The organism is Acinetobacter pittii, assembly GCF_022449185.1.
GTDB lineage: Bacteria > Pseudomonadota > Gammaproteobacteria > Pseudomonadales > Moraxellaceae > Acinetobacter > Acinetobacter pittii_I.
In genome coordinates, this window is record NZ_JAKUKO010000004.1 from 115,343 (window position 1) to 173,013 (window position 57,671).

53 protein-coding genes, 2 tRNA genes and 1 riboswitch (2 of these 56 running past the window's edge) are annotated in these 57,671 nt (G+C 39.8%); of the genes, 26 read left to right on the plus strand and 29 right to left on the minus strand.

Going from position 1 to position 57,671, the window contains the following annotated elements; genetic code table 11:
- Positions 1-50 carry the 3' end of an MBL fold metallo-hydrolase gene (gene ycbL, locus MKX14_RS10850; protein ID WP_240282429.1) on the plus strand. 595 nt of this gene lie to the left of the window's left edge, so the window shows 50 of its 645 coding nt (coding positions 596-645); the start codon falls outside the window, past its left edge; it ends in the stop codon at positions 48-50.
- Here ycbL and MKX14_RS10855 read toward each other — a convergent pair.
- On the minus strand, positions 47-241 hold the full coding sequence (locus MKX14_RS10855; protein WP_002114956.1) for a DNA gyrase inhibitor YacG: 195 nt from the start codon (positions 239-241) through the stop codon (positions 47-49). The two genes, ycbL and MKX14_RS10855, sit on opposite strands and share 4 nt — an antisense overlap.
- Positions 242-328: 87 nt before the next feature.
- Here MKX14_RS10855 and trmB point away from each other — a divergent pair, with 87 nt between their 5' ends.
- The 5 genes from trmB to MKX14_RS10880 all read left to right on the plus strand — a co-directional run bounded on the left by trmB (position 329) and on the right by MKX14_RS10880 (position 3,563).
- Positions 329-967: a tRNA (guanine-N(7)-)-methyltransferase gene (gene trmB / locus MKX14_RS10860; RefSeq protein WP_240282430.1), complete on the plus strand. Its 639-nt coding sequence runs from the start codon at positions 329-331 to the stop codon at positions 965-967.
- The gene (locus tag MKX14_RS10865) at positions 957-2,162 is read left to right on the plus strand and encodes a TIGR03862 family flavoprotein (RefSeq protein WP_240282431.1); all 1,206 of its coding nucleotides are present in this window, start codon (positions 957-959) and stop codon (positions 2,160-2,162) included. The genes trmB and MKX14_RS10865 overlap by 11 nt, the downstream gene beginning before the upstream one ends.
- Positions 2,163-2,240: 78 nt before the next feature.
- Positions 2,241-2,651: a GFA family protein gene (locus MKX14_RS10870; RefSeq protein ID WP_240282432.1), complete on the plus strand. Its 411-nt coding sequence runs from the start codon at positions 2,241-2,243 to the stop codon at positions 2,649-2,651.
- Between the two features lie 45 nt (positions 2,652-2,696).
- Positions 2,697-2,763, plus strand: a riboswitch (Fluoride riboswitch).
- 124 nt (positions 2,764-2,887) lie between these two features.
- On the plus strand, positions 2,888-3,268 hold the full coding sequence (gene crcB / locus MKX14_RS10875; protein ID WP_130119399.1) for a fluoride efflux transporter CrcB: 381 nt from the start codon (positions 2,888-2,890) through the stop codon (positions 3,266-3,268).
- Between the two features lie 166 nt (positions 3,269-3,434).
- Positions 3,435-3,563: a hypothetical protein gene (locus MKX14_RS10880; RefSeq protein ID WP_014208263.1), complete on the plus strand. Its 129-nt coding sequence runs from the start codon at positions 3,435-3,437 to the stop codon at positions 3,561-3,563.
- 165 nt (positions 3,564-3,728) lie between these two features.
- Here MKX14_RS10880 and MKX14_RS10885 read toward each other — a convergent pair whose 3' ends face one another.
- The 3 genes from MKX14_RS10885 to MKX14_RS10895 form a co-directional block, all read right to left on the minus strand.
- On the minus strand, positions 3,729-4,061 hold the full coding sequence (locus tag MKX14_RS10885; protein ID WP_240282433.1) for a HopJ type III effector protein: 333 nt from the start codon (positions 4,059-4,061) through the stop codon (positions 3,729-3,731).
- A 249-nt stretch (positions 4,062-4,310) separates the two neighbouring features.
- Complete coding sequence (locus MKX14_RS10890) at positions 4,311-4,565, minus strand: type B 50S ribosomal protein L31 (protein WP_005301976.1); 255 nt, start codon at positions 4,563-4,565, stop codon at positions 4,311-4,313.
- Positions 4,566-4,666: 101 nt separating this feature from the next.
- Positions 4,667-5,965 (minus strand): ABC1 kinase family protein, encoded by a 1,299-nt coding sequence (locus MKX14_RS10895; protein ID WP_240282434.1) that lies wholly within the window; start codon positions 5,963-5,965, stop codon positions 4,667-4,669.
- Positions 5,966-6,222: 257 nt separating this feature from the next.
- Here MKX14_RS10895 and MKX14_RS10900 point away from each other — a divergent pair, with 257 nt between their 5' ends.
- Entirely contained in the window at positions 6,223-7,470 is a 1,248-nt protein-coding gene (locus MKX14_RS10900) for an SfnB family sulfur acquisition oxidoreductase (RefSeq protein WP_240282435.1), read from the plus strand.
- A gap of 33 nt (positions 7,471-7,503) precedes the next feature.
- The gene (locus MKX14_RS10905; protein ID WP_240282436.1) at positions 7,504-8,754 is read left to right on the plus strand and encodes an acyl-CoA dehydrogenase family protein; all 1,251 of its coding nucleotides are present in this window, start codon (positions 7,504-7,506) and stop codon (positions 8,752-8,754) included.
- Positions 8,755-8,786: 32 nt separating this feature from the next.
- On the opposite strand, the gene abeM is transcribed toward MKX14_RS10905, so the two are convergent.
- Positions 8,787-10,133, minus strand: a complete 1,347-nt coding sequence (gene abeM / locus MKX14_RS10910) for a multidrug efflux MATE transporter AbeM (RefSeq protein WP_206223844.1) — start codon at positions 10,131-10,133, stop codon at positions 8,787-8,789.
- A 32-nt stretch (positions 10,134-10,165) separates the two neighbouring features.
- Positions 10,166-10,627 (minus strand): DMT family transporter, encoded by a 462-nt coding sequence (locus MKX14_RS10915; RefSeq protein WP_005065993.1) that lies wholly within the window; start codon positions 10,625-10,627, stop codon positions 10,166-10,168.
- A gap of 116 nt (positions 10,628-10,743) precedes the next feature.
- Here MKX14_RS10915 and hemW point away from each other — a divergent pair, with 116 nt between their 5' ends.
- The gene (hemW, locus tag MKX14_RS10920; RefSeq protein WP_240282437.1) at positions 10,744-11,898 is read left to right on the plus strand and encodes a radical SAM family heme chaperone HemW; all 1,155 of its coding nucleotides are present in this window, start codon (positions 10,744-10,746) and stop codon (positions 11,896-11,898) included.
- Between the two features lie 46 nt (positions 11,899-11,944).
- Here hemW and MKX14_RS10925 read toward each other — a convergent pair whose 3' ends face one another.
- Complete coding sequence (locus tag MKX14_RS10925; RefSeq protein WP_069036476.1) at positions 11,945-12,700, minus strand: SDR family oxidoreductase; 756 nt, start codon at positions 12,698-12,700, stop codon at positions 11,945-11,947.
- Between the two features lie 112 nt (positions 12,701-12,812).
- Here MKX14_RS10925 and MKX14_RS10930 point away from each other — a divergent pair, with 112 nt between their 5' ends.
- On the plus strand, positions 12,813-13,709 hold the full coding sequence (locus tag MKX14_RS10930) for a LysR family transcriptional regulator (protein ID WP_240282438.1): 897 nt from the start codon (positions 12,813-12,815) through the stop codon (positions 13,707-13,709).
- Positions 13,710-13,772: 63 nt separating this feature from the next.
- Here the strand turns inward: MKX14_RS10930 and MKX14_RS10935 are convergent.
- The 4 genes from MKX14_RS10935 to rne form a co-directional block, all read right to left on the minus strand.
- Positions 13,773-13,848: transfer RNA gene (locus MKX14_RS10935), tRNA-Lys, on the minus strand.
- Between the two features lie 22 nt (positions 13,849-13,870).
- A tRNA-Lys gene (locus MKX14_RS10940) sits at positions 13,871-13,946 on the minus strand.
- Between the two features lie 184 nt (positions 13,947-14,130).
- Complete coding sequence (locus MKX14_RS10945) at positions 14,131-15,972, minus strand: long-chain-acyl-CoA synthetase (protein ID WP_130173240.1); 1,842 nt, start codon at positions 15,970-15,972, stop codon at positions 14,131-14,133.
- A 191-nt stretch (positions 15,973-16,163) separates the two neighbouring features.
- Complete coding sequence (gene rne, locus MKX14_RS10950; RefSeq protein ID WP_240282439.1) at positions 16,164-19,487, minus strand: Rne/Rng family ribonuclease; 3,324 nt, start codon at positions 19,485-19,487, stop codon at positions 16,164-16,166.
- Between the two features lie 721 nt (positions 19,488-20,208).
- On the opposite strand from rne, the gene MKX14_RS10955 reads away from it, so the two are divergent.
- The 4 genes from MKX14_RS10955 (at position 20,209) to MKX14_RS10970 (ending at position 23,237) form a co-directional block, all read left to right on the plus strand.
- Positions 20,209-21,141, plus strand: coding sequence for an RluA family pseudouridine synthase (locus MKX14_RS10955; RefSeq protein ID WP_068612521.1), 933 nt, complete (start codon positions 20,209-20,211; stop codon positions 21,139-21,141).
- The gene (gene ppaX / locus MKX14_RS10960) at positions 21,138-21,812 is read left to right on the plus strand and encodes an HAD-IA family hydrolase (protein ID WP_119684841.1); all 675 of its coding nucleotides are present in this window, start codon (positions 21,138-21,140) and stop codon (positions 21,810-21,812) included. Before MKX14_RS10955 ends, ppaX begins: the two co-directional genes overlap by 4 nt.
- A gap of 74 nt (positions 21,813-21,886) precedes the next feature.
- Positions 21,887-22,582 carry a helix-turn-helix transcriptional regulator gene (locus tag MKX14_RS10965; RefSeq protein WP_002114898.1) on the plus strand — a complete coding sequence of 232 codons (696 nt, stop codon included), beginning with the start codon at positions 21,887-21,889 and terminating at the stop codon, positions 22,580-22,582.
- Between the two features lie 49 nt (positions 22,583-22,631).
- On the plus strand, positions 22,632-23,237 hold the full coding sequence (locus MKX14_RS10970; protein WP_240282440.1) for a glutathione S-transferase family protein: 606 nt from the start codon (positions 22,632-22,634) through the stop codon (positions 23,235-23,237).
- A gap of 58 nt (positions 23,238-23,295) precedes the next feature.
- Here MKX14_RS10970 and MKX14_RS10975 read toward each other — a convergent pair whose 3' ends face one another.
- On the minus strand, positions 23,296-23,973 hold the full coding sequence (locus MKX14_RS10975; protein WP_046811463.1) for a DUF1345 domain-containing protein: 678 nt from the start codon (positions 23,971-23,973) through the stop codon (positions 23,296-23,298).
- A 260-nt stretch (positions 23,974-24,233) separates the two neighbouring features.
- Positions 24,234-25,139 (minus strand): DNA-binding transcriptional regulator HcaR, encoded by a 906-nt coding sequence (gene hcaR, locus MKX14_RS10980; protein ID WP_108009377.1) that lies wholly within the window; start codon positions 25,137-25,139, stop codon positions 24,234-24,236.
- A 653-nt stretch (positions 25,140-25,792) separates the two neighbouring features.
- Here hcaR and MKX14_RS10985 point away from each other — a divergent pair.
- The gene (locus MKX14_RS10985) at positions 25,793-26,845 is read left to right on the plus strand and encodes an MBL fold metallo-hydrolase (RefSeq protein ID WP_240282441.1); all 1,053 of its coding nucleotides are present in this window, start codon (positions 25,793-25,795) and stop codon (positions 26,843-26,845) included.
- Positions 26,846-26,910: 65 nt separating this feature from the next.
- On the opposite strand, the gene katG is transcribed toward MKX14_RS10985, so the two are convergent.
- The 3 genes from katG to nudH form a co-directional block, all read right to left on the minus strand.
- Positions 26,911-29,067 carry a catalase/peroxidase HPI gene (katG, locus tag MKX14_RS10990; RefSeq protein WP_240282442.1) on the minus strand — a complete coding sequence of 719 codons (2,157 nt, stop codon included), beginning with the start codon at positions 29,065-29,067 and terminating at the stop codon, positions 26,911-26,913.
- A gap of 525 nt (positions 29,068-29,592) precedes the next feature.
- On the minus strand, positions 29,593-31,887 hold the full coding sequence (gene ptsP, locus MKX14_RS10995) for a phosphoenolpyruvate--protein phosphotransferase (protein WP_046811459.1): 2,295 nt from the start codon (positions 31,885-31,887) through the stop codon (positions 29,593-29,595).
- A gap of 85 nt (positions 31,888-31,972) precedes the next feature.
- Positions 31,973-32,458 (minus strand): RNA pyrophosphohydrolase, encoded by a 486-nt coding sequence (nudH, locus tag MKX14_RS11000; RefSeq protein WP_000567255.1) that lies wholly within the window; start codon positions 32,456-32,458, stop codon positions 31,973-31,975.
- A 182-nt stretch (positions 32,459-32,640) separates the two neighbouring features.
- On the opposite strand from nudH, the gene MKX14_RS11005 reads away from it, so the two are divergent.
- The 3 genes from MKX14_RS11005 (at position 32,641) to MKX14_RS11015 (ending at position 35,721) form a co-directional block, all read left to right on the plus strand.
- Entirely contained in the window at positions 32,641-33,291 is a 651-nt protein-coding gene (locus tag MKX14_RS11005) for an HAD family hydrolase (RefSeq protein ID WP_002115098.1), read from the plus strand.
- Positions 33,292-33,480: 189 nt separating this feature from the next.
- A complete protein-coding gene (locus MKX14_RS11010; RefSeq protein ID WP_240282443.1) occupies positions 33,481-34,920 on the plus strand; it encodes a DUF2252 domain-containing protein in 1,440 nt (479 codons plus the stop codon).
- A 54-nt stretch (positions 34,921-34,974) separates the two neighbouring features.
- Entirely contained in the window at positions 34,975-35,721 is a 747-nt protein-coding gene (locus MKX14_RS11015; RefSeq protein ID WP_240282444.1) for a sporulation protein, read from the plus strand.
- Positions 35,722-35,750: 29 nt separating this feature from the next.
- On the opposite strand, the gene MKX14_RS11020 is transcribed toward MKX14_RS11015, so the two are convergent.
- The gene (locus MKX14_RS11020) at positions 35,751-36,614 is read right to left on the minus strand and encodes a LysR family transcriptional regulator (protein WP_005066023.1); all 864 of its coding nucleotides are present in this window, start codon (positions 36,612-36,614) and stop codon (positions 35,751-35,753) included.
- 115 nt (positions 36,615-36,729) lie between these two features.
- Complete coding sequence (locus tag MKX14_RS11025) at positions 36,730-36,984, minus strand: DUF2061 domain-containing protein (RefSeq protein WP_017482004.1); 255 nt, start codon at positions 36,982-36,984, stop codon at positions 36,730-36,732.
- Positions 36,985-37,221: 237 nt separating this feature from the next.
- Between MKX14_RS11025 and leuC the strand changes: the two genes are divergently transcribed.
- The 4 genes from leuC to leuB all read left to right on the plus strand — a co-directional run bounded on the left by leuC (position 37,222) and on the right by leuB (position 41,120).
- On the plus strand, positions 37,222-38,640 hold the full coding sequence (gene leuC / locus MKX14_RS11030) for a 3-isopropylmalate dehydratase large subunit (protein ID WP_213074141.1): 1,419 nt from the start codon (positions 37,222-37,224) through the stop codon (positions 38,638-38,640).
- An 18-nt stretch (positions 38,641-38,658) separates the two neighbouring features.
- On the plus strand, positions 38,659-39,306 hold the full coding sequence (leuD, locus tag MKX14_RS11035) for a 3-isopropylmalate dehydratase small subunit (RefSeq protein ID WP_108009387.1): 648 nt from the start codon (positions 38,659-38,661) through the stop codon (positions 39,304-39,306).
- Positions 39,307-39,418: 112 nt separating this feature from the next.
- Positions 39,419-40,003: a hypothetical protein gene (locus MKX14_RS11040; protein WP_046811456.1), complete on the plus strand. Its 585-nt coding sequence runs from the start codon at positions 39,419-39,421 to the stop codon at positions 40,001-40,003.
- Positions 40,004-40,040: 37 nt separating this feature from the next.
- Positions 40,041-41,120 carry a 3-isopropylmalate dehydrogenase gene (gene leuB, locus MKX14_RS11045; RefSeq protein ID WP_002114882.1) on the plus strand — a complete coding sequence of 360 codons (1,080 nt, stop codon included), beginning with the start codon at positions 40,041-40,043 and terminating at the stop codon, positions 41,118-41,120.
- Positions 41,121-41,172: 52 nt separating this feature from the next.
- On the opposite strand, the gene MKX14_RS11050 is transcribed toward leuB, so the two are convergent.
- Entirely contained in the window at positions 41,173-41,580 is a 408-nt protein-coding gene (locus MKX14_RS11050; RefSeq protein WP_240282445.1) for a hypothetical protein, read from the minus strand.
- A gap of 175 nt (positions 41,581-41,755) precedes the next feature.
- On the opposite strand from MKX14_RS11050, the gene MKX14_RS11055 reads away from it, so the two are divergent.
- Positions 41,756-42,127, plus strand: coding sequence for a lysozyme inhibitor LprI family protein (locus MKX14_RS11055; protein WP_240282446.1), 372 nt, complete (start codon positions 41,756-41,758; stop codon positions 42,125-42,127).
- A 51-nt stretch (positions 42,128-42,178) separates the two neighbouring features.
- Here MKX14_RS11055 and infA read toward each other — a convergent pair whose 3' ends face one another.
- Positions 42,179-42,400, minus strand: coding sequence for a translation initiation factor IF-1 (gene infA / locus MKX14_RS11060; protein WP_001284370.1), 222 nt, complete (start codon positions 42,398-42,400; stop codon positions 42,179-42,181).
- A gap of 263 nt (positions 42,401-42,663) precedes the next feature.
- Here infA and MKX14_RS11065 point away from each other — a divergent pair, with 263 nt between their 5' ends.
- Positions 42,664-43,674 carry an AraC family transcriptional regulator gene (locus MKX14_RS11065; protein WP_046811473.1) on the plus strand — a complete coding sequence of 337 codons (1,011 nt, stop codon included), beginning with the start codon at positions 42,664-42,666 and terminating at the stop codon, positions 43,672-43,674.
- Positions 43,675-43,700: 26 nt separating this feature from the next.
- Here the strand turns inward: MKX14_RS11065 and truA are convergent, their stop codons facing one another.
- The 5 genes from truA to asd form a co-directional block, all read right to left on the minus strand.
- Entirely contained in the window at positions 43,701-44,498 is a 798-nt protein-coding gene (truA, locus tag MKX14_RS11070) for a tRNA pseudouridine(38-40) synthase TruA (RefSeq protein ID WP_240282447.1), read from the minus strand.
- Between the two features lie 20 nt (positions 44,499-44,518).
- Positions 44,519-45,484 carry an asparaginase gene (gene ansA, locus MKX14_RS11075; protein WP_108009393.1) on the minus strand — a complete coding sequence of 322 codons (966 nt, stop codon included), beginning with the start codon at positions 45,482-45,484 and terminating at the stop codon, positions 44,519-44,521.
- Positions 45,485-45,542: 58 nt separating this feature from the next.
- Complete coding sequence (locus MKX14_RS11080; protein WP_240282448.1) at positions 45,543-46,835, minus strand: hypothetical protein; 1,293 nt, start codon at positions 46,833-46,835, stop codon at positions 45,543-45,545.
- A gap of 59 nt (positions 46,836-46,894) precedes the next feature.
- Positions 46,895-48,241, minus strand: a complete 1,347-nt coding sequence (locus tag MKX14_RS11085; protein ID WP_240282449.1) for a type IV pilus assembly protein FimV — start codon at positions 48,239-48,241, stop codon at positions 46,895-46,897.
- Between the two features lie 148 nt (positions 48,242-48,389).
- A complete protein-coding gene (asd, locus tag MKX14_RS11090; protein WP_005066045.1) occupies positions 48,390-49,508 on the minus strand; it encodes an aspartate-semialdehyde dehydrogenase in 1,119 nt (372 codons plus the stop codon).
- A gap of 187 nt (positions 49,509-49,695) precedes the next feature.
- Here asd and MKX14_RS11095 point away from each other — a divergent pair, with 187 nt between their 5' ends.
- Complete coding sequence (locus MKX14_RS11095; RefSeq protein ID WP_240282450.1) at positions 49,696-50,805, plus strand: endonuclease/exonuclease/phosphatase family protein; 1,110 nt, start codon at positions 49,696-49,698, stop codon at positions 50,803-50,805.
- A gap of 699 nt (positions 50,806-51,504) precedes the next feature.
- A complete protein-coding gene (gene gltP / locus MKX14_RS11100; RefSeq protein ID WP_108009395.1) occupies positions 51,505-52,791 on the plus strand; it encodes a glutamate/aspartate:proton symporter GltP in 1,287 nt (428 codons plus the stop codon).
- Positions 52,792-52,846: 55 nt separating this feature from the next.
- Here the strand turns inward: gltP and lpsB are convergent, their stop codons facing one another.
- From lpsB to uup, 4 genes are all read right to left on the minus strand, one after another.
- The gene (gene lpsB, locus MKX14_RS11105; protein ID WP_240282451.1) at positions 52,847-53,947 is read right to left on the minus strand and encodes a glycosyltransferase family 4 protein; all 1,101 of its coding nucleotides are present in this window, start codon (positions 53,945-53,947) and stop codon (positions 52,847-52,849) included.
- Between the two features lie 234 nt (positions 53,948-54,181).
- Positions 54,182-55,117 (minus strand): LpxL/LpxP family Kdo(2)-lipid IV(A) lauroyl/palmitoleoyl acyltransferase, encoded by a 936-nt coding sequence (lpxL, locus tag MKX14_RS11110; protein WP_078220106.1) that lies wholly within the window; start codon positions 55,115-55,117, stop codon positions 54,182-54,184.
- A 110-nt stretch (positions 55,118-55,227) separates the two neighbouring features.
- Positions 55,228-55,860 (minus strand): LysE family translocator, encoded by a 633-nt coding sequence (gene yahN, locus MKX14_RS11115; protein WP_240282452.1) that lies wholly within the window; start codon positions 55,858-55,860, stop codon positions 55,228-55,230.
- A 224-nt stretch (positions 55,861-56,084) separates the two neighbouring features.
- Positions 56,085-57,671, minus strand: partial view of an ATP-binding cassette domain-containing protein gene (uup, locus tag MKX14_RS11120; protein ID WP_240282453.1) — the 3' portion only. Its footprint extends 324 nt past the window's final position; only the last 1,587 of its 1,911 coding nucleotides appear in the window; its start codon lies beyond the right edge, outside the window; its stop codon occupies positions 56,085-56,087.

The following is a 57,671-nucleotide window of genomic DNA, read 5'->3' on the forward strand; positions in this document are numbered from 1 at the left end:
TTGGCTATGAAAAACAATTTAACCCGTTTGTCGCGGGTAAAGCAGGTTAATCCTCGTAATCGTCTTCATTTTGACTACCCTTGTTATGCTGAGGCGCATCTTGGGTAGGCAGTCTATATTCATCATTTGCCCACGCACCTAAATCAATTAATTTACAGCGTTCAGAGCAAAATGGACGAAATTCGTTACCTTCCCAAACACTTGGTTCACCACAACGTGGGCAGGGGAATGTACGTGGCATAAAGCGATATCCTCAAAGTGAAGAGAAATAGATTAGGCAAAAGTCAGGTGACTTGTTAGACTTATGCCGATTTTTATTTAGTTTGATGTGATTATGCCGATTCGTCAATTTCAAGCACAACGTATGCAAGCGCCTCGCGATTTTACCCCAATTGAAAATACCCCAATTTGTGTAGAAATTGGAGCTGGCAAGGGTAAACATGCTTTGCTTTTTAGCGGGCAACAGCCGCAGCACACATTGTATGCAATTGAACGAACCCGAGAAAAATTCTTGGCAATGCAAAAACAGCACGGTCTGGAACCAAGAGATAATTTAATCCCTGTGCATGCAGATGCTTTACCGTGGGTGGTACATGCCCTACATCCTGCTCAAGTTGAACATTTCTTTATTCTCTATCCAAACCCAGAACCCCATAATCCAGCACAGCGCTGGTTGAATATGCCATTTTTTGAGTTCTTATTGTCACGTCTGCAAACAGGTGGAACCATTACTTTGGCAAGTAATATTCCTGAATATATTGATGAAGCTGAACAACAATTAATTAATGTCTGGAAGCTGCCTTACCAAAAAGAAAAAATTGCTCAAACATCTGCGCGTACTCATTTTGAAATTAAGTATTTAGAACGTGGAGAACTTTGCCAACAGCTTGTGATCACTAAACCTGAAGGTTACAGCACACGTTTTGATGAGTTTGCCCCATTACAAGGTCAAGTGCATGGCGAATAAGCGGGTTGCCATTATTGGAGCGGGTCCGGCTGGTTTAATGGCAGCCGAGGTGTTGAGCCAATATGCTTATGAAATTGATGTGTTTGAGCAAAAACCTTCGGCTGCGCGTAAGTTTTTGATGGCTGGTAAAACGGGGTTAAACATCTCGCATGCTGAACCTTTAGTGCAGTTTATTGAGCGCTATGACCATGCAGAATGGCTCAAACCATGGGTTGAAAAATGGGATGCAGTCTGGATTCAAAGCTGGATGAAAAGTCTTGGAATTGAATCTTATGTGGGGACCTCAGGTCGTATTTTTCCTGTCGAAATGAAAGCGGCACCTTTACTGCGTGCTTGGCTAAAACGTTTGGCAGAACAGCAGGTTAAATTCTTTTATCGTCATCGTTGTATTAATTTACAAGGCACAACGGTAACTTTAGAAAACCAAAATAATCAAAGCACTGAAACTTTTACCCAACAATACGATGCAGTGGTATTAGCATGCGGGGCAGTGTCTTGGTCACAATTAGGTAGTGATGGTGCATGGCAGCAATGGGTTAACCAATCTGATATTGAGCCTTTCCAGCCAAGTAATGCAGGTGTAATTCACACTTGGTCAGCTTTTATGGAAAGCTGTTTTGGTGAGCCTTTGAAACGTATCAATGCGTGGGTTGATCCTAGCCGGATTACACATGGCGATATTGTGATTACTCACTATGGTTTAGAAAGTGGTGTTATTTATAAACTTGGACGAGCTTTAAGAGAACAACAAAAACAAGGGCAAAGCTTAAATCTATTTTTAGATTTATTGCCTGATGTAGAGCTTACACAGTTAGTTAAAAAATTACAGGCTAGCAAAAAACAATCGCTTACTAATATTTGGCGTAAAGCAGGCTTAGACACGACCAGGATTAACTTAATTCGAGAAGTTGTTCATAAAGCACTATGGAACCAACCAGAGGCTATGGCTCAGCGAATCAAAGCGCTCCAAATTAAGTTAGATGGCTTTAGGCCTATTGAAGAAGCGATTAGCTGTGCTGGTGGTGTTAAGCAGAATGCACTAACTGAAAGCTTAGAGCTTAAACAAACCTCAGGTGTTTTTTGCTGTGGTGAAATGCTGGATTGGGATGCTCCTACAGGTGGCTATTTGCTTACAGCATGCTTTGCTACAGGACGAGCGGCTGGTGAAGGCGTGCATTCATTCTTAGAGAAATAACAGGATAATTTGGTGCTATGTTTGATATGTGAAAAGTGTTATTTTTGAGCGATCAATAATAATAGGATTTACGAGAACATGTCTCAAGCATCACCAGTTTATCAAGGAAGTTGTTTATGTCAGGGTATTCGCTATGAAATTAAAGGCGATATCGGAGATATTATTCAATGTCACTGTCAACGCTGTCGAAAATCCAATGGAACAGCATTTGCCACCAATGCTCCTGTTAAAAGTACAGATTTTAAAATTACCCAAGGTGAAGATCTCGTCAAAAAATTTGCTGTGAACGGTGTGTACCGCTGGTTTTGTGGCGAATGTGGTTCACCTTTGATTAGTTCTCGTGATGCGCAGCCTGAATTATATCGCTTAAGAATTGGGACACTTGATACACCATTAGACCAAAAGCCGACAATGCATATTTTTGCTGCTTCAAAGGCGGAATGGGAATGTATTCAGGATGATTTACCACAATTTGCTGAACGTCCATGATTTTAAAAAGTATGTTTAAATCAAATTCAAGATGATCTAATATACTTAAAACAGGGAGATGGCATTCCTCCCTTGAAAAACCGCCGTATTGGCTAATGATGCCTACGTTACCCTCATGTATTTATATCGCTGGGTACGTAGGTTATTGCGTACTCTGCTTATTTTTGGAGTACGCTGTGTCATATTTCCCTTCATTATTTTTTGCTCTTTTAGCGTCTATCTAAAGGGGTGGTCCTATGTATTACTCTCTATTTTCAATTGCTTTAGGCTCAGTTCTAGGAGCATGGCTGCGCTGGTTTTTAGGTTTAAAACTTAACCCGATTTACCCGCAAATTCCACTCGGTACTGTCACTGTTAATTTGGTCGGTGGTTTTATTATTGGTTTTGCAATTGCCTATTTTGCTCAAAGTGATTTAAGTCCTAACTATAAGCTTTTTGTAATTACTGGTTTTTGTGGTGCTTTAACCACATTTTCAACCTTCTCGATTGAAATCGTCACTTTATTACAAAGTGGTAAGTTAGGAATGGCGATGTTGGGGATCTCCATTCATTTAATTGGATCGTTAATTTTTACGTGTTTGGGGTTGGCGGCTTATCATTGGCTGGCGGGTAACTGATTATTTAGGTGTGTAAGCACCGAAATATATTGCACGGCCTCCGTTTTACGATGTTCTCTCATACCATTTGTGTAAGCATACCTTACTTTTGAAAGATCAAAAGTAAGCAAAAATCTTTTGTTTCGCTGATGCTACATCCATGTAGCACAGCAAAACTGCAGCATCCATGCCGCTTGTCACGATAGTAAATGATGAATTAAAAACTTCTGATTTATTTTGGGATTTGATACGCGTTAAAGTCATCAACAGCCTGACTGAAATCAGCTATATATTGTTTTTGCAAGATATGGGATAAGTGCAAACAGATAACAGGTTCTGTTGATGAAAATGGTTTTGCCTACTTTTCCCAAAAGAAAAGTAGGTCGAGCCGAAGGCTAATCTAGATATAGAACGTCACTGAAAAAACTCTGTTGTGACAATCTTCTAATTTAAGACATTTCTATTATTTATTTAAATCTTATTATTTTTCAGTTAAAGCCTGACCTTCAAACTTCACACCATCCCAACCATTTTGCATAAACTGACGAATATTTTGATGGTCAGTGCCTTCTGGTGTAGCCAATACAGATGCATAGTGTTCTGCAAATAAACTTAAAGTTTGTGCTTGGTCTAAATCTTGTAATTTGGCAAAAGAGAAAACTTTTGCACTGCCTTGATTTTCAGTAGCAGCGTTATGCTGTGCGCCATTTTGAAAAGCTGTTGGAGTATGTTGGTAACGTGCTTCAATATGAGCTAAAACGTCTGAAAATTTTGCTGTGCCTGCTTGTAATTGGGCAAGTAACTCTTGTGCCATAATCTGAAACTTCCTATCAAATGGGGCTTAAGCATAGCATTGAATACATGTTTTGAAAGCTTGGCAATTATAAAAATTGAGGAGTTATTGAAAAAATCAGAAGAGTTTTTAGACAACTTGTGGATAAGTTTTCTTTTATACACAGTTTATAAATGATGAAAAAATACACATAAAAAAAGAAGCCTAAGTGGAGGAGATAGTCTTAGGCTTCCAATGATTTAAGTGTATTGATCAAATCTTAACGCAAGATTAACTCTTACGATTAAAGCGAGCGAAGCGTTTATTAAAGGTTGCTACACGGCCTTCGTTACTTGCTTGACGTACTTCACCTGTGTAGAAAGGATGTGAAGCACTTGAAATATCAAGAGTCACATAAGGGTAGACTTTCCCTTGATATTCTTTAGTTTGTTTAGACTGAAGAGTACTACCAATTAAGAAGTACACGTCTGCATTGGTGTCATGAAATAACACTTGTTGATAAGCAGGATGAATATCTTTACGCATGAGAGATTGTCCTAAATTATTTTTGATTAAAGAAATGTTATAACATAACAATTGAAAAGTCAATGTAACCCATAAAAGGCTACACTGATCAGTAAATTAAGTTAGTTAGAAGGTGGAACAAGCTCTTCAAATAGATCGTTTAGATTGTCATGAACTTTTAAGTGAATCAGGTTCCAGTAATGTCCTGAAATGGTTCTGTTGACCATCAAAGTGTCTGGTGAAGGCTTAAAGACATCCCAGTATTTCAAAGATTTTTTCACAAGTAACATGCCATCATGATGTGATGAGTTCTCTGCAAAATTATAAGTGGTGGTAAGCGGACGTAATAATACTTCAATCCAGAGTTTATATAGATCACTCGGGAATTTGCCTTTTTCAGCAAGTGAATGTAGTTCAAATAATTCTGTTTCGATTAGCTCAATATTTTCATGGCGAGCTGCATGTACTAAGCGTTTAAAGTGCTGCACGATTTCATTTGAGAGCGTTTTAACACTGCCATAGTCATAAATAATGACACTGCCATCTTGGCGGAAAGCAAAGTTACCCGGATGAGGGTCACAGTGGAAACGTTTTAAAAAGAACATTTCCTGACCTAAAGCACGAATCAAGCGGCGTCCAATGGTATTTCGAATTTCGATAGGCCAAGCGCTGGCAGTTTCAATGCTGTCACCTTGTTCGAGACTCAAGGTTAAAATACGTCTTGAAGAATAATCTTTATAAACAGTCGGGATGATAATTTTGTCATCTAATTGGCTATGAAATGTTTTGAAAACTTCAAGGTTTTGAGCCTCGATTTCATAGTTAAGCTCTGCTGACAGACTATCTTGAATCTCTGCAAAAAGCTGATCTTGTAGCTTTTTATCAATTTTAAGCACACCCATTAAACGAAGTGCCAAACGTACTTGTTTTAAGTCACTTTCACAGGCTTCATCAACACCCGGATATTGCACTTTAACAACAACTTGTTCGCCACTTGGCAGGACAGCTTTGTGAACTTGTCCAATTGAAGCAGCTGCAAAAGGTTCTTGATCAAAAGATTTAAAGGCAACATTCAGCGGCTTTCCAAGCTCACGTTCAACTTGTTGTTGAATAGCAGTAAAGGGCATAGGTGGGGCTTGGCGCTGTAACTTAGAAATTGCTTTAGCGACCTCGGGCGGGAAGATATCTTTATATTGCGATGCAATTTGCCCGACCTTCATGACCGCACCTTTCATTTCTCCCAAGGTGTCTGCAATTTGAAGCCCGATATCTTGAAATAATTTTGTTTTTGCAGCCAGTTTCTGTTCTTCATCCGCAGTCAGGTTTCGAATCGAGTTAGAAACGGTTTTTGTTGCAATGCTCGCGGTCATTCCTGCAAGTTTCATAAATCGTTTGCCAGGTGAACTTGCATTCTTTGCCATATCTTCGATACCTCATTGACTACAACATAATATTGCCTAGGTTTGATCATAGGTGACAAAACTTAAAAAGCCTATAAGAAATTGTTTATCTCCTGTAAGAAAATTTTCGAAAAACAAAATGTTATTTTTATAGTAAAAAATATGAAAAGCTTTTGAAAATTCATTTCATAAACAAAGCTTTAATATCTATAAAGTCGCTGTTTTTTTAGTGCTAAGGTGAAGGGCATGTTAAATAAGAAATAGAGACAATAAAACTTATGACCAGTCTAAATTCGTCCTATGGGCGCTCTCAAGCGGTTCCTTTATCTGTATTCGAGCAGTCGAAAGACGCACATATTATTCGTTCTGATGAAGAGGCAATAGAGGTTGCCAAACAACTTGCTCAAGAGTTTGCCACAGAAGCATCAAATCGAGATAGAGAGCGCCGGTTACCCTTAAATGAAATTCAACAGTTCTCACAAAGTGGCCTGTGGGCCATTACAGTACCTAAGCAATTTGGTGGGGCGCAAGTCAAGTATCGAACTTTAGCGGAAGTGATCAAAACAATTGCGAGTGTTGACCCTTCTCTTGCTCAGTTGCCTCAAAACCACTTGGCTTTTATTGAACATTTAAGACTAGATGCGAAACCTGAACAGCAACAGTTCTTCTTTAACTTGGTGTTAAGAGGAATTCGTTTTGGGAATGCATTTTCCGAAAAACACAGTAAGACAGTAGCAGACCTCACTACCACATTAAGAAAGACCGAGCACGGTTATGAAATTAACGGCAAGAAATTCTTTGCAACGGGTGCCTTGCTCGCACATTGGATTCCAATTGTTGCTATAAATGAACAAGGACAACCTTATGCTGCACTTGTGCCACGTGAAACATCTGGGGTCAATATTATTAATGATTGGTCTGGTTTTGGACAACGTACTACAGCTAGCGGCACGGTAGAGCTGAATCAGGTTCCAGTACGTGAAGAATATTTAGTTCCGATTTACCAAGCATTTGAGCGCCCAACACCAGCAGGTGCTATTTCTCAGTTTATTCAGGCTGCGGTCGATGCTGGTATTGCACGTGGTGCAATTGAAGAAACGATTCAATATGTCAAAAACCATAGTCGTGCATGGATTGATTCAGGTCTGGAAAAAGCCAGTGATGACCCTTACACCATTGCAAATATTGGTGACCTAAAAATCAAACTGCGTGCAGCAGAAGCGGTATTGGATTTGGCTGGAGATGCAATTGATCAGGCCATTGCCAACACCACCGAAGAACATGTAAACCAAGCCACTCTATTGGTTGCCGAGGCAAAAGTACTCACCACAGAAATTGCTATTTTGGCAGCCAATAAACTTTTTGAGTTGTCGGGTACGCGTTCTACTTTATCTGAACTCAACCTTGACCGTCACTGGCGCAATGCCCGTACCCACACTTTGCATGACCCTGTGCGTTGGAAATATCACATTGTTGGTAACTATTATCTCAATGGAGTTCAGCCGCCTCGTCATGCATGGAGCTAAATTGAAAGAAAAAACAAAATTAGGAGAATAACGATGACAACAGCTCAAATTGAATTAGAAGAACTATCGGGCGGTGCTGATTACGAAAAGGTTGCAAACAGATTTCGTCCCATTTTTGAAAAAATTGCACAAGGTGCAATTCAACGGGAAAAAGAGCGAATCTTGCCTTTTGAGCCGATTCAGTGGTTAAAAGAAGCCAAGTTGGGCGCTGTACGAATACCCCGTAAATATGGTGGAGATGGGGTTTCATTACCTCAACTGTTCCAGCTTTTGGCAGAGTTAGCAAAAGCTGACTCCAATATTGTGCAAGCTTTACGAGGTCATTTTGCATTTGTTGAAGATCGCTTGGTTGCTCATAAAGAGCATTCTCAGGAAGTCTGGTTTCAGCGCTTTGTACAAGGTGATTTAGTCGGGAATGCGTGGACAGAAGTTGGAAACGTACAGATTGGTGATGTCGTTACACGTGTCACCAAAGACGCTTCGGGTAACTTGGTGGTAAATGGTGAAAAGTACTATTCAACAGGAAGTATTTTTGCAGACTGGATTGATTTATTTGCTTACGATGAAGTAAATGACCGTCATGTGATTGCTGCTATTTACCGCCATGAAACAGGGGTGAGTGTGATTGATGATTGGGATGGCTTTGGTCAAAAGACAACGGGTAGCGGTACTTTAAAAGTACATCAGGTACATTTGCCAGCCTCGCATCTCATTCCATTTGACCAGCGTTTTAAATATCAAACTGCTTTCTATCAAGTAGTACATCTTGCAACTCTAACAGGGATTGCACATGCTGCGGTCGAAACTTTTAGCCAAGAAATACGTGAGCGAAAGCGTATTTTTAGTCATGGTAATGGTGACCTTGTTCGTCACGACCCACAAGTTTTACAGGTGGTGGGTAAAGCCTCTGCTCAAGCCTATGGAAGTCTAGCAATTACGATTAAAACAGCAGAAGCATTACAGAAGGCTTATGAAAGCCACTTTAGTGAGTTAGAGGTCAAAGAACATCAGTTTAATGTAGATGCTGAGCTTGAGTCAGCGCAAGGGCAGGTGGTGATTTCTAATTTGGTACTCGATTTAACTAGCCAGTTATTTAACGCTTTGGGCGCATCGGCAAGTAGTCAGGTTAAACAGCTCGACCGTTTCTGGCGTAATGCACGAACGGTCTCTTCACATAATCCGCTTATTTACAAAGAAAAAGTGATTGGAGATTGGGAGGTAAACCGTACAGATTTACCGTTTGTCTGGCAAATTGGAGCAAGCCCGCGGGCAAAGTCTGCATAGTGAAAAAAAGCCGATATTTATCGGCTTTTTTATTAGGTTTGACTTAAACGTTTAGTGTTTAAATAAAGCCGTGAGAGTAATAAAACACAGGCAATACTTAAACCAATAATCAAACCTAGCCACACGCCAGCTACACCCCAATGGGTATAACGTGCTAAATAAAGCCCGATAGGGAACGCAATCACCCAATACGCCATGAGTGTAATCCACATCGGTGCTTGGGTGTCTTGCATACCCCTTAAACAGCCAGCAGCACTGACTTGCAGGGCATCCATTAACTGATAACCCATTGCAAACCAGAGTAAATACATCGCAACAGGCACAACATTTATATCTTGAGTATAAACCGAGACAATTTGTTCACGACCTAGGGCAATAAAAGACATGGTCAATAAGGCAAAAAATATTGCTGTGCTCAGACCAATCTTTTGGACTTGGTACATGGAAGCCCAATTCTTTTCACCATAATACGTTCCCACACGAATGGTTAAGGCAATCGCAAGTGAAAGCGGAATCATAAACAGCACTGAGGTAACTGAAATTGCGACTTGATGTGCTGCAATAAACACTTCACCTAGTGGACTAAGCACCAATGCGCCAGTACTAAAAATACTGACTTCAAAGAACACAGCTAAACCGATTGGCAAGCCAAGCTGTAAAATTCTTTTAACCCAAGTCAGGTTAATTTTATCGAATCTGCTAAAAATAGACGTGTTACGGTAAGCCGAAGCTTTGTAAATATAGCCAGCTAAAGTAATTAGCATGAGCCACTGTAAAATGGAGGTTGCAAAACCACAGCCTGCGCTACCTAATGCAGGTATTGGTCCTAATCCATACATAAAGATCATGTTTAAAGGAATCAAAACCACTAAGGCCAGTAAGCTAATGACCGTTACAGGACGTGGATGGCCTAAAGCCTCAGAATAACCGCGTAGGGCTGCGTACATGGTCACAGCAGGCATACCTAAACCAATCGCATGCAAGAACAAACTTGCTTTAGGCTGTAAGCTCTCCGGTACGCCAAACACATGCAAGAAAAACGGCATGAGCTGCAAAATGAGCATAGCCATTACGCCTAAAATGATGGCGACCCATAACGATTGACGGACAATGACAGGAATTTGTTCTGTATTTCTTGCGCCCTTTGCTTCAGCGACCAAAGGTGTAGTCGCAATCATAATGCCACTGAACAGGAGCATGACTGGGATCCATAAGCCCACACCTACCGCAATTGCTGCTAAATCGGTTGCAGATAAATGCCCAGCCATAATAGTGTCAATTAACCCAAATCCCGCTTGAGCAAACTGGGTAATTAAAATCGGTAGCATTAAGTGGAAGAGTTGTTTTAATTCAGACCGAAAAGATGTGACATTCGACACAAAAGGTACTCTTTTTAAATATAAAAATGAAGCTAACGTTGCAAAGTGAGTAACACACCGACAAAGATGATCACGCCACCCAGAAACCGTTGCCATGTAACAGGTGTCTTTTCTGTACCTAACCAACCAAAATGGTCAAGCAACATTGAAATGAGCAATTGCCCAAAAACGACTAGCCCTGTAAAGGTTAAAAAACCAAGTTTAGGTGCAGTATAAATGCTCATGCTAATTGCATAAACCCCAAGGAATCCTCCTGTCCAAAGAAGCCATGGAATATTTGATATTTCACTTAAAGAGGGCTTTTCGGCACTTTGGAAAAAAACCATAACGGCTAAAACAATAGTACCTATGAAAAATGATAATAAAGCTGCTTGCAACGGTGAGTGTAGTTGCTCGCGCAGTTGAGCATTGATTGCAGTCTGAAAAGCCATGGCAACACCGATTCCCATAGCTAGAGGTAAGATCAGGAAAAGTTGACTAGAGAATTTCATCATTTTTATCAATATTTAAGTATGTTTAAAAACAGTCTAAAGCAATTAAGGTATGTTTTCATAAGCCCATTGATGCAGTCATGTTAAAATAGAAATATTGTGTAAATTGGACCTGCTCCTTGGCCGTATTAAATCCTGCTTCTGTTCCTTTATCTTTATATATCCATATGCCTTGGTGCGTGCGTAAATGTCCATATTGTGACTTTAACTCGCATGCCGTACCAGATGGAGCGCTTTCGGCAGAACTCGAGCAAACCTATTTAAAGGCGTTGGTGGCCGACTTTGAAACTCAAGTTGAGATGGCTCAGGGACGTTCAATTCATAGTGTATTTATTGGTGGTGGAACGCCTTCACTTATTTCTGCTAAAGGCTATGCGTGGCTGTTTGAACAGCTTAAGTCATTGCTCAAATTTGAAGATGGCTGTGAAATCACCCTAGAGGCAAATCCCGGAACACTAGAACATGATCCGTTTGCAGGCTATTTAGAAGCAGGTATTAACCGTTTATCGATTGGTGTGCAGACTTTTAATACAGAGCACTTGCAAAAGCTTGGGCGTATTCATTCAGTCAACAATGCTATGGATGCAATTGAGCAGGCACGACAAGCAGGCTTTAAGCGAGTTAATGTCGATTTAATGCATGGCCTACCTGAGCAAACGCTAGAGCAAGCACTTTATGATTTAAAGATGGCTGTAGAGCATGGCGCGACACATATCAGTTGGTATCAACTGACTATTGAGCCAAACACCGTATTCTTCCGTACGCAGCCCGTTTTACCTCAAGATGAGGTGTTAGAAGATATTCAAGAGCAGGGTGAAGCTTATCTAAAAGCCAATGGTTTTATAAATTATGAAGTGTCGGCTTGGCGTAAAGAGCAGCCTTCAGCTCATAATTTAAATTATTGGGAATTTGGTGATTACCTTGCGATTGGTGCAGGGGCACATGGCAAAGTGACACAACCAGATGGGGTGTATCGTTTCCAAAAAACTCGTTTGCCAAAAGACTATTTGGCTAAGGTTCCAGCCGAACATTTGCAAATGAAAAAGATTGAGGCAGAAGAGATACCTTTTGAGTTCATGATGAATGCTTTACGTCTAAATGATGGCGTAAAAGCTGAGTTATATGAGCAGCGCACAGGTTTAAGCCTAGATCACTTAAATGAAGTACTCACTTCACTACGAGCTAGAAAGCTATTGGTGGAAGATCATTGTCGTTTGGCTTGTACTGAGCAGGGGCATATTTTCTTAAATTCGGTACTAGAAGAGTTCTTGTAAAGAAACAAATTAAAAAGCCGCACATTGAGAGGCGGCTTTTTTGATTTTAGCGAGTGGTATAGCCGCCATTTGCAAAAATTGTTTGACCTGTAATCCACCAACCTTCGGTTACCAGAAAGCGAACTAAAGGTTCGATATCTTCAATTTTGGTGAGTCCACCTAAAGCTGAAGCCGATTTATGATAAGCGACTGCTTCGGCAGATTCCTGACCATAAAAGAAAGGTGTATCCATTGGGCCTGGTGCAACCGCAGTCACGGAAATCTGGCGATCACCAAATTCTTTTGATGCAGCACGTGTGTAATGCTCAACAGGTGCTTTTAAACCTTCATAGGTTGAATAGAGTCCAGTGTAAGCTGCAAGAAGAGAAGTCACGATTGAGCAGATCTTTCCGCCGTCATTTAAATGACGACCTGCCGATTGAATAAAGAAATAGGCAATTTTTGAGTTGATATCGCTCATGCTATCAAACTCTTGTTCGGTGGTATCTAAAAACGATTTCTTTAAAACTTTTCCAACTGTATTGATCGCAATATCAATTCCGCCAAAATGCTGCTTAGTATCTAAGAATAGCTTTTCGATATTATCAATATCCGTTAGGTCTGCCTGAATTAAAACGGCATCTACACCGAATGCTCTTACATCTGCGAGCGTCTGTTCAGCATCTGCTTGAGTTTCAGCGCTATTGTAGTGAATTGCGATTTTTGCGCCTTGTTCTGCAAATTTACGGCTAATCAGTCCACCTAAGTTTTTTGCGCCGCCTGTAATCAATACAACTTTATCTTTAAGAGTATGATTTGCCATGATGGTTGTTCCTATGCTGACTTGTTTTAATGTGTTTTTAGTCTAGATTGGCGGTAATTTTTGATCAATTATGCTAGTTTGGTTTAACTATTCAAAAAATACGAACAATTAAATGGATCGGTTGCAGCAATTTTTTATTTTTACAGAAGTCGCTAAACGACATAGCTTTAGTGAAGTGGCAAATCAGCTTGATTTACCTCGCTCGACAGTAACGAGTGCTATTCAACAGCTAGAAACTCACTATGGGGTACGCTTATTTCATCGAACTACGCGTAAAGTTAGTCTTACCCAAGATGGACAACGAATATTACCTGAGTGTCAAAATCTATTATTTGATTATGAACAGCTCGAACAGCTTATACAGGCACAAAAGCAGCATTATCGTGGCACACTAAAAATTTCAATGCCCAGCCGAATCGTACACCAAGTGATTATTCCTGAACTTCCCGATTTTTATAGTCGCTATCCAGATATCCATTTACAACTTCATAGCTCTGATGACATTACTGACTTAATCGAGAAAGGAATTGATTGTGTTGTTCGAGTAGGGCAGCTAGATAATAGTAGTTTGATCGCGAAGTTCGTTGGTAACTTGATTATGGTGAACTGTGCAAGTGCTGGCTATTTAGAACAGTACGGTATTCCTGAACAATTAGAAGATCTATCTCAACACAAACTTATTAACTATGCAGGAGCGGTAGGAGAGAAACAGGGCGTATTTTTATATCAAGATGGAACTGTGATGATGGATAGTGCTTTAAGCGTAAATAATACGGAAGCCTATATTGCAGCAGCTAGTGCAGGTTTAGGAATTATTCAACTTCCATACTACGATGTTCAGGATAAAATCGAGCAGGGAACTTTAGTTGAAGTACTAAGTGCCTATACCGCTCAATCACTTCCACTTAATATTTTATATCCGAATAGAAGTTATATTCCTAAACGTTTGGAAATCTTTATGGAATGGACTAGGGATGTTCTATATAAGAAGTGCATCGTCATCTTTTAGTCATAAAACTAAAATAAGATCACAATAAAAAAAGCCTCTCGCAGTGAGAGGCTTTTTAGAATTTGGTGGGTCGTCCGCGACTCGAACGCGGGACCAACGGATTAAAAGTCCGCTGCTCTACCAACTGAGCTAACGACCCAAATAGGTTCAAAACAGATAAGTGGTGGGTCGTCCGCGACTCGAACGCGGGACCAACGGATTAAAAGTCCGCTGCTCTACCAACTGAGCTAACGACCCTGAACAAACATTCAAATATCATTTGAATGTGAAGTGCAAGATAACTAAAAGTTTTCTAACACCACCTTTGTTTTGATGTCGCGTATTTTAGCAAGTTATTCAACTAACACAAGAGGAAATTTAAAAACATTTGCATGATTGCCTATAAAAAGCACGATTTCCTCTTGTTTAGCTAAAAAATGAACTAAAAACGGTATTTATATGCCTGAATGTTGTCAAAAATTTCAGTTGTGATGTCACAGTAACTACTTGCACCAGGTAATAAAGCGAGTAAACGTTCAGAAGTTTTGCTTGGATTAAACGCATCTTCCTTCAATTTATTCTTTTGGTACTTAAAAGTACCTGTAGTTTCAACTTTAGCTTGTATACGTAAAAACACTGGTACCGCATAAGCAGGTAAGCATTTTTTAAATACAGTCACCATTTCTGTTAAATCAGCGTCATTTAACTCGGCACCATCAGCAAGTGTGATTGCTGCCATACCTGCACGACCATTGGTATTTGGAATTTCTACACCGTAAACCACAGCTTCAGCAATCTTGTCATATTCACACACCATGTTTTCAACTTCTGTGGTAGATACATTTTCGCCTTTCCAGCGGAAGGTATCACCCAAGCGGTCAACAAACTGAGCGTGACGGAAACCAATATTACGAACAAGATCACCTGTGTTGAAATATGAGTCACCTTTTTTGAAGACATCTTGCATAATCACAGATTTATTCTTTTCTGGGTCGGTATAGCCATCAAATGGAGAGCGACTGGTAATTTTACCCACCAATAAACCGACTTCACCTGCTTTAACTTTTTTACACCAGCCATTTTTATCGCGTACAGGCTCATTCTTTTCTTTATCAAATTGAATGACTGCATACGGCATAGGGGAGAAGCCTACCGTATTATCAAAGTTGAAAATATTACTAAAGCCGACATTGCCTTCACTTGAAGCATAAAGCTCTAGAACTTCTTCAACACCAAAACGCTGTTTGAATTTATCCCAGATGTTTGGACGCATGCCGTTACCAATCATTTTGGTTACACGGTGAGCACGGTCAAGCTCTGTAGTTGGAGCATCCATCAAGTAACGGCAAAGTTCACCTACATAACCGATTGCAGACGCATTAAACTTCTGAACATCTTTCCAGAATGCACTGGTTGAATATTTACGTCGAATGGCAAGCGTAGAGCTTCCTGCAATCACACCACACCAGCACACCACCACACCTGTTGCATGGTACAGCGGTAAAGTGACATACATCACATCATCTGGGCCAAGGTTTAAAATGTGGCCGTAAGTGCCGTAGGCAAGTGTCCAGCGGCTATGTTTAAAAATAACTGCTTTTGGTAAGCCTGTTGTACCCGAAGTATAAATATAAAACAGGCCATCATTTCCATGAACGGAGTGTGTGGTCGATGGATTGAATTTCGGGAATTGATCAATTTCTATTGCAAGATTGGCATAACCTTGAGGTGCTGTTCCTGCATCTTGACGAGTAGCCTGATCTGCAAACCAGTGAAAACGGTCTTTAGGAACGTTTAAGTCTTGACGAATTTCATCAATTGCAGCACGGACTTCTTCACCCGCAATGACTGCAATTGGTTTTACAAGATTGATACTATGAGCGAGAACTTTACCGACTTGCGATGTATTTACAAGCGCAATCGTTACCCCAATTTTAGCTAAGCCCACAATAGTGGCAATAAGCTCAGAACGGTTCTCAACCATTACGGCAATCACATCACCTTTACGTGCGCCGAGAGATAAATAATAGTGAGAAATCTGGTTAGCCCATTCATTTAAAGCTTCGTATGAGTAACTTTGATCTTCAAATAATAAAGCAATACCTTTCGGATTCCGCTTAACAGCTTTCTCAAAAGCTACACCTAATCCAGTTGGTGTATTTGCTGTTCTTAAATAAGCCTGTTTAAGACCATTCAGGATATGGGGTACTTTGGGAATGAAGCTAGGAAGTCTGGTGGCAACATCCCCAAGCGTAATGATATCGGTCTGTGTTGTCTGGCTCATATCAATCCTATTTATTTTTCGATCAATCCAAAAAAGGTTGCGTTGGCAAAAGTACAGTATTTTTCATGGTTCACCATGCTTTTAAAACTTTTCTTCTAGTGCAATCAACCTAATTGGCTAAAAATAACAAAAAAAACCTAGTCATCGAAATGACTAGGTTTGTTTAAATTAGCTGCAATTGAGCAAATGATTTACTCAGCTACAGGATTTGCTTTCTTTGGTGGACGACCGCGAGGGCGACGAGGACGACTTGGTTTGTCCTTATCCGCTTTAGAATCTTCTGATTCACTCTCGGCAGGGGCTTCAGTTGGCTCTACAGCTTGTTCTGTAGCTGCTTTGGCTTTTGCAGCTGCTTTTGGCTGTTTTGCAACCGGAGCTTCTACTGCAGGTTCAGCTGGTGTCTCTTCTACATTAGCTGCTACTTCAACTTGCTGATCAAGCTCAAGCGGTTGTTGTTTTGATTCAACAGGTGCTTGTGTTTCAGTAGTAGGAGCAACAACGGCTTCTTCCACAGTCTCAGCTACAGGGGCAGCTTCTTCTGGTGCAGAATGTTGTTGTTTAACTTGCTCAAAAGCTTGTTCAGCTGCAAGTTTCGCTAAACGACGGCGTTCACGCGGATCATTAGCAACACGTGGTGTCGCTTCTTTTGGTGGCGTCAACGGAAGTACTGGCGCAGGTTCTGCTTCTTGTGAAGGCTTATTGCTTGGAAGCTCGGCATCACGAGTAACAGGCTTTTTGTCTTCAGCTTCAGTTGCGACTTCAGTCACTAGAGTACTTGCGTATTGCTCTGCAAATTTTTGCAATGCACGATTGAATGTTGGAACTAAACCAAACTGTTCAATCAGTACTGTGCAGTCTTCACCGTAAACATGACGGATCAAGCTACCAATTGTATATTGCGCCAACGTTGGAATTTGCGATGGGGCAATTGATGGTGCAGCAGCTTTAGCACGTTTTGCATTGCGTTGTTCACGGCGACGCATACGAGGATCATTACTTGCACGTTGAATTTGCGGTTGAGTTTTCTCAGCCTTTGGTTGAGGAGCTTCTGCTTCAGCAGTTACTGTCTCTTCCACTGCCACAACTGGTGCTGGAGCTGGTTCTTGAGTAGCTTCAACAACAGGTGCTTTTTCAGTACGTTCAACAGGTTGCTCAGGCGTTAAAGCAATAATTTCGCTTTGTGCTTGATCAACATTGATGACTAAGGCTGTATTCATGACTTCATGCTGTGGAGCATCAATCAAATCAACCTTAACTTGTTTTTCATCAACAACTGCTGGTGCCGGCGTATTTTGATTTTCATTTAATACGCTTGGATCGCGGTGGCGATTCGGGCGGTTTGGACGTTGTTGATTATTACGGTCACGACGTGGTACAGCATGTTCAGCTTGTTGCCCATCATTTTGATGTTGCGCATGCGGCTGATCTTGCTGTTGACGCTTTTGTTGACGTTTTAATTCACGTTGCTCTTGACGTGATAACTGTACAACCTCTTCATGAACCTGTTGTTGCTGTGGTTCTTGATTGTGGTGGTGCTGATGTTGTTCACGTTGCTCTTTGTGCTTACGTTTTTTGTTGTTTGGACGCTGCTGTTGTACTTTATCGTCTTTTTCAACATTCTCACGTGCTTCCTGCTTAACAGGAGATTGAGAAATATAAGCATTGTTAGATGGAGCCGAAGTAACTTCAGCAACTGCTGGTGCTACAACTTGTCCAAACTGCCCACGGCTAACAGCGCCAGTATTCACCATTTGTTCAATTGCGGCAGCAGCATTTTGTGCTGAGCGAGATTGATCAACTGTTTGAGCTTGTTTTTGAACAAAAAGGTTTTCTAACCATGCACAAGGGCTTGCTGCTTTTTGAGCGCTTGCCTGAGCAGCAGGTTGAGCTGCTTGATTTGCTTTCTTTTGATTAGCTGCGTTATTGGCAGCAGGGGCTGCATGAGTATGGCTATGATCAGCTTCTTCTAAATGCCATTCAGAAGATTCATAACCTAACTCTTTTTCACTTGAACGAGTTGCTTCAGTACGTTCGTAGCTAGATGGTGCAAATCCATCTGGATTGTACTGAATTTCGTAGTGAGGGGTTTCTAAGTGCGGGTGAGGTAAAACAGTCACACGAACACTAGAAGTTTGTTCTAAATAAACAAGACTATGACGTTTTTCATTGAGCAAGAATGCTGCAATTTCAACAGGCACTTCTACTTGTACTTCACCATGACGTTCACGAAGCGCGATCTCTTCTACTTTACGCATAATCGAAAGTGAAAGTGAGCGTAGGTCACGAACCATGCCTGTACCATGACAGCGTGGGCACACATAACCTGTTGCTTCTTCAAGAGATGGACGTAAGCGTTGACGGCTCATTTCCATTAAGCCAAAACGAGAAAGTTGGCCAAACTGAATACGTGCGCGATCGCTTTGTGTTGCTTCACGAAGTTTTGCTTCAACCATACGTTGGTTGCGCTCTTTAGTCATATCGATGAAGTCGATTACAACTAAACCACCAATGTCACGAAGACGAAGTTGGCGAGCAATTTCTTCTGCTGCTTCTAAATTAGTATTAAGCGCAGTTTCTTCAACGTCATGTCCACGAGTTGATTTCGCAGAGTTAATGTCGATTGAAACTAAAGCTTCGGTCTGGTCAATCACGATTGAACCACCAGAAGGAAGTTTTACTTCACGCTCGTAAGCAGTTTGAATTTGGCTTTCAATACCAAAATGAGCAAACAATGGCTCGTTTAAAGTATAAGTTTTGAGTTTGTCTAATTGACGTGGCATTACTGCTTTAACAAAGTTATAAGCTTCGTTATAAGCCTGTTCGCTATCAATTAAAATTTCTGCAACATCATCACGTAAATAATCGCGGATAGCACGAGTAACAACACCAGCTTCTTGATGAACCAGCATTGGAGAAGGACCAGAGCTCGCTGTGCCTTGGATTTGTGCCCAAAGGTCAAGCAAATGCTGTAAGTCTAACTGTAATTCTTCTTGGGTACGGCCAATACCAGCGGTACGTACGATAACGCTCATACCACGCGGTAAATTTAAAGAAGCTAGAATTTCTTTTAACTCTTCACGTACAGAACCTGAAATTTGACGACTAATACCGCCACCTTTCGGGTTGTTTGGCATAAGAACCAAATAACGTCCTGCAAGTGAAATAAAGGTAGAAAGGGCTGCACCTTTATTGCCACGTTCTTCTTTTTCGACTTGAACAAGTAATTCAGTACCTTCAGTGATAAGTTCACGAATGTTTGAAGTTTGTCGTGGGTCTGCTTGGAAATAACTGTTAGCAATTTCGCGCATAGACAAGAAGCCTTGACGGCCTGCGCCGTATTCAACAAAAACAGCTTCTAAAGAGGGTTCTACGCGGGTTACATGGCCTTTATAGATATTGGATTTTTTCTGTTCTCGGGTACGATTCTCTAAATCAAAATCGTAAAGACGATTACCAGTGATAAGTGCAACGCGGACTTCTTCTGCGTGAGTTGCATTAATCAACATACGTTTCATGGGTGTGACACCTAATAGTGACCCACACAAACATATCGCACAAACTTAAAGGTTCTGAACGAACATCGAACATGACGGATCATTTCCCAGATCTCAAAATATTTGTGGTCTGAGTCATCTGTTACCGGCTACATTTAGCCTTAGCTTCGATTCTCGTCTGTGATGTAGGCAATACTGCTTCAACCTTTAAATCGGACTTCCTTAGTGCTTCACTGGCGGGTGAGCGGTGCATTGGTTAATGACTTTCACTGTCATTGGGCGCGAAGTGACTTCTTTTTGGAAGTTTGATACGGAATGCTCATCGTATCGGTGCTTTCGGCAGTTCCAATGCATCAACGCTTTAGCCTGAAGGCAACATTAAGGAGCGATTTGTCTGATGTGTATCAGTTTACGTTCCATAACCAACTAGAGTTGGTAACATATTTTTTTGAACAAACTGAATTAAACGCAACAGTTTGTCATTTTGCCGATATAATAAGCCTTCGGCGTCGGCATAATTCTTTAGGACCAATCCGAGCTGGTGATGAAAGCATCATTTTGATTGAGGTTTCAATCAGGGAAATTCCCTATTAGATGTTCACTTACGGCGGTATCCGTGCGCTGACTATATCAAACCTTGCAGCATCTGCCTATGGGCTAAGCTTAGATTTCTTGTGAAAAAACTAAGCTAATCGGTCATTTATTAATCAAATTTAGCAAAATTTCAGGTTTAAATATTAGTATGAATTCTACACAGCAATGGCAAAGTGTCACTTGGTTTGAGGTGGATGAACATCAAGCAGGACAGCGAATTGATAATTTCCTGTTTTCGCGTTTAAAGGGTGTACCTAAGAGTCGTATTTATCGTTTGATTCGTGAAGGTCAGGTTCGAGTAAACAAAAAACGTATTAAAGCTGAGACCAAATTAGAGATTGGAGATCAGATTCGTGTTGCACCTATTCGCTATGAACAAAAGGATGAAACCGCTGCTCCTGTGAGTGATAGTGTAGCACAAAGCCTACTCAGCCGTGTGGTCTATGAAGATGAAGGCCTGTTAGTCATAAATAAACCATCAGGTATTGCTGTACATGGTGGTAGTGGTGTGGCGTATGGTTTGATTGAGGCTTTGCGCGCAGCGACAGGTAAAAAATATTTAGAACTAATCCACCGCATTGACCGTGACACTTCTGGTCTGGTCATGATTAGCAAGAAACGTAGTACTTTAAAGCTGCTACAAGATATGTTGCGTGAGCACAAAATTCGTAAGACTTATGCGGCAATTGTAAAAGGTCAGGTGAGTCTCGATAAACAACTCATTGATGCTCCTTTATTTCGTTACGAGTTAGCCAATGGCGAGCGTCGTGTACGTGTATCTAAAGAAGGCAAACCAAGTAAAACCGAATGGGTGGTTGCAGAGCGTTTTAAAAATGCTACTTTAGTTCATGCATCGCCGTTATCAGGCCGTACTCATCAAATTCGTGTCCATGGCTTAAGTATTGGACATCCGTTGTTGGGTGATGATAAATATGGACACACCACTGAGTACGCAGGTCCGCAGGCACGACGTTTATGTTTACACGCGATGCGTTTAGATATTCCGGGTTATCCACCGATTGAAGCGCCGTTACCAGAAGACATGGCCCAGTTATTAAAGGCTTTGAGAGTAGCAAAATGAGTCTGAAAACCGAATTAGTTATTTTTGACTGGGATGGAACTTTATATAACTCTGTTGGCCAGATTGTTGCTAGCTTACAACATGCAGCAGAACAACATGACTTGTCTCTAAGCGATGAAGCCGCAAAAAGTATTATCGGTTTAGGCTTACCTGAGGTTATGCAGACCTTATTTCCAGAAGCGCCAGAATTGCATGACTCGATCTTAAAGGCATATGGCGATCACTATATTGCGAACTCGACTAGTGACGCATGGTTTGAGGGTGTTTCTGAACTACTCCATGATTTAAAAGCCCAAGGTTTAAAGCTTGCAGTTGCAACGGGTAAAAACCGCCGTGGGTTAGACCGTGTAATCGCAAAAACACAAAGTACTCATCTTTTTGATGTGACTCGGGCAGCCAACGAAACACGTTCAAAACCAGATCCGCTCATGCTGCAAGAAATCTTAACAGTCACTGGAGTGAGTGTTGAGCAAGCAGTCATGATTGGTGACAGCAGCTATGATCTTGAGATGGCACAGCGTTTAAGGATGCCGCGTATCGGAGTAGGCTATGGCGTACATTCGGTTGAAGTTCTGCAAAAGTTCCAACCTTTAACGATTGCTAAAGATGTACAAGAGCTTCACAGCTTTTTGAGAGGGTATGCTCAGTTACCTACTGTAGATGTTGCTTAAATTGAAATAGTATTAAAGAGGGAATACGTTCCCTCTTTCTTTAAGCTGAATAACAAAACAATAAGAAGAGAAAAATGAGCCGTTCAATTCGTCTATTAAATCTTTTACAACAGCTCCGTGAAGCCCGTTACCCAATCACAGCACAAGTCTTGGCTGAAAGCCTAAACATTAGTGTTCGAAGTGTCTATCGAGATATTGATAGCTTACGTGAGCAAGGTGTAAGAATTGATGCCTCAGCAGGCTTAGGTTTTCAGCTTAAAGAAGACATCTTATTACCACCGGTTACTTTTAATGAGAATGAAGCCGAAGCTCTATTTTTAGCTTTAGAGTGGTTGAAAGACGTTCCAGATCAGGCAATGAAATCGGCAGCCGTTTCAATCTATTCTAAACTTTATGCAGTTCTACCTGAGCACCGGAAATATTTGATCGATGACATGACGCTAGGCGTTACACATTACTGGCATCCGGTTGATGAAGCTTTAGTAGAACAAGTACGTTTAGCGATTCGTAAACAAGTAAAAATAAAAGTCGATTATTGCGATGAACAAAAACGGTTAAGTGAACGTTCTCTTTGGCCTTTTGCTTTAGGGTATTTACATGACAAAGTTGTACTTGCTGCTTGGTGTGAATTACGGCAGGCATTTCGCCATTTTCGGATAGATCGTATCCATGACTTGCAAATGAGTGAGGAAATATATCCTGAATTTAAAAAACATCTGTTTCAAAGATGGTGGAAACAAGAAATGCAAAGGACTACTGACAAAAACTGACAAAAGGTATTTGTAGAATAGGAACTACGATAAACAAGGAGCAATAAGAATGAGTCTTAAACTTTATACTAACAAAGAGTCACGTGGTGTAGTTATTGATTGGCTTTTAGTCGAGTTAGGTGTTGAATGTGAACGGATTGAAGTCGCATATAAGACCGAAATGAAATCACCTGAATATCTAAAACTTAATCCTTTTGGAAAAGTACCTGTGTTGGTTGATGGCGATGTCGTGATTTATGAGTTAGGGGCAATTTGTGCTTATTTGGCTGATAAGTTTAGTGATAAAGGTTTGGCTCCTGCTTTAGATGATCCGAAACGTGGTTTGTACTATCGTTGGTTATTTGTGATGGCGGGCCCTTGGGAAGCTGCAGGTGTTGATAAAGCTTTAGGAATTGAAGTATCACCTGAGCAAAAAATGTTTGTTGGCTATGGCGATTACAACGATGCTTATCAAGCTTTAGTTCAAGGATTGAGTGAAGCGAATCCGTATGTATGTGGTGAGCAATTTACTGCAGCAGATGTAAGTGTGGGAGCAATGCTTTTATGGCAGTTAAAAATGAATGCGATTGAATCACATCCTGCTATTACCTGTTATGTTGAAACGATCAAACAGCGTGAAGGCTTAAAACAAAGTACCATGGGGCAACTGCTGTAAACCTAATATTCTTAAAAGTCATCCAAAAGGGTGGCTTTTTTATTTTTAAATAAAAGTTTTAATTGGTAAGAAAGCCAGCAGCAACGTTAATGCAGATCGCTAAAATGGTGGTATTAAATCCAAAAGACAACACAGCATGAAATAAGTTTAAAAGACGCATATGCTTGGTGGTAATTGACACATCCGCAGTTTGAGCAGAAGTACCAATAATATAACTAAAATATAGAAAATCAGGATAAGTTGGCTGTTTTGTGCCAGGGAAATCTAATCCTCCATTTTCTTCGTTTCTAGATAAAGCCATATAAAAATCATGGGCATAATGTAGAGCAAAAACGGTATGCATAAAAAGCCATGCAGAAACAATGGTGAGTAAAGCTAAAGCGACATGGCCTAACTTTGCAGAACTTTCAGAAGGAAGTTGTGACAGTTGAACTAGAATAGCAACCAAACACATAGTTAATGCCAATAAAACAATCAGCATAATGACCCATTTACTTTCATCTTGTTTTTTAGCTTGCTGTTGCATTTGTGAATGGTCGGCACTTTTCATGAGTTGCCAAACATGTAGTAAATATATGCTAACGGAAGCATTCCAGCTAAATAATAAAATAGTTGACCATTTCCATGACGTTAACCATGTCAAAATACCCGCTGTGACAATACCAATGAATAAAGCAATAAAGAAATGAGGGCGATTTTGGACACTATGTCTAAAATTTTGAAATATACTAAGCATTTTTTATCTCCTTTTATTACAGGGTAGATATACTTTTTTTATTGAATGGTGAAAATAATATCTGGTTTTATATGGATTTTATTTTTATTTATTTTAATTGTATTCATGTAATATTTGCTTTTGTTGATTATATAAAATAGAACAGTAGTGTAGATTAAACTGTTTATAAAAAGTATAGAATAAATATTTTTTTATTTATTCTATACTTTTTATGAAGATGATCTTATTAATCATGAGTTTAATAAAAATCACTTTAATCATTAGGCATGATTTAGATTTTTATCTAGATGAAATACTTTAGTGAGCTGATCAATAAATTTTTGGACACCTAAAGATTCTGAGTTGTTACGGTAGTTTATAAATAAATCAAGTGTCGGCAACTCGACATCAAGTGGACGAACTACTGTATTTTTAATCCCTAAAGGTGCTACATAGGCAGGTAAAATTGTACATCCCAATCCAGAACCAAGAGAGTTGATGTTGAACAGCATGCTATCTGCTTTTTGAACAATATTAAGGTCGATATTATGAGTTTTAGCGAATTCTAAAATTGTGTTATGTAAGGTTTGTGATTGTTCGGCTGCTGGGATAATAAAATCAATGCCTTGTAAAGCATGTACAGGAATTCTTTCGTATTGAGCAAGCGGATGATTTTTAGGAAGCAAGAAAATCAGAGGTTCAGTTAAAACAAATTGGCTTTGGATTTCATCACTATCTATATTTTCACGGGTAAACGTAATATCTAACTCACCTTTTTTTAAGGCTTTAAGCTGTTCGGTATTATTTAAATTAGATAATTCAATAGTAAGGTCAGGGTGCTGAAGTCGCAGGTTAGGAAGAACGTAAGGGAAAATTTTCATTTCTGCGATGGGGACGAATCCGATACGTAAGAGTTGCTGTTTAGCCTTTGAAACCTGCCGTGCCATGGCAACCGCTTTTTCAGCTTGAGCAAGGGTGAGTCGAGCATGTTCTAAAAATACTTCCCCTTCTTCTGTCAACTCAACTTTACGTTTTGTGCGGTTTAAAAGTCGTACGCCGACGTCTTCTTCTAGGTCTTTAATTTGCTGGCTAAGGGAGGGTTGTGCTGTAAAAAGTTTAAGAGCGGCTTTACTAAAATTTAATTCTTCAGCAACGGTAATGAAATATCGGAGATGGCGTAATTCCATAAGACTAATCCAAAAAATGTCTTACTATGATTTAAGTGAAGTATAAAGCATAAATAGATATAACGTGAAGGTACTTTAGGTATTTATAAAATAAATGGAATTTTAATTTTCATTAAGGATTTAATATGGGAATATAAAATTTAATAATTCATAAAATATATTAATAGTTGGATAATAAATACATTATTTTTAATTAATCAATGAATTTTCTAAGGGATTTAAATATTAATTTAAGTAATTCTCATATTATGCAAAAAAACGAGAATAATATAATAAATTTATAACCTATGATTTACCAAAAATTACTGAGTTGTAAGTGTTACTAAATATATTTTTTATTCAGCAGAAGAGTTAGAAGTGGAAAATTACACAGAGCAAAGATGAAATATAAAGGTTCTAGAGTAGCATTCGGCATCTTCTAATTGTTATGTTATACATGAGGTCTTAGTAAGAATGGTAATTACTGACGCACAAACCCAACACATCTAGATGTTTTTTATGGCACTCTAATTTAACTTAGGTTGGCTATGACCACGATAAAATGGATATTTATATGATAAATAAGTGTAAGTGCCATAGCTTAATTTGTTTTAATCGTTAAGATAGAAACCTGATCACATCCATTCTGCTGATGCTAAAACATAGAAAAGCCCATGAAAGACAAGCCGACATTAACATATCAATTGCCGACTCAGTCCTGTTGGACGCATACATGGATAAAACCTCCTTTTTGTCATCCTGAATCTGGGCATGAAACGGATACACGTTTTTATAATCAACAGCCTAGATCACCTGCTCGTGGTACTAAAGAGTTATTGCGTTGGTTAGTTACACGTGAGTCTTTTACTTGGAAAGTGGATATTCAAAATGAATATCAAGCCCGCGTAAATACGGCTGTAGCTTTGCCACAAAATCGACCTAAAGCAGATCTGGACGATTGGCAAGTCTGGTTTGTTGGGCATGCAACGGTATTGGTTCAGATTGGTCCTTATAACTTTATTACTGACCCAGTGTGGTGTGATTATGCAAGTCCTTCACAAGGGCGTGGCCCACGCCGTGTATGTCCAGCAGGTTTTGCACTAGAACAATTACCGACGATTCATGGAGTTTTGCTCAGCCATAATCATTATGACCATATGGACTTGGCGACACTTGAATGGCTACATAAAAAATTCGCAATGCCAATTTACACTGGACTCGGGAATAGTTTTTATCTACCTAAAGAGTTTCATGTCATTGAGATGGATTGGTGGCAAGAAATTCCCTATCACGAATTAAGAATAATCTATACGCCTGCACAACATGGTTCAGGCCGTGGTTTACGTGACCAGAATAAGGCACTTTGGGGCGGCTTTTCGGTCGTGGCTAAAACAGGTCATTGTTTCTTTGCGGGTGATACCGGTTATGCGGGTCATTTTAAGCAAATACATGCTCGTTATGGCGCACCGCGAGTTGCTTTACTTCCAATAGGTGCGTATGAGCCACGTGAACTGATGAGCTATGTTCATATGAACCCGCAAGATGCGCTACATGCGCATTTCGATTTACAGGCTCATCGTTCTATTGCAATTCACTATCGAACTTTCCAGTTGACTGATGAAGACCGAGAAGACCCAGAGCATGCTCTAGCACAGGCAATTAAAGCTTCTTCAAAGCTTGCAAATCCTTTTTATTGCATTCGGGAAGGACACAAACTGACTGTTTAAAAACGATGCTTGATATTAAAAAAGCCAGTTCAAATTGAACTGGCTTTTTACTATTTTGACTTAAATTAAGCTAAGTCAAAACGGTCAAGATTCATGACTTTAGTCCATGCAGCAACAAAGTCTTGAACAAATTTTTCTTTACCATCTGCCTGAGCATAGACTTCGGCCAACGCACGTAAGATTGAGTTTGAACCGAAGACTAAATCATTACGTGTTGCGGTAAATTTTACTGCGCCGGTTTTACGGTCTTTGCCTTCAAAGACTTCGCTTGTTGAGTCAACAGGTGCCCATACAGTAGACATGTCGAGTAAGTTCGTAAAGAAGTCAGTGCTGAGTACACCAACTTGCTGAGTGAATACGCCGTGTTGTGAGCCATCCCAGTTGGTGCCCAGTACACGTAAGCCACCAATCAATGCAGTTAACTCTGGTGCAGTCAAAGTCAGTTGCTGTGCTTTATCAATTAATAATGCTTCAGTTGCTGCATTGACGCCCTCTTTTTTCCAGTTTCTAAAACCATCGGCAAGGCCGCGGAGCAATTGGAAAGATTCGACATCAGTTTGACTTTGTAATGCATCAACACGACCAGCGGCAAATGGAACGCTAATATTGAAACCTGCCGCTTGAGCAGCTTGCTCTACACCAACGTTACCTGCAAGCACGATTAAATCAGCTAATGATAATTGAGTAGAAGCTTTGAGTCCTTCAATTTTAGTTAAAGTCTCAACTGCTTTTTTATTTACGTCCCATTCACGCTGTGGTGATAAAGCAATACGTGCTCCGTTTGCACCGCCACGCTTGTCTCCACCACGGAACGTGGATGCCGAAGCCCAACCAAGGGAAACTAGCTCGCCAGCAGATAGTCCTAGTGCAACAATTTTTGCTTTTGCATCATCTATGCTAGCAGCAGACGGTATAGCGCTGGCAGCAGGTAATGGGTCTTGCCAGATTAAATCTTCAGCCGGAACTTCAGGACCTAAATAACGTGCTTTTGGCCCCATATCACGGTGAGTTAATTTGAACCAAGCGCGAGCAAAAGCATTGGCAAAAGCTTGTGGATCGTTAAGGAAACGACGAGAGATCTTTTCAAACTCAGGATCAAAACGTAAGGTCAAATCTGTAGTAAGCATTGTTGGCTTACGTTTAACTGATGGGTCGAATGGATCTGGAATGATCGCCTCAGCATCTGCTGCCACCCATTGAATTGCACCAGCAGGTGAGCGCTCTTGTACCCACTCGTATTTGAATAGGTTTTCAAAGAAGTAGTTGCTCCATTGTGTTGGTGTTTGCGACCAAATTACTTCTAAACCTGAAGTTATTGCATCTTTACCCACACCAGTGCCAAAACTGTTTGACCAGCCAAAGCCCATTTGTTCAATTGATGCTCCCTCAGGATCAGCCTGAACATGGTCAGCAGAGGCAGCGCCGTGAGTTTTACCTAAAGTATGACCACCCGCGATTAAGGCAACAATTTCTTCATCATCCATTGCCATATTGCCGAAAGTCGCGCGAATAAATGGTGCAGCTGATTTAGGGTCACCGCTGGCTTGTGGGCCTTCAGGGTTTACATAAATTAGACCCATTTCGGTTGCAGCTAGATTGCTGCCTTCCAATGCTTCAGAGTTGCGATGAGCTAACCATTCTTTTTCATCGCCCCAGTTTACATCGTTGTCTGGTTCCCAAACATCTTCACGACCTGCACCAAAACCGAAGGTGCGGAAACCCGAAGATTCAAGTGCGATGTTTCCAGCAAGAATAAATAAATCTGCCCATGATATTTTTTGACCGTATTTTTGTTTAACTGGCCATAATAAGCGGCGCGCTTTATCTAAGCTTGCATTGTCAGGCCAACTATTTAATGGCGCAAAACGTTGCTGACCACGACCAGCACCGCCACGGCCATCGCCCATGCGATATGTACCGGCAGCATGCCATGCTAATCGAATAAATAAGCCTGTATAATTTCCCCAATCGGCTGGCCACCAATCTTGAGAATCGGTTAATACATTTTTGATATCAGCTTTGAGGGTGTAGTAGTCGAGTTTTTTAAATTCTTGACGGTAATTAAATTCTTTACCGAGTGGGTTAGAGCGTTCTGAATGTTGATTGAGCAGGTCGACGCGTAGTTGTTTTGGCCACCAGTGTAAATTAGGCGTGCCACCACCGACCGTTACTTCTGGTTTTGATTTATGGCCTGAAAAAGGGCATTTTGATTCGTCTGACATGGTTATATTCTCTCTGGGTAATAATTATTGAGCTCTTCGTAAAAATGTTAGGGCTCATTTTCCTGGACTTCTGGTTTAAAAACTCATGTTTACTAAATAAAGAAATGGGAGAACAAATGGTGAGAGAAACCGTTTAAAAGTCTTTTCACTGAGATGTCGGCCATTATATTTTATTTAATAATGCATCAGATTCCTTTACTTGTTATTCCTCCAATTTACTGCATGAAGGTTAAAAAACAAGAGGAAAAATAAGATGAAACTTGTAAATAACGATGCATAGAATTACCTCTTCAATTGTTGGAACAACGTAAGATCTTTTAATAACGCTCTATAAATATACTAGGAGTAGGAGTCTTATTTTTCAAATGGATTAAACTGTCAATATTAATTTAAAAAACCGATTATATGTTTATTTAAAATATTAAGATGGCGGCAATAGTGAGATGAAATTTTTTATATTTAGTTGTAGTAGACGTGATTTCAAATGAATAAAGGAGAGCATTGCTCTCCTTTATTGTTTATATATTAAACATTTACGATTCGATTCGATTTAACCATATCAGCTAAACCGTGAGTTTTAAAATAGTACTCAAGCCAGCTTTTTACGATGAGTGGATTATTCATTTTCATGACATCATCCAGCAATTTTTGTGCATCTGTCATAGGGACATGACAAATTGCTTTTCTTACGCGCAAAATGTTACTCGAACTCATCGAAAGGGTATTAAAGCCCATTGCCATGAGCAGAATTGCTGATAATGGATCACCCGCCATCTCACCACAAATACTGATAGGTTTTTTGTATTCATGACATTCTTTAACTAAGCGGGTTAGCGCACGTAGAATGGATGGATGGAAGTGTGAGTAAACGTTTGCTACATGTGGATTATTACGGTCAACTGCAAGTAAATACTGGGTTAAATCATTTGAACCGACCGAGAAGAAATCGACGAGTTCAGCAAATTCATCAATTTGTAGTAGTACGCTCGGCACCTCAACCATAATTCCAATTTTTGGTTTGGTAATTTTAACTTGCTCTTCTTCTTGCACTGCAATCCAGTCACGCTCAAGTAAATAAAGTACTTCTTCGACTTCACTGACTGTAGTGACCATTGGCAATAAAATATGCAAATTATTTAAACCAATACTGGCTTTGAGCATGGCGCGAATTTGCGAAGAAAAAATCTCGGGATGATCGAGCGTGAAACGAATACCACGCCAGCCTAATGCCGAGTTTTCTTCTTCAATACTGAAATACGGCAAGTCTTTATCGGCACCAATATCCAGAGTTCGCATCACCACAGGTTTATTGGCGAAATGGCTCAACTGTTGACGGTAGATTGCGCGTTGTTCTTCTTCACCCGGGAAACGTTCCCGTAACATGAATGGAATTTCACTTCGGTATAGACCTACGCCTTGAGCACCGCGTTGTACTCCGCGTACTACGTCAATCATGAGGCCTGTATTTACATAGAGCTGAACAGACACACCATCTGGAGTAATCGCTTCTTTGGTCTCGTATTGTTTGAGATCTTTTGCGATTTGTTCATCTTCTTTCTGAATTTCTTTATAGCGTTGACGTAAACGACGTGGAGGGTTTACAAAAACACGGCCTTGATAGGCATCCACAATCATTTCTGCATCATCAAGTGTGTTCACTGGCAGTTCAGTTACACCAACTACGGTTGGAATACCTAATGCACGAGCAACAATCACCATATGTGAGTTGGCTGCACCTTCGGATGTCACAATTGCTGCAATATTGTCTACCGGTAACTCTACAAGTGCTGCAGTACTAATCTCTTCACCAATTAAAATACTGTCTGGACTCAGTTCTCGATGGCTAGAGTCTTCTTCTTGCAAAGAGGCTAAAATACGTCGCCCTAAATCTTTAAGATCGGAAACTCGCTCACGAAGATAGTCATCTTCCATTTGTGCAAAAAGGGCAGTGTGTTTTTCAATGACACGACGTACTGCACCTTGTGCCCAATGTCCATCACGGATAAGTTCTTTAATTTCGGCTGGCAATGCATTTTCATCTAGCATTCTTAAGAAAACACTAAATAAAGCGCGCTCCTCAGCCATTAAAGAATCATGCATTTTTTCATCCAGAGAACGAATCTCTGAACGTACTGATGAAATGGCTTGATCTAAAATTCGAAGTTCATCGCTAATATCTTCTGCTTCACGATCAGGCACAGAACCCAAGTCGGCAGGCGGATATAAAATAATAGCGCGACCTAAAGCCACACCGCCTGCACCTGAAGCGCCTTGAAAGGTTTTGTAGGCAGGTCCATTACTCGGCTTACGAAATACGTCAATATTACCCACTGCATGAGCATGAGCAATAACGCCAGAAAGTTGGGCACACAGCGTAACTAAAAAAGACTCGGCAGCTTCGCTAAAATCTTGCGGAAGTTTGTTTTGTACAACCAAAACGCCCATAACCTTACGACGGTACATGACTGGTACGCCAAGGAATGAGTTATAAATTTCTTCGCCTGTTTCTGGTAGATACAAGAAACGTTCATGTTTTGGTGCATTGTCAAGGTTAACAATTTCTTCACGCTGCCCAACCAGACCGACCAAGCCTTCACCGAGTTGCAAAGATACGTGGCCTACAGATTCTGGATTTAAGCCTTTAGAGGCCATCAATACATAGCGCTGGTTGCGTTCATCGAGTAAATAAATAGAGCAAACATCCACTTTCATGGCCTCAGCAACCTGATTGACCATAATGTCTAATGATTCATGCAAACTGACGGACGCATTAACCTCTTGGACAATGCGCCGTAGAGTGTCGAGTTGCATGTTTGACATGGATGTATACTCCAGTATTTTTTTAGACTATGAATGTATTTATAACAGCACTTTTAATAAAAATCATTTGCTAGATAAATGATTTTTAGGGTAATTGTTGCATCGGCAACTGTGTACACAACTCCACCATGGCTTTACGATAAACATCACGCTTGAAGTTCACCACTTGTCCAAGAGGATACCAATAGCTAACCCACTGCCATTCATCGAATTCGGGCGGGTCGGAGAGGTTTAACTGAATATTTTTTGCAGGCGCAGTTAACTTCAGTAAAAACCATTTTTGTTTCTGTCCGATACATACGGGGTCAGAGTCTGACCGAATGTACCGATGTGGCAAACGATAACGCAGCCATCCTTTGGTTTGCGCAATAATCTGGACATGTTCGGGCAATAAGCCGATTTCTTCTCTCAGTTCTCGAAAAAGTGCCTGTTCAGGGGTTTCTCCAAACTGGATGCCTCCTTGTGGAAATTGCCAAGCATTGTGACCAATGCGCTTTGCCCATAAAACCTGTCCATCATCGTTTGCCAAAATGATCCCGACATTCGGTCGGAAACCTTCTGAATCGATCATTTGGCTACCTAAATATTGTCTATATCGTTGACTTTAATCGCGGGGACAAACACTTTTTTATGTCCAGCTCGAAAAGATCAAAGTAAAATGTTTAAATTGCTACGATCTTAACGAATTTCTATCGACTAGCGGAGATAGATTTACATTTTTTTTCTTAAATTTCAGTTTAAACGAGAATTTTCATGAAACTGGCGTTGTTTGATTTAGACCATACCTTGTTAAATACCGATTCAGACCATTCTTGGGGTGAATTTTTAGTCAATGAAGGTTTGGTTGATCCGGTTCATCATCGTCAGATGAATGATAAATTTTATGAAGATTACAAAGCAGGCCAACTTGATCCATATGCTTATAATGAATTTGTTTTCGGATTTTTAACGCAGCATGACAATGACTACTTAACTGAGCTTCATCAATTGTTCATGCAAAAAGTCATTCGTCCGCAAATGCGTCCAAAAGGTTTTGACGCAATCAAAAAACATCAAGATTTAGGCCATACTATTGTCGGTATTACGGCAACAAGTGATTTTATTACTGCACCGATTTTTCGTGAATTTGGGATTACCGAAATTTTAGCAACCAATGCTGAAGTGGCTGACGGAAAATATACGGGTAAAGTTGCTGGTTTAGCGTGTTATCAAAAAGGCAAACTTGCACGTCTAGATGCATGGTTGGAAGGCCGTAATGTGTCTGAGTCTTGGGCGTATTCCGATTCAATTAATGACCGTTTTTTACTTGAATATGCAACTCATGCAATTGCAGTAAACCCTGATGATCGTCTTGAAAAACTGGCCCAAGAACATAACTGGGACATTCAGGACTGGTCGATTTAAGATTATGGAGTTGGAAGAACAGTTCAAAAAGTTTTGAGGTCTTCCAACTCTTAATTATATTTAAAATCATTTTTTAATATCTCTTATAAATCTTAGCTAAAAACAGATATTGCTATGATTAATAAAATAAATTCTATCTTGGCAAAGATTTCAGAATATAAAAAATTTTAATTTAAAAATGAGGAAATAATGTCAAAAACAGCACAAATTAAATTACCAAAACAACTTTGGAATGATGAAAGTATTGATTTAACACGTCATAGCTATCAGGGGAAATTACTTAATAAAAGCGAAGGTTTCAAATTAGGTAAGGCTCAACGTAAAAAAGTTCCACGTGAACAACTATCAAAACTTTCTGAACGACCGAAAGGTACAACTGCCTTAACGGTCTATGATTGGAGTAACCAAGGACGTTTAGAAAAGCTCAAGCCGATTCGTGCAAAACGAATGAGTGTTTCTCCATTTACATTTTATCGTGGCATGCCTTCTTTGATGCTATTTGACCAAGCGTGGGAGCTGGCAAATTCAGGCTTATTTCAACAGATTTGTGGTGATTGTCATTTAAGTAATTTTGGTGGTTTTGCAAGTCCAGAACGTAATTTGTTGTTTGGAATTAATGATTTTGACGAAACTTTAGTTGCCCCGTTTGAATGGGATGTAAAGCGTTTAGCAAGCAGTTTTGTGATTGCGGCGCGTGATATTCATCTTGCAGAGAAAGTCGGATTAAAAGCAATTAAAATAATACTGAATAGTTATCGTCAGCACTTATTAGAAATTACAGAACTTTCACCACTCCAAGTTTGGTATGAAAAAGTTGATGCCAGTACATTATTAGAAAATACTGAGTGTCGAAAACTAAGAAAGAAACGCGAGAAGCATCTTGATTCAGCACAGAAAAGAACGGCGTACTCTGTTTTGCCGAAGCTTACGCAGCAAGATCAAGATACAGGATTTCGTCATTTTGTGGATGATGAGCCGTTATTATGGCATCCAAGTGCAAATGAGCCATTTGCTAAAGATGTTGATGTATTCTTTCAACAATACCGTGATTCTTTGAAATACGATCGCCAAGTACTTTTTGATCGTTATCAACGTACAGATGTAGCTTTGAAAGTGGTGGGTGTCGGAAGTGTTGGTACTCGATCAGCGATTGCATTATTTCAGGATGCAGATCGGGAACCGTTAATTTTACAAATGAAAGAAGCGAATCCATCAATTCTCAGCCCCTTATTTGTAGACAAGGTAAATCACGAAGGTGAGCGCGTAGTGCATGGTCAGCAGCTCATGCAGGCCGCAAGTGATATATTTCTTGGGTTCTCTTCTATATCAAATCAACATTTTCATGTACGTCAGTTACGTGATATGAAAATTTCGGTTGATCTTAGTGACATGGATGATGAGTATTTCTATGAGTATGCTGAAAGTTGTGGTTTAGCCTTGGCTCATGCCCATGCTAAATCTGGAAATGCAGATGTACTTATGGGATATCTTGGCGAAGGTAATATGATAGTAGAAGTATTACAAACATATGCAGAAGAATATGCAGAACGTAATCTAAATGACTATGACCAATTTATGAATGAAGTTGCAGATGGTAAGATTCAGCTCGCTGGAGATGATGCACTTTAATAATAAGTATGCTGCTACAGATGACATGAAATAATTCGAAAGGTTAGAGAAAAAATGTTTAGTAAAATTATGTCCGGTTTGGGTCTTCAAGGTGTGACGGTAGAAACTGTTTTACAGAACCCAAGCTTACAAGCAGGCAGCACATTGCATGGAGAAATTAGCTTTAAAGGTGGATCATCTGATAAAGAGATTAATGGTCTTTATTTGCAATTGGTGACGATGGCAGAAGTCGAATCTGGTGATCATGAGTTTAACCAACCTTTAGTTTTACAAGAGTGGTTAGTGAACTCTCGATTCCTCTTGCCGGCACATCAAGCGCATTCTTTCCCTTTTAGTATTCAACTACCATTTGAGACACCGATTACTGAGGTTGTTTGTCGAAGAAATGGTGCACGTGTTTGGATTCAAACCCATATGGATGTTGATTGGGGATTAGATGCAACTGATCGTGATTATCTAAAGGTTCTGCCAACTCCAGCCATGCAAATATTTCTACAGGCTATGCAGCGATGTGGCTTTGTTTTATCGACAGTAGATGTAGAAAAAGGGCAGCTTACTGCGCGAAATTTTAGATCAACGATTGGTTGTTACCAAGAGCTTGAATTTGTCTCTTCACATATGTTTAGCGGATTTAATGAGGTTGAGGTTTCTTTCGTTGCTGAACCTAATCAAACTCACGTTATGCTTGAAGTAGACCGCCATTTTCGATCAGATCAGCTATTAACGATGACGATTCCACACCATATGCTTGATGAAAATCAAATGGTGCAACAAATTAGAAGCCTCTTAAAGCTTGGATAAATTAAATTAGATGCTTAAATGAGAGCCTTTTATGCATCCTGCATCATTTTAATCAACTCCTGCATGGCTCTAGATTGAGTACGTGCAGGATGCCAAACCATACCTAATTGACGATTCATTTCAACATTTAAATCAAGCTGCTGCATATCCTGATTCAACAGAGTTTTTGGTAAAACTGACCAACCCAAACCAATTGACACCAACATACGAATAGACTCAAGAGGGTTATTGCTCATGGTGATTTTTGGTTTAAGTCCTTGTTTTTCAAACTCAGCTAAAGTGATTTGAGCCGTATAAGTTTGTGCAGCGGGTAATAAGCTTGGATATTCAATTAAATCTTGTAAGGTAAGATTCTTCTTTTGTGCCAGCGGATGAAAAGGGGCAGCAACAAAAACTAAAGGATCATTCCAAATCGTAATGTAGTTAAGACGCTCATCTCCTGAAGGAGGAAGCGTTAAAAATGCGAGTTCTAAATCACCAGCCAATACTTGTTCATGGGCTTGCTCTGAATCAACAAAATGCACATCTAAGGTGACTTGAGGAAATTGCTGAACAAAATGCTTAAGCGGTGCGGGTAAATGATGTAAACCAATATGGTGACTCGTACCGACTTTTAAGCGGCCTTGTACCTGAGTTTGTTCATGGCTCAGCGTATGGTGAATATCACCCAGCTCATTTAACCAGTTTTTAACTTTAGGAAGTAATGAATGTGCAGCATGAGTTGCCTGAACACCACGCCCTGCAGATTCAAATAGTTTTACGCCAAAATATTCTTCTAAGCTGTGAATTCGTTTGGTAACAGCAGGTTGAGTAATAAATAACTGATCTGCTGCCACAGAGATAGACCCTGTTTCCATAACTTTTACAAAAGCTTCAAAGGCTGCAAGATTCATAATACAACTCAACTTGGAATAGAAAAATCGAGGGGCTAAAGTTGCCGAGCCAAAATCGTATCATGCTTGCAGCAAAACGAGTGAGAAAGTTGTGAATTACCGCACTAATCTTAGCCTAAGCTGTTGTTTCTTTTTCAGCTAAGGCTGATACGCGGCGATCTTTAGCAGCCCAAACTTTTTCATGGAAGAAAAAAGCAAAAGCTTGTACGGTTGGTTCAAGCATACTTAATGTTAAAGCCATCCAGATATTACCTGTTACAAAGTATGCGACTAGCATTGCGACAGTAATATGCATAATGTAATAGCTTAAGGTTTTCTTTAAGGTACGTTGATTATTTATAACGAATTTTTGGATATTAGCCATGATCATTCTCTTTAGCCACTTTAGATATTTTTAGTATAGGCATTAGAGTATAAGATTAAAAATTGATTATGCAAATGATAATCATTAACAAAAACGATTTATTAAATTTGATGTACCTTGCGGAAATCATGATTTATTCCAAAAAGTTTTCTAATTTATAAAAATGATAAATTAGATTTATGTGAAACTCTGGCTATAATCGAATAAAGATCAGAATTACCCAGTCCAATGGAGCAAGACGACATGGCAGGCAAAACTTTATATGACAAATTGTGGGATGACCACGTTGTTTCACAGCGTGATGATGGCTCATGTTTACTATACATTGACCGTCATTTATTGCATGAAGTGACTAGTCCACAAGCATTTGAAGGGTTGCAACTTGCGGATCGTCAACCATGGCGTTTAAGTGCAAACGTTGCTACACCGGACCACAACGTTCCAACATCTAAAAAGGAACGTGACCAAGGCATCGCTGGTATTGAAGATGATACATCTCGTATTCAAGTTCAAACCTTAGATGACAACTGTAAAGCCTTTAATATTGTTGAGTTTAGTATTAATGATATTCGTCAGGGGATTGTGCATGTAGTTGGGCCTGAACAGGGCTTAACTTTACCGGGCATGACGGTCGTATGTGGCGATTCACATACAGCGACTCACGGTGCTTTTGGTTGCTTGGCGCATGGTATTGGGACATCTGAAGTTGAACATGTGTTAGCAACACAATGCTTGATTCAAAAAAAATCTAAAAATATGTTAGTCCGTGTAGATGGCGTATTGGGTAAAGGCGTAACACCAAAAGATGTTGTGTTAGCCATTATCGGTAAAATCGGTACTGCTGGTGGTACGGGCTATGCAATCGAATTCGGTGGCCAAGTTTTCCGCGATATGTCGATTGAAGGACGTATGACGGTATGTAACATGGCGATTGAAGCTGGTGCTCGTGTCGGTATGGTTGCAGTTGATGACAAAACCATTGAATACGTGAAAGGCCGTAGCTACGCACCAAAAGGCGAGCAATGGGACCAAGCAGTTACTTACTGGAATACATTGCATTCAGACGATGATGCTGTGTTTGATGCAGTTGTTGAATTAAATGGCGCAGAGATTGAACCACAAGTATCTTGGGGAACTTCACCAGAAATGGTTATTCCAGTTACTGAAGCTGTACCAACTTTAGAACAAGCGAAAGATGACGTTCAACGTAATGACTGGACACGTGCTTATCAATATATGGGTTTAAATGCAGGTCAGGCATTAGCTGATATTCAGCTTGATCGTGTCTTTATTGGTTCTTGTACGAACTCACGTATTGAAGATATTCGTGCTGCTGCTGAGGTGGTTAAGGGCCGTAAAGTGGCGTCTACCATTAAGCAAGCCATGATTGTTCCGGGTTCTGGTTTAGTCAAACAACAAGCTGAAAAAGAAGGCTTGGATAAAATCTTCTTGGAAGCTGGCTTTGAATGGCGTGAGCCGGGTTGTTCAATGTGTTTAGCAATGAATGCAGATAAGTTACAACCAGGTGAACACTGTGCATCGACATCAAACCGTAACTTTGAAGGCCGTCAAGGCAATGGTGGTCGTACTCACTTGGTGAGCCCGGCAATGGCGGCAGCGGCTGCAATCGCTGGTCACTTCGTTGATGTTCGTTCATTTTAATTCGGTCTGGAGCAAACCATGAAAGCTTATACAGTTGAACAAGGTATCGTTGCACCATTAGATCGTGCCAATGTTGATACAGATTTAATTATTCCAAAACAGTTTTTAAAGTCGATTAAGCGCACTGGTTTTGGCGACAATTTATTTGATGAGCTTCGTTATTTAGATGAAGGTTATCCAGGACAAGACAATTCAGTACGTCCAAAAAATCCGGATTTCGTTTTAAACCAGCCACGTTATCAGGGAGCAACAGTTTTAATTGCTCGTACGAACTTTGGTTGTGGTTCAAGTCGTGAGCATGCACCTTGGGCATTAAACGAATATGGATTCCGTACTGTTATTGCACCAAGCTTTGCTGATATTTTCTTTAATAACTGTTTCAAAAATGGCATGTTACCTGTCATTTTGCCAGAAGAGACAGTTGAGCAGTTATTTAAAGAATGTGCTGCTAATGAGGGATATCAATTAACAATTGATTTAGCAGCTCAAGAAGTACGTACTCCAACAGGTGAAGCGTTTAAATTTGAAGTTGATCCATTTCGTAAGCACTGTTTGTTAAATGGCTTGGATGATATTGGTTTAACGCTTCAAAATGCGGATGCAATTCGCGCTTATGAAGAAAAAACTAAACAAGTTCGTCCTTGGATATTCCAAGAGTTAAATTAACCTTTTGGTACATTTTAAACATAGCCATGGCGTAGCGTTCAAACTCTTGCTAACATGCTAAAGCATAAAAACACCTTAAAATTATGCACTAGATGAGGATTGGGCTTGAACAATGAAGAGGAACGTTACTCATAGCTTTTTGTTGAGCCTGTGCGCAATAACACTCAGTGCTTGTCAAAGCACTTACAATGTAGTGGATACTGTCCGTATTAAGCAGGCTGAACAAGAAAATTTGGGGCAGAATGCAACAATATATTGTTCGGGCGCGAAGAGTTGTGAATTTGAACGACTAAATGATATTACTGTGGTAGATGCACAAACACGAAGAATTAGTAATCAGGCAATTCATCAAGGGATTGTGAGATTACAAGGTTCAGTGCTTAGCCAAACTAACAGCTTATATTTATCTGTGCCTGCTAAACAATATGAAGTGGTGATCCGTTTCTATCCGATTTCTCCAGATCGGGCCGAAACAATCCATGTTATTCACCAGTTTAATGCCAACCATCGCTATACATTTAAAATGTACCGAGACAAAACTAACCGTTCCGGTAGTTTGCTGAATGTCTCTGTACCAGATCCGTTGTGTGTTGACTTAGAACAAGATGAGCGTGTTATTCGCCGTTTCTGTCGACCATTTAATGTGATAACAGGGCTAGGTGAATTCGTCGAACAGAAAAAACTAACCCCACGGTAGTTATAACGCTGCTTGTCTTTGAAAATGGAAAAAGTTCATGTCTAAACAGATTTTAATTTTAGCTGGTGATGGTATTGGTCCTGAAATTGTTGGGGCGGCAGAAAAAGTATTAAATACAGTAAATGAAAAATTTAATTTATCATTAACTTGGGAACATGGCTTATTAGGCGGCGCGGCAATTGATGCACATGGTGAACCGTACCCAGCAGTAACAAGTGAACAAGCAAAAAAAGCTGATGCTATTTTATTAGGCGCCGTTGGTGGACCAAAATGGGACACTATTGAGCGTTCTATTCGTCCTGAACGTGGTCTTTTAAAAATTCGTAGTGAACTTAACTTGTTTGCTAACTTGCGCCCAGCGATTTTATATCCCCAATTAGCAGATGCTTCTAGCTTAAAGCCTGAAATTGTTGCTGGCTTAGATATTTTAATTGTCCGTGAATTGACTGGCGGTATCTATTTCGGTCAGCCACGTGGTATCCGTGAACTCGAAAATGGTGAAAAACAAGGCTATAACACTGACGTTTATTCTGAAAGTGAAATTAAGCGTATTGCAAAAGTAGCTTTTGAACTTGCAGGCTTACGTGGTGGAAAGGTTTGTTCTGTAGATAAAGCTAACGTTTTGGAAGTTACAGAGCTTTGGAAACAAACAGTTACTGATTTACAGCAAGCAAATTATTCAAATATTCAGCTTTCACATATGTATGTCGATAACGCTGCCATGCAACTTGTACGTGCACCGAAACAGTTTGATGTGATCGTAACGGGTAACTTGTTTGGTGACATTTTATCTGATGAAGCAGCAATGCTTACAGGTTCAATCGGCATGTTGCCATCGGCTTCGTTAGATGAAAATGGCAAAGGTATGTATGAGCCTTGTCATGGTTCTGCACCTGATATCGCGGGTCAAAATGTAGCAAACCCATTAGCAACCATTCTTTCAGTTGCGATGATGCTTCGTTATACCTTCCGTGAAGAAGCTGCTGCTAAAGCAATTGAAGATGCAGTAGGGCAAGTACTTGATCAAGGTTTACGTACAGCCGATATTATGTCTGAAGGCATGACTAAAGTTGGTACAGCCGAGATGGGTGAAGCTGTTGTAGCCGCTCTTGCTTAAAAGCTTCTTATAAAAAACGCAGCTCAATGCTGCGTTTTTTTGTGCCTATGTTTTAACAGGCTTTACCTTCGTATTGAATAGACTCGGCAATATCATTTTTAAGCTGAAAAATTACCTTGCAATTGAAATTAATATCATAAGAATTGCCGCTTAGATTTCCTGATTGGACAGGAATAGAGCTTCCTCTCATATCGACATTATTTACCATCGGAATTGGGATATTTAGTGGACGCAAAATCGTATAGATGAGCTGATTGGATGTTTTTTGTGGTGTATAGGCGACTTGAAAACCAAGACTACGTAAATTGATATCTTGTTGAATGGTCGCCGATGATTTACCTAAAAAGCCTTTTAAGTATTCCTGTAAATCTACCGATTGACGTGGGTGGCTAGCACAACCGTTAAGACAAATAATGATGAAAGATAATAAGCCAATTTGGCATTGGGTATATATGTTCATTTTTCTCACTATATAAAATTATATTTATTATTAAAGAACAATAGGTTGTATTTACAAGCTTGTAAAGCAAAAAAGGAGGATTAAGATAAATGGAAGGTAAATTTGTCTTTCGATTTATCAATTATATTCGAATCACTTTAATAATAATTTTATAGAAAACTTAAGGAAGAAAAGTATGGGAAAAATAGTTTTTGCTTTTTTATGCAGCTTTGGAATGACTGCGGTCTATGCAGATAACTGTGATAGTGCCCGCAATACTTACGATGATATTTACTGTACAAATAAAATTTATGCGAGTGCTGATGCTGATCTGAATAAGAATTATCAAGCACTGCGAGTAAAGTTAAACACCGCGCAGAAAAATATTCTTAAGAAGTCTCAGCTTGCATGGATACGTCAACGTGATGCCGAGTGTACAGATTCAAATAGGAATAGTGTAGACGTGCAATGTCGTTTACAGACAACGCAAGAAAAAAACCATTGGCTGCAAGAAAGATTGCGTGAATGCCAAACGGTGGGATGTAAAACCAGTCGCTTAAGTGAATAAATAACGCAATAAAAAAGCCACATCATAAAGTGGCTTTTTTGCATTCACTAATTAGCGAGCACGGTACGTAATACGACCTTTAGTTAAGTCATATGGAGTCATTTCGACTTTTACACTGTCGCCAGTAAGAATACGAATATAGTGTTTACGCATTTTACCAGAAATGTGTGCAATAACTTCGTGACCGTTTTCAAGACGTACACGGAACATCGTATTAGGAAGCGTTTCGGTGACAACGCCTTCGAACTCAATGAGTTCCTCTTTATTGGCCATAGCCTACCTGATGATCAAATTGGAAAGGCGCAAATTATAGTCAATTTTTTAAAAAAAAACAAGATGGACACACTTCTGCTAAAGCATCTGGTTAAAGTATGACTAATAAAAAAAGATGTAATTTTTTTCACAAAAGAAGTGTAATTCTGTTGTCAGTTTGGTCAATCAACGCTAATCTAAAATCATAGTTATTAGGGACTGTTAATTGCATAAAGGTCAACAGCCCTAAATATCAATGAAGTATCTACATGGAAGGGCACTGCGTGGGTCAGCTAACAGATGCATCAGTTGTATTACGCTTTGGCTACCAAGCGATTCGTCGTGCGGGTTTGCCAACAGAAGAAATATTAACCAAAGCGGGAGTTGCTTTAAATCAGGTCGATACCAATGCACGTACACCGTTAAGTGCACAGTACGCCTTTTGGACTGCCGCTCAGGAAGTCAGTAAAGATCCAGACATCGGTCTGCATTTAGGTGAACATTTGCCTTTATATCGAGGGCAGGTGATTGAACATTTATTTATTAGTAGTGAAACCTTTGGCGAAGGCTTAAAACGAGCCTTAGCTTATCAACGACTCATTAGTGATGCTTTTGATGCAAAACTAGTAGTGGAAGATGGTCGTTGTTATTTAACCAATGGTGAACAAATTGGTGCTGACAATCTCGTTAATCGCCATTTCTCTGAATGTGCAATTTCGGGCGTGCTTAGATTTTTTAAGTTCATTACTGAAGGGCAATTTCATCCGATCTTCATCGATTTTAATTTTAGCGAAGGCGCTTCTGAGGATGAATATTTCCGTGTATTTGGCTGCCCGGTTAGCTTAGGTCAGAAAGAGACACGTTTATATTTTGACCCAGCTATTTTGGATTTCCAGCTTTGGCAAGCAGAGCCTGAGTTATTGCAATTGCATGAGCAGCTTGCGATTGAAAAGCTACAGGAATTAGCTCGTTATGATTTAGTGGGTGAAGTTCGTCGTGCGATTGGTTCAACCCTCGAAAGCGGAGAAACAACTTTAGAGACGGTTGCTGCTCAGTTGAATATTACCCCGCGTCGCTTGCGCACTCAGCTCAGTGAGGCAAATACCAGTTTTCAGCAAATACTTTCTGACTATCGTTGTCGTTTAGCTAAAAAACTTTTGGCAAATACCAGTGAGAGTGTTGAACGTATTGTATATTTAACAGGTTTTTCTGAACCAAGTACGTTCTATCGTGCATTTAAGCGTTGGACGAATGAAACACCTGTGGAATACCGCAAGCGTAAACAGCATCGTTAGATAAGTATGTGTAAAGTTGGCTAAGCTTACTCAGGTAAGTTTAGCCAATGTGGCCCAAGTGGTGGCTGTGGCAAATCAAACTGCTCAGGATAATTACACTGAATAAAATAAAGACCGTCGGGTGGGGCTGTTATTCCTGCCGCTTTACGATCTTGTGCCGCAAACATCGCATCGATATGATCAATCTCATACATACCTTGACCAATTTCGAGTAAGCAACCGACAATATTACGCACCATATGGTGTAAAAAACCGTCTGCTTGAATATCTAACACCAAATAGCGACCATGTTCAAATAGACGGCAATGCGTTACATGTCGTACAGGTTTATTGGACTGACATGCTGCTGCGCGAAAAGTTTCAAAGTTATGCGTACCTTCAAATTTACTGGCAGCTTCAATCATCTTTTGCACATCTAGCTTTTGGTAAATGTGCGTAACTTGCTTGTATAATAGTGCTGGGCGATGAGGTGCGTTATAGATGATATAGCGGTAACGTCGAGCAGTCGCTTTAAAGCGGGCATGAAAATTTTCATCCATCAGTTTAATCCACTGAATGGAAATATCTTTAGGTAGTTGACTATTTGCCCCTCTTAACCATCCCGTTTCTGGACGAATAGCGTTCGTGTCGAAGTGTGCCACCATGTTGGTTGCATGTACACCTGCATCTGTTCGACCTGCACCATGAAGTGCAATAGATTCATCTGCAATTTTGCTGAGCACACGCTCAATTGTTTCCTGAACGCTGGCAACGCCTGGCTGTTGTGTTTGCCAACCTCGGTATTGAACTCCGCTAAATTCAATACCGACCGCATAACGTTGCATAGCTTTACCTCTATTTAATGCTAATTTTCATTCCAATGGCTTAGCCATTGTTCTGGGGTTGAGTATTTTAAATAGATTTGAAGCGCTTTTGCATAAAGATCTGCATGGCTATGCGCATCACTGATGACAATTTTTGCAGTTTTGGCCCATGCACTAATCGCATAACGCTGATCAATACCACCGAATGTTACCTGAGTCGTAAGAATCGGAACACAACCACGAGCATATAACTCATCTAATGTTTCGAGTAATTCTTGGTTTACTGCAATATTGCCAGTACCAAAACCTTGTAACACTAAAAAGTGTGGTGGGGCAGAAAGTAAGTGACGTAATTGCTGTACTAAATGCTGTGTTGCAATCGGTTGCATCATCCAGTTTAAAATCTGGAAGGAAGCAGCTCGTTCAATTTGAGCATCTTGTACGATCAATTCATTTTGCTGAGGCGTAAACTCAGCTTCACTACTTAACCCTGAAAATGCATCAAGTTCAGTTGTATGCGTTTTTAATGCAGTTTGCGCATGGAATACTTGATGGTGAAATGCAAGATAAGCACCCACAGGTAAAGCAATCACTTGTTCTAATGCAAGATATAAGTTTTCAATTGCATCAGTAAATTCACGGGTGTTATCGCCTTGAATATTGAGTAACGGGTATTGGCTACCGGTAATCACAATATGACAGCTTTGGCCTAAAAAGCGGGCTAGGGTCGCAGCCGCATAACTAAGCGTGTCTGTACCATGAATAACAACGAAATGCTGATAACCTTCAAGCTGTAGTTGTTGTATGCGTTGAATCAGGCGTAACCAGTCAGGTGCCGTACATGCACTGCTATCAACAATATTGGGTGCAGCAAAGCAGTCAACTGTTAAGTGTGGAGGAATCACTTTTTCAAGTTGAGGCAAGAATTGCTCATAAGGCATAGGAGCTAGAGGTTCACCAATGCAACCAAAAGTACCACCCATATAAAATAAGGCTATTTTTTTCATATTTTTGCAGGCATAAAAAAGCAGTCATCTCTGACTGCTTATGGTAAATCGAACAGATCTAAGAAGCTATGCGATTAAGTAAGTTTTTCGCGCGTTGTTGTTGCTCTGTGTTGAATTTTTGCTCATTGCTTGCCAATAAGGCTTGAGCTGCTGGGTAGGCTCCTAACTTGATGTATTGCTCAGCTAGTTTTAGATCAAGTTCATTTTCATCTAACTGTTTTAATTCTGGAAAAGCTTCTACAAGAGGGTCTTTAGTTTGATCTGAGGTGGTTTCTTCGTGTACTAAATCTATATGATTTTGAGTTTCAATCTCTGGTGCTGTAACTAATGCAGGCTCGTCTAGCGAAAACTCAAGAGGTGCGATAGAAGTCGCTTCTAATGGCGCTTGTTCTACGAGTTTAATTTCATCTAATGATGGAGCTTGTTCAACAGATTCCGTCTCTGAACTTGAAGGATTTAAGTCAAGGTTAAAATCTAATACACTGACGCTACTCTCTTGATCTGCTTTTACTTCTACTGCTTGAGTTTTTTCCTCAGTTTCATGCAGAGGTGCCAGATCAAAAGAAAATTCTAAATCAGCTAGCTCATTTGTTTCTTTAGATGACGATACTTCGGGTACTTGCTGAGGTGTTGATACTTCTGGTTCATGTACAGGTTGGTTGGTATTTTCTGTAGCCGCAGTTTTTTCAAATGAAAAGTTGAATTCTAAAGGTTCAACTTCAACAGCAGGTTCTTGTTTTACAGGTACGTAGTCTTTCTGCAAGTCATCAAAAGAAGTCTCAGAAGAGCTTGTTGTTAATTGGTCAAACTGAGCTGTTGCATCAGGTGTATTTTTTGGCTCCTGATATGTTTGAGCTTGAGGAAACTCAATAGCATCAGGTTGTTTTGATGACTCATATTCTTTTTTTCTAGCTTCTGCTTTAATTGCGATTTCATTTAATGCCAAGCTGTGAATATGGCTAATAAGTTGTTGAATCGCGAATTCATCTTTTTGAGCAATATGCACTTCAAGGAGTAATAAATACAATTCGTGTTGGGTATTGTCTTTCTTTAGTGCCTGATTGACTTGAGCTTCGGCCGCTGAAAACAGCTTTTCTTGAATGAGTTGTTGAATATTTTGACGAACAGCTTCCGGTACAGGACTACTTTGTGGAAGAGTAGGTACGACTTCTTCGACTAAATTGACTTTGCTTTTTTCACGCGAGCTTTTACTCGATTTAACACTCGCTTTTTTGCCCGATTTTTTACTTATACTTTTTGGGGAAGTGGTCTCTTGTTTTTGGCCATTCTCGCGCTTTTTTAAAACAACGGCGACCACGAGTAATATGATAAACGGAATCACATATAACATTACTTTCCCCTTAAAAAATAAAATTTTGCAATGTAAAGCGAGCTAACTCTGGTTTTAACTTAATGTTTTTGCTTGTGAGTTTGCTGCTGCGCTTTTAACTGCTGTTGTAACTCTGCCAAACGCGCATTTAAAAGTTGAATACGTTGGTCTTTTAAACGTAAAGTTTGACTTAATTCGGTTACATTCCTTTGTAATGTAACGGTTTTTTCTCTTGTTGTCATAACTTTTACTGCTAACTCAGTATTGTTTTGACTTTGTTGTGTGCTCTTTTTAGCACTTCCATGCATAGAATTTGGGCTGTTCTCTGCCACAATACTCATTTCGGCTTGTTGTAAACGGTATTTTGCTTTGCTAGAAGGTGATTTAGTAGTAGATGCGTCAGTTTTTGACTTGTTGTGTTTAGATTGAGTAGCAGGAGAGTGTGCTAGGTTCAGCGCAACTCCCTGACGTAAACGATTTACATCACCTTGAATAAAAGCATGTCGGTTTTGTGTTTGAATATCATGCATGACTTTCGCAACAGGTTGTTGGGTTTTTGCTGCAATACGATTAGCAATGCTCCATAAAGACTCATTTCGCTGTACCACATATTTACCTGATGATGCTGGTCCTTTGTAGGAACTTAACGATTGTTTCTTTGCAGGATTTTGGTTAAGCGCTTTTTGAGGTACAGATTTCTTTTGCGCTGTTAGATTTTTGACCGGAGTTTTTGGTGAATTATTTGTAGGTGTCTTCGCGCTGGTTGGTTTAATTTCTGTCTGATCTGGAGTAGTAGCTGTTGTAACTTGTTGAGCAACCTGAGTAGAAGGATTTGCACTAAGTGTATTGGATGAATTTGTATTTACAGCTGGAGCAGTTCCAGCGTTAATATTAAGACTGTGTTCACCATTCGAATTATTTGTAGTTGAGGCCGAAGTTGGTGATGCATATCGAGTACTTTCTGGCAGATTTAAAGCAATATCTTTTTCATTGACAATAAACTGAGGTGATAAAGTTCTTTCGTTATTTTCAGTCTTTTTTATAGGCGAAGGCTGAATTACGGTTTTGATATGCTGCAAACGTGTGGCAGAACCTTCACTAATTTTTACCACAATATTTAGTTCAGGATCGATAATAGGGCGAGATGAGGTAATAACAATAACCCCTGAGCCTTGACCGTTTTGGCGTGTATAAAAATTAAGATTTCCGGGCGGTTGATGAGTTACGCCTAACGCGCTTAAATCTTCGGGAGTCGCTAAACTAACCTGTAATGTAGCGTTAGGGTCAGCTTGTTGGAAATTCATTTCAGCATATAACAAATCGCCGGGTGCGGACTGAATTTGTATAGGGTCTAATGTAATCGCATAAATAGAAGGCGAAGACATAATGGTGAAAATGGCAATTTTTAATTTGTTATAAACAGTCATCTCAATCCATGACCTAATAAGTCGTAAAGTCGTTCAAAATTATACAATAATGAAATGTAAATAAATTGTAAAATTTTCACAAACCAGTTGCGAAAAAGCCGATCTAATGTGATCGGCTTTTTATTTTGACTGAATAATTCAAATCAAATTATGAGCTTTTGTATTCAACTAAAATACGTAACATGCGACGTAAAGGCTCTGCAGCACCCCAAAGTAACTGGTCACCCACTGTAAATGCACCTAGATACTCTTTACCCATGTTGAGTTTACGTAGACGACCTACAGGCACAGTTAAGGTACCAGTTACAGCAACAGGTGTAAGGTCAGTCATAGACGCTTCACGAGTGTTTGGTACAACTTTCGCCCATTGGCTTGAAGTACGAATCATATCTTCGATTTCATCAAGCGGCACGTCTTTTTTCAACTTGATAGTAAGTGCTTGTGAGTGGCAACGCATTGCACCAATACGCACACAGTGACCGTCGATAGGAACAATTTGTGAGTTACCCAAAATCTTGTTGGTTTCAACTTGACCTTTCCACTCTTCTTTTGATTGACCGCTTTCAAGTTGCTTATCAATATAAGGAATTAATGAACCCGCTAATGGCACACCAAAGTTAGCAGATGGGAAGCCTTCACCACGTTGTAACTCGGCAACTTGACGATCAATATCCAAAATTGCAGATTTAGGATCATCTAACAATGTTTTAGTATTGTTGTATAAGTAGCCCATACCAGTTAGTAGCTCACGCATGTTTTGTGCGCCAGCGCCTGATGCTGCTTGATAAGTCATAGCAGTCATCCACTCCACCAAATTATTTTGGAAAAGTGAACCTACACCCATCAACATAAGTGATACTGTACAGTTACCACCTACGAAAGTTTTGGTGCCGTTAACCAATCCGTCTTTGATGACGTTAAGGTTTACTGGGTCAAGAACGATGATTGCATCATCTGACATACGTAAAGTTGAAGCTGCGTCAATCCAGTAGCCATCCCAACCAGTCGCTTTTAACTGTGGGAAAACTTCAGACGTATAGTCACCACCTTGACAGGTAATAATGACATCCATTTGCTTCAGACTATTAATGTCTGTAGCTTCCATAAGTGCTGGGGCAGTCTTACCACCAAATGAAGGAGCTTCACCACCTGCATTACTGGTAGAGAAATAAAATGGCTCAATATGAGCAAAATCATTCTCTTCAACCATACGTTGCATAAGGACGGAACCGACCATCCCGCGCCAACCGACCAGACCTACTTTCATGTCATTTTGCCTCGGTGCGTTAAAATTGTTAGGGGGAGTTGAGTGTATCAAAAGTGTCCACAACTGCAAGCGTTACAGAAACAAAACACCATCTTTATTGAGTAGAATATCTTGTTTATGTTACATACAAAATTGATAAAGATGACAAAAACTTTAAAAAACAAATCATCTTAAAAGAGAAAATTCAATGATTTATATCGAAGTTCTAGCTGGTCTGGTGATTTGGTTAAGTTTCTGGTCACTTATTCCTCGCGATGAGTGGTGGTTTCGTGGTGCCGACTTTCCTCGGTTGCAGATTCTATTTGTTGGTCTTTTAGCCTTTGTAGGCATGCTGTTTTGGCCCACCGAATGGAATCTCTGGCGTGAAGTCGTGCTGGCTGCGCTCATTGCTGCCATTGCCTATCAGCTTAAAATGATTTTGCCCTATACTTTGTTTTGGAAAAAACAGGTTAAACAGGTGAAGACATCTCAATTAGATCCACAAAAGCAGATTTCCTTAATTGTATCGAATGTGCTCACTCCTAATGATAAGTATCATTTATTGCTTGAACAGATCAGGACATTAAAACCAGATTTGCTGCTTACATTGGAAAGCGATACGACATGGGAAAATGCTTTAAGAGAGATTGAAAGTGACTATCCTTATCGCGTTCCTGTACCTTTAGATAATCTCTACGGCATGCATTTATATAGCCGTCTACCTTTATCAAATACTGAAGTTAAATTTATTCTCAGTGATGAAATTCCCTCCATTCATACCACCGTGACTTTACGATCTGGTATGCCAGTTCAACTCTATTGTTTGCATCCTAAGCCACCTAGTCCAACTGAGGCGAAGGATTCGACTTTACGCGATGCTGAACTTTTAATTGTGGGCGACCAAATTAAAGATCTAGATGAAAGCTGTATTGTGATGGGCGATTTAAACGATGTGGCATGGTCACGTACTACACGGTTATTTCAACGAATTAGTGGGTTACTTGACCCACGAGTTGGACGACATTTCATTAATACTTTTCATGCAGATTATCCATTGCTGCGTTGGTCTTTAGACCATATTTTCCATAGTACTGATTTTGGTTTGGTGAAAATGCAGCGTTTACCTCATGTTGGATCTGATCATTTTCCTGTCTATGTGGTTTTGCAGACTGGTCGAATATTCGAGCATATTCAAGAGGAACTGGAACAAACTCAAGATGATGAAGAAGAGGCGAAAAGTGCTATAGAGGAAGGTATTGCTAAAGCAGAAAAGGAAGAAAAGATTGTGACTGATAAAATTGCGCAGCCTTATAAATAAAAAGAATATAAAAAATTGATGTAAGCAATATCTTACAAAGATTTGAGTCTAGGCCGAATAGGCAGAGGGTTATAAAAACCTTATTCTACATTCATCGGCACACGGAACTGGGAATGGATAGTCCCATGTAAGGATACATAAAGCTGATATGGAATAGCATCACGGATCAGATGTTGGAACGGAAACGATAAAAATAATTATTAACCTGAAAGCACAACCTCATTTACCCGAGTTTTGCAGGACGCAGAACTCGGGTTGATATTTTTATATCCCTTATTTAATTCTGTGTAAATAAAATAAATATTTTTAAGCTAATCTTAATGTTTAAATCTATTTAATAATCGATAAATATCCATGTGTTTTTGTATAAATGTCAGCAATTTTCAATGAAAAAAAATATAAAAATTTTTTTTGTTAAGTTTTTGTTTTTATAGAATATTAATGAATAAACATAGGCTTTGATCTATTTAAAGATAAATTCGACTTGTTTAATTAATAAATCTCAATAGAATGTGCCGATCGTTGACATGTTGGATCGTCAACAGGCATTGTTTTTTACTTCGCCGGATCGGCGGGTTGTGATTTGTTTGTACATTTAAATTTCTGTTTGGGAATTAGTGTGCATGTTGAGGTTTCACTCTTAGTTAGTGGTCTTCTCCCTCTCATATTTGATACTTTGCGGTGCATAAGGATTGTCTTATGAAGAATTTTAAATTTAGCCTTGCTTGGCAAATTTTAATTGCTTTAATCCTAGGGATAGTTGTCGGGGCTGTTTTACATAACCAGCCTGAAATCAGAGACAGTATTGTGAATAATGTTCTTACCCCACTTGGTAAGATCTTTATTAGCCTGATTAAAATGATTGTTATTCCAATCGTTTTCTCTACCTTGATTTTAGGTATTGCAGGTGTAGGCAGTACCAAAAGTTTAGGGCGACTTGGTTTTAAAACCATTCTCTATTTTGAAATTATTACGACTATCGCTATTTTAGTTGGTTTGTTTGCGGCAAATATCTTCCATCCTGGTTCAGGCATTGATATGTCTCAGCTAGTTCAAACAGATATTTCTCAATATAAACATACAACTGAAGAAGTTCAGTCACAGTCACATGGTTTAATTCAAACAATATTATCGCTCATCCCAACGAACATTATTAGTTCAATGGCGCATGGCGAAATGTTACCTGTGATTTTCTTTGCTGTGCTATTTGGTATTGGTTTATCTTCTTTACCAGCAACCACTAAAGACCCATTACTAAACGTATTTCATGCAGTTTCAGAAACGATGTTCCGCGTAACGCACATCATCATGAAATATGCACCAGTGGGTGTATTTGGTTTAATCGCTGTAACTGTTGCTAACTTCGGTTTTGCTTCACTTATTCCATTGGGTAAATTAGTTGTATTAGTTTACGGTGCAATCTTCTTCTTTGCATTTGTTGTGCTTGGTTTGACTGCGAAAATGTTTGGAATCAACATTTTTATCTTGTTTAAGATTTTAAAAGATGAATTGATTTTGGCATTTTCAACGGCAAGCTCGGAAACAGTATTACCGCGTATCATGCAAAAAATGGAAGCTTACGGTGCGCCAAAAGCAATTTCCAGCTTTGTGATTCCGACTGGTTATTCATTTAACCTTGATGGTTCTACACTTTACCAAAGTATTGCAGCAATCTTTATTGCACAGCTTTACGGTATTGAAATGTCAATCAGCCAACAAGTTATTTTGGTTGTAACATTAATGATTACGTCTAAAGGTATTGCGGGTGTTCCTGGCGTATCGTTTGTTGTGTTATTAGCGACATTAGGTAGTGTTGGTATTCCTGTAGAAGGTTTAGCATTTATTGCTGGTGTTGACCGTATTATGGATATGGCTCGTACTGCATTGAACGTTGTTGGTAACGCACTTGCTGTACTTGTAATCAGTAAATGGGAAAAACAATACGACTCTGAAAAAGCTGCCGCTTATGAAGCATCGCTTAAATAAGAAAGAAGTTTTTTAGTCGAAAAAACCCGCGAATATCGCGGGTTTTTTTATTGGGTTATTTCAAAACACGTTGGTATAGCTCTATTGTTTGATCACACATATCTTTTAAGCTAAACATAGTGACAGGAGCAACGATTTGAGGTTGTTCAATATGATTTTTTACAGTCTCTACTAAAGCTTTTTCATTCTCTGCTTCAACAAGACCTTGCGGATATACATTCGTTAAAATTTCGGCAACACCACCACGGTTCCAGCCAATCACAGGTGTACCCACTGAAAGGGCTTCTAAGGCTGTTCTACCGAATGTTTCGGCTTGATTGGATAGAGAGAGCACAATATCGCTAAAAGCGAGCCATTCGCGAATATCTGAGCGATGGCCTACGAAGGTAATTTTATCTGCGAGTCCCTTGCTTTGAATAGTACTCTGCAATTCACTTAAATAAGCTTGCTTTTTGGCATCCGCACCACCAACAACAACCGCATGTAGCTGAGGATATTGCGACTGAAGTTGTTGCATCAGTTCAATTAAACTTTCATGTCCCTTTAAACGTGTAATACGGCCAGGTAAGCAAAGTAAAAACTTATTTTCGAGCTCAGGAAAGTCATTAAAAACTTGGTTAAACCATTGTGCGGAAGGCTGGTAATTATGTGGAAAAGCAGTTGGATCAATGCCTCGATAAATCCGCACAATATCTTGCGGTGGACAGTTTTTATAATGGTCACTGATATATTTAACCACGCTGTCAGAAACAGCAATCACTTTTTCTGCTTGAGTCATAATCGCACTGTAACGATTAACTGAATAGAAACCATGTACTGTGCTAATGAGGTGAGGGCGTTTGTTTGCTGGTATTTTTCTTAAGGCAAAGTGAGTAAGCCAAGCCGGTACACGAGAGCGCACATGAACAATATCGGGTTGATGTTGTTCAATCAGCTGGCGTAATGGACGGATTTGCCACAAGCTCGACAATGATTTTTTATGAATAGGCAGCGTTAAGTGAGTAGAACCCTCAGCTTCAAGTTGAGACACTAGTCGGCCGCCATTTGAAACAACTAGAGATTGATGGCCCTGTGCAACCAGCGCACGTGCAATTTCTAGTGTGCCGCGTTCTACGCCACCGCTATTAAGTTCTGGGAGAAGTTGCATCACTTTCATTGTTTTTTGCCTTTAGGTTGTAGCAAAGTGGGGGCTTGCGGTTTATTCATTCAATAGGTGGAGTTTACTCCTTACTTTTGTTTTGGCAAAAGTAACAAAACCATTTGTTGGACTAACGACCCATCCCTGATGTCGTAGTCCAACAGGCGACATCCGTGTCGCCTTCGCACGATAGTACATACTGGAGTTTATTTAGATATTTATAACTATGGTGCGGGGTAATTATTGCAGGTTTCAGTAAATCTCTTCATATCCCTCAGGACGTGTTTTAAAGCGACGGTGGAACCACATATATTGAGTCGGTGCGATGCGAAGTTGATTTTCAATAATTTTATTGACGCGTGTTGCATCATCAACTTCGTCTTCACTTGGCATATTTTCGACCGCAGGTTCAATCAGAACATGATATTTCGGGTTCTTAATATCACCATGGCGATAAAAATATAAAGGAACGGCAACCGCTTTTGAGATTTTTAATAAACGACGGTGAGCGGTTACGGTAGCAGCAGGCACACCAAAGAATGGTGCCATAACACCTTGCTTGAGTCCGAAGTCTTGATCTGGGCTATACCAAATGGCATCACCATCTTTCAGGTGGCGAATTAAACCACGCATATCATCATGATCGATTTGTGCTTTATAAATGGTGCCACGGCAACGATAAATCAGCATATCGAGCAATGGATTATTTTGAGGTCGATAGACAACATCTGGCTCGAAATATTGAGCACAAACATAGCCACCCGCATCAAGAAGGGTACTATGAGTTCCTAATAATAAAACGCCTTTGCCTTGAGCTTGGGCGTTGGTAATGTGTTCTAAGCCTTCAATGGTGACGCGGTTTTTAAACCAGTAAGGCTTATACCATGCGTTTAATGTCTCAAAAATACCAAGCATCATATCGACAAAAACTTGCTTAGCTTGTTGCTGTACTTTTTCGGCTGACCATTCGGGAAAGCAGACTTCTAAATTACGAATAGTCGTTTTTCGGCGAGATTTTAAATATTTCCAAGCCAGATTTGCTAAGCCATGAGCCAGACGCCATTGAATTGCCCACGGCAAAATAGCCAAAAGCATTAAAAAAACAATGGCAATCCAAATACCCCAATATTTAGGTAATAAAAAGGACCATTGAAATTCACCGGGCGTATAAGTCTGCTTTTGGCTCATAACGATATAAAGAATTCAAAATTAAAACTGGCAAAAGTGTATCACGAACTGAATTTATCGTCGTAATACACTGTTGAATTGAGCGTTTAAGATGAAGAGGTAAAGCGCGGTTATCGACGATTTTCTAAAAGAATACGAACTGCAAGTCCCGCTAGCACCGTTCCCATAAGCCAACGTTGTATATTTGCCCAAAGAGGTTTCTGTTGAAGAAAAAGGGCAATGCTACCCGCAGAAAGCACAATCAGCGCATTTACCGAAACGCTGACAAAAATTTGTATAGTACCGAGCTGAATGGATTGCCATAAAATACTGCCTTGTTGTGGGTGAATAAACTGTGGCAATAACGATAAATACATAATCGCAATTTTAGGATTAAGTAGATTTGTAGCAAAACCCATTAAAAATAGTTTAGCTGGGGGGTCTACCGATAATTGTTTTACATCAAAAATTGGGGATGCATTGGGACGTAGTGCTTTCCATGCTAGCCAGAGTAAATAAATTGCTCCTGCAATACGAATGGTGTCGTAAGCATAAGGAACTGCAACAATAAGTGCTGTAATCCCGAAAGAAGCACAAAGCATATAAAATACGAAGCCAACGCCAACACCAGCGAGTGAAATAAATCCCGCCGTTTTTCCTTGGCAAATTGAACGAGAAATAAGGTAAATCATGTTTGGGCCAGGGGTAAGCACCATTGCCAAGCAGATTAATCCGAATGCTAAAATTTGAGAAAGATCTAGCATGAAAAATACTCGAATATTATTATATTGGTAGATATAACATAATTATTTTTATAAGTCTTATATTCAATTAGAGTGACATTTTGAAGTATTAATGCTGACTAAACTTAATCACTCATCAAGTGTTTTTTATAGATTTTTGTGCTTTTAAAATTTATATATTCTAAAAAAGCCCCCTTAATTTAAGGAGGCTTTTTTGTTATTTAAATTGTAGGAAAGAACGCGAATTAATTTCCTTTGCTCATTTGTTCAAGTTCATCCCAACGTTCTAATTTTTCAAGTAATACCTCTTCAATTTCTGCGAGACGCTGACTTGCTTTAGTTGCTTCATCGGCATTACTTACAAACCACGAACCATCTGCCAGCTTGTCAGAAAGCTCTGCTTGTTCAACTTCCAGTTTCTCGATTTCAGCAGGAAGTTGTTCAAGTTCACGTTGGTCTTTATAGCTTAGTTTGACTTTTTTAACGTTACTTTGTGCTGCGGCTTTTTCAGCTTCGGCTTTTGCCTGAGCTTTTTTAACGTCAGACTTTTGGTCTACAACTTTATCATCTGGACGCTGCAGCAAATAGTCTTGGTAGCCACCAATGTACTCTGCAATATTGCCTTTACCATCAAAGACCCAAGTCGATGTTACAACGTTGTCCATAAATGCACGGTCATGCGAAATGAGTAATAGGGTACCTTTGTATTCAGAAAGCATCTCTTCAAGTAGCTCAAGAGTCACCATATCCAAGTCATTGGTTGGTTCGTCCATCACAATTAGGTTCGATGGTTTAAGCAATAATTTAGCAAGCAAAATACGGTTACGCTCACCGCCAGAAAGGGCTTTTACTGGTGTACGTGCACGTTCAGGTGAAAACAAGAAATCTTGTAAATAGCTATAGATATGACGGCGGTTACCATTTACATCAACAAAGTCAGAACCTTCTGAAACGTTTGCCATCACTGTCTTTTCAAGGTCTAAGGCATTACGTAATTGATCAAAATAAGCAACTTCTAACTGTGTACCTGTCTTAACAGAACCACCGTGCTCGATTTCACCTAAAATGGCTTTAATTAAAGTCGTTTTACCAACACCGTTATCGCCGACTAGGCCAATACGGTCACCACGCATGACTAATGTAGAGAAATCTTTAATCAGTGGTTTTTCGTCATAAGATACGCTTAAGTGCTCGATATCAAATACTAATTTACCAGAGCGATTTGCTTCTTGAGTCGCCATACTCACTTTGCCTTGTTGTGAACGGCGAGCTTTCGATTCTTCACGTAACGCTTTTAAGGCACGAACACGACCTTCATTACGCGTACGACGAGCTTTAATCCCTTGGCGAATCCAAGCCTCTTCTTCAGCTAATTTTTTATCAAATAAAGCATTTTGTTTCTCTTCTGCTTCCATTTGCTGAGCTTTAAGCTCTAAATAGCGTGAATAGTTGCCTTCGTAGCCGCGTAAAATGCCGCGATCAAGTTCAACAATTCGAGTCGCAATACTGTCTACAAAAGAACGGTCATGCGAAATAAATAGAAGCGTTAAATTATTTTGATCGAGTAGGAATTTTTCTAGCCACTCAATACTTTCAACATCTAGATGGTTGGTCGGTTCGTCTAGAAGTAATACGTCTGGTTGTGTTAAAAGAGCACGAGCAAGTAAAACACGGCGTTTACGTCCACCTGAAAGATCTGCCAAATCTGCATTTGGATCGAGTCCCATTTTACTTAACAGGGCATTGACCTTGTTTTCGAGTGCCCAGCCGTCGAGTTGGTCGAGCTTATGCTGTAGGTTGCCCATACGGTCACAAGCTTCCATATCTCCCAG

Excerpts from the sequence above, each read along its gene's own strand:
- hcaR (WP_108009377.1), bottom strand. The coding sequence starts at position 25,139 with ATGGAATTACGCCATCTCCGATATTTCATTACCGTTGCTGAAGAATTA.
- asd (WP_005066045.1), bottom strand. The coding sequence starts at position 49,508 with ATGAAAGTAGGTCTGGTCGGTTGGCGCGGGATGGTCGGTTCCGTCCTT.
- ppaX (WP_119684841.1), top strand. The coding sequence starts at position 21,138 with ATGAGTCTGAAAACCGAATTAGTTATTTTTGACTGGGATGGAACTTTA.
- MKX14_RS11080 (WP_240282448.1), bottom strand. The coding sequence starts at position 46,835 with ATGTTATATGTGATTCCGTTTATCATATTACTCGTGGTCGCCGTTGTT.
- MKX14_RS11095 (WP_240282450.1), top strand. The coding sequence starts at position 49,696 with ATGATTTATATCGAAGTTCTAGCTGGTCTGGTGATTTGGTTAAGTTTC.
- leuC (WP_213074141.1), top strand. The coding sequence starts at position 37,222 with ATGGCAGGCAAAACTTTATATGACAAATTGTGGGATGACCACGTTGTT.
- MKX14_RS10865 (WP_240282431.1), top strand. The coding sequence starts at position 957 with ATGGCGAATAAGCGGGTTGCCATTATTGGAGCGGGTCCGGCTGGTTTA.
- MKX14_RS10985 (WP_240282441.1), top strand. The coding sequence starts at position 25,793 with ATGAAAGACAAGCCGACATTAACATATCAATTGCCGACTCAGTCCTGT.
- MKX14_RS11055 (WP_240282446.1), top strand. The coding sequence starts at position 41,756 with ATGGGAAAAATAGTTTTTGCTTTTTTATGCAGCTTTGGAATGACTGCG.
- lpxL (WP_078220106.1), bottom strand. The coding sequence starts at position 55,117 with ATGAGCCAAAAGCAGACTTATACGCCCGGTGAATTTCAATGGTCCTTT.
- MKX14_RS10885 (WP_240282433.1), bottom strand. The coding sequence starts at position 4,061 with ATGGCACAAGAGTTACTTGCCCAATTACAAGCAGGCACAGCAAAATTT.
- MKX14_RS10870 (WP_240282432.1), top strand. The coding sequence starts at position 2,241 with ATGTCTCAAGCATCACCAGTTTATCAAGGAAGTTGTTTATGTCAGGGT.
- MKX14_RS11005 (WP_002115098.1), top strand. The coding sequence starts at position 32,641 with ATGAAACTGGCGTTGTTTGATTTAGACCATACCTTGTTAAATACCGAT.
- MKX14_RS10895 (WP_240282434.1), bottom strand. The coding sequence starts at position 5,965 with ATGGCAAAGAATGCAAGTTCACCTGGCAAACGATTTATGAAACTTGCA.
- rne (WP_240282439.1), bottom strand. The coding sequence starts at position 19,487 with ATGAAACGTATGTTGATTAATGCAACTCACGCAGAAGAAGTCCGCGTT.
- MKX14_RS11015 (WP_240282444.1), top strand. The coding sequence starts at position 34,975 with ATGTTTAGTAAAATTATGTCCGGTTTGGGTCTTCAAGGTGTGACGGTA.
- MKX14_RS11040 (WP_046811456.1), top strand. The coding sequence starts at position 39,419 with ATGAAGAGGAACGTTACTCATAGCTTTTTGTTGAGCCTGTGCGCAATA.
- MKX14_RS11020 (WP_005066023.1), bottom strand. The coding sequence starts at position 36,614 with ATGAATCTTGCAGCCTTTGAAGCTTTTGTAAAAGTTATGGAAACAGGG.
- MKX14_RS11050 (WP_240282445.1), bottom strand. The coding sequence starts at position 41,580 with ATGAACATATATACCCAATGCCAAATTGGCTTATTATCTTTCATCATT.
- MKX14_RS10915 (WP_005065993.1), bottom strand. The coding sequence starts at position 10,627 with ATGATGAAATTCTCTAGTCAACTTTTCCTGATCTTACCTCTAGCTATG.
- MKX14_RS10965 (WP_002114898.1), top strand. The coding sequence starts at position 21,887 with ATGAGCCGTTCAATTCGTCTATTAAATCTTTTACAACAGCTCCGTGAA.
- MKX14_RS10930 (WP_240282438.1), top strand. The coding sequence starts at position 12,813 with ATGGATCGGTTGCAGCAATTTTTTATTTTTACAGAAGTCGCTAAACGA.
- MKX14_RS11010 (WP_240282443.1), top strand. The coding sequence starts at position 33,481 with ATGTCAAAAACAGCACAAATTAAATTACCAAAACAACTTTGGAATGAT.
- MKX14_RS10880 (WP_014208263.1), top strand. The coding sequence starts at position 3,435 with ATGCCGCTTGTCACGATAGTAAATGATGAATTAAAAACTTCTGATTTA.
- ansA (WP_108009393.1), bottom strand. The coding sequence starts at position 45,484 with ATGAAAAAAATAGCCTTATTTTATATGGGTGGTACTTTTGGTTGCATT.
- leuD (WP_108009387.1), top strand. The coding sequence starts at position 38,659 with ATGAAAGCTTATACAGTTGAACAAGGTATCGTTGCACCATTAGATCGT.
- MKX14_RS10905 (WP_240282436.1), top strand. The coding sequence starts at position 7,504 with ATGACAACAGCTCAAATTGAATTAGAAGAACTATCGGGCGGTGCTGAT.
- MKX14_RS10970 (WP_240282440.1), top strand. The coding sequence starts at position 22,632 with ATGAGTCTTAAACTTTATACTAACAAAGAGTCACGTGGTGTAGTTATT.
- MKX14_RS11085 (WP_240282449.1), bottom strand. The coding sequence starts at position 48,241 with ATGACTGTTTATAACAAATTAAAAATTGCCATTTTCACCATTATGTCT.
- MKX14_RS10945 (WP_130173240.1), bottom strand. The coding sequence starts at position 15,972 with ATGAGCCAGACAACACAGACCGATATCATTACGCTTGGGGATGTTGCC.
- ptsP (WP_046811459.1), bottom strand. The coding sequence starts at position 31,887 with ATGTCAAACATGCAACTCGACACTCTACGGCGCATTGTCCAAGAGGTT.
- MKX14_RS10975 (WP_046811463.1), bottom strand. The coding sequence starts at position 23,973 with ATGCTTAGTATATTTCAAAATTTTAGACATAGTGTCCAAAATCGCCCT.
- katG (WP_240282442.1), bottom strand. The coding sequence starts at position 29,067 with ATGTCAGACGAATCAAAATGCCCTTTTTCAGGCCATAAATCAAAACCA.
- MKX14_RS10925 (WP_069036476.1), bottom strand. The coding sequence starts at position 12,700 with ATGGCAAATCATACTCTTAAAGATAAAGTTGTATTGATTACAGGCGGC.
- MKX14_RS10890 (WP_005301976.1), bottom strand. The coding sequence starts at position 4,565 with ATGCGTAAAGATATTCATCCTGCTTATCAACAAGTGTTATTTCATGAC.
- yahN (WP_240282452.1), bottom strand. The coding sequence starts at position 55,860 with ATGCTAGATCTTTCTCAAATTTTAGCATTCGGATTAATCTGCTTGGCA.
- MKX14_RS10955 (WP_068612521.1), top strand. The coding sequence starts at position 20,209 with ATGAATTCTACACAGCAATGGCAAAGTGTCACTTGGTTTGAGGTGGAT.
- MKX14_RS11025 (WP_017482004.1), bottom strand. The coding sequence starts at position 36,984 with ATGATCATGGCTAATATCCAAAAATTCGTTATAAATAATCAACGTACC.
- gltP (WP_108009395.1), top strand. The coding sequence starts at position 51,505 with ATGAAGAATTTTAAATTTAGCCTTGCTTGGCAAATTTTAATTGCTTTA.
- leuB (WP_002114882.1), top strand. The coding sequence starts at position 40,041 with ATGTCTAAACAGATTTTAATTTTAGCTGGTGATGGTATTGGTCCTGAA.
- lpsB (WP_240282451.1), bottom strand. The coding sequence starts at position 53,947 with ATGAAAGTGATGCAACTTCTCCCAGAACTTAATAGCGGTGGCGTAGAA.
- MKX14_RS10900 (WP_240282435.1), top strand. The coding sequence starts at position 6,223 with ATGACCAGTCTAAATTCGTCCTATGGGCGCTCTCAAGCGGTTCCTTTA.
- truA (WP_240282447.1), bottom strand. The coding sequence starts at position 44,498 with ATGCAACGTTATGCGGTCGGTATTGAATTTAGCGGAGTTCAATACCGA.
- infA (WP_001284370.1), bottom strand. The coding sequence starts at position 42,400 with ATGGCCAATAAAGAGGAACTCATTGAGTTCGAAGGCGTTGTCACCGAA.
- MKX14_RS10855 (WP_002114956.1), bottom strand. The coding sequence starts at position 241 with ATGCCACGTACATTCCCCTGCCCACGTTGTGGTGAACCAAGTGTTTGG.
- crcB (WP_130119399.1), top strand. The coding sequence starts at position 2,888 with ATGTATTACTCTCTATTTTCAATTGCTTTAGGCTCAGTTCTAGGAGCA.
- nudH (WP_000567255.1), bottom strand. The coding sequence starts at position 32,458 with ATGATCGATTCAGAAGGTTTCCGACCGAATGTCGGGATCATTTTGGCA.